The organism is Plantactinospora sp. KLBMP9567 (assembly GCF_033446045.1).
In the GTDB taxonomy this organism is placed as follows: domain Bacteria; phylum Actinomycetota; class Actinomycetes; order Mycobacteriales; family Micromonosporaceae; genus Plantactinospora.
In genome coordinates this window covers 56190-113860 of record NZ_JAWQRR010000021.1, presented here as the reverse complement: position 1 = coordinate 113860, position 57671 = coordinate 56190, and the positions used below count along the sequence as shown (strand labels likewise).

Annotated in this window: 46 protein-coding genes, 1 tRNA gene and 1 pseudogene (1 of these 48 only partly in view); 30 read left to right on the top strand and 18 right to left on the bottom strand. The window is 71.9% G+C overall.

All coding sequences use genetic code 11. The features are described from left to right. The 3 genes and pseudogenes from R6Y94_RS16745 to hppD form a co-directional block, all read right to left on the bottom strand. Positions 1–311, bottom strand: a pseudogene (locus tag R6Y94_RS16745) (RDD family protein); its annotated part reaches 788 nt to the left of the window's first position; the annotation flags it as partial. A 28-nt stretch (positions 312–339) separates the two neighbouring features. After that, the gene (locus R6Y94_RS16740; protein WP_318396785.1) at positions 340–1047 is read right to left on the bottom strand and encodes an RDD family protein; all 708 of its coding nucleotides are present in this window, start codon (positions 1045–1047) and stop codon (positions 340–342) included. Positions 1048–1058: 11 nt separating this feature from the next. Further along, positions 1059–2285 carry a 4-hydroxyphenylpyruvate dioxygenase gene (hppD, locus tag R6Y94_RS16735; protein ID WP_318396784.1) on the bottom strand — a complete coding sequence of 409 codons (1227 nt, stop codon included), beginning with the start codon at positions 2283–2285 and terminating at the stop codon, positions 1059–1061. Between the two features lie 134 nt (positions 2286–2419). On the opposite strand from hppD, the gene R6Y94_RS16730 reads away from it, so the two are divergent. Continuing rightward, a complete protein-coding gene (locus R6Y94_RS16730) occupies positions 2420–2962 on the top strand; it encodes an Lrp/AsnC family transcriptional regulator (protein ID WP_318396783.1) in 543 nt (180 codons plus the stop codon). Here the strand turns inward: R6Y94_RS16730 and R6Y94_RS16725 are convergent. Continuing rightward, positions 2866–3906: an ArsR/SmtB family transcription factor gene (locus R6Y94_RS16725; protein WP_318396952.1), complete on the bottom strand. Its 1041-nt coding sequence runs from the start codon at positions 3904–3906 to the stop codon at positions 2866–2868. The genes R6Y94_RS16730 and R6Y94_RS16725 overlap by 97 nt on opposite strands. 333 nt (positions 3907–4239) lie before the next feature. On the opposite strand from R6Y94_RS16725, the gene R6Y94_RS16720 reads away from it, so the two are divergent. The 5 genes from R6Y94_RS16720 to R6Y94_RS16700 all read left to right on the top strand — a co-directional run bounded on the left by R6Y94_RS16720 (position 4240) and on the right by R6Y94_RS16700 (position 9778). Further along, positions 4240–5445 (top strand): MFS transporter, encoded by a 1206-nt coding sequence (locus R6Y94_RS16720; protein WP_318396951.1) that lies wholly within the window; start codon positions 4240–4242, stop codon positions 5443–5445. Between the two features lie 135 nt (positions 5446–5580). After that, positions 5581–6153 carry a Panacea domain-containing protein gene (locus R6Y94_RS16715; RefSeq protein ID WP_318396782.1) on the top strand — a complete coding sequence of 191 codons (573 nt, stop codon included), beginning with the start codon at positions 5581–5583 and terminating at the stop codon, positions 6151–6153. 19 nt (positions 6154–6172) lie between these two features. After that, positions 6173–6454, top strand: coding sequence for a hypothetical protein (locus tag R6Y94_RS16710; protein WP_318396781.1), 282 nt, complete (start codon positions 6173–6175; stop codon positions 6452–6454). Positions 6455–6569: 115 nt separating this feature from the next. After that, entirely contained in the window at positions 6570–8000 is a 1431-nt protein-coding gene (locus tag R6Y94_RS16705; protein ID WP_412102778.1) for a PQQ-binding-like beta-propeller repeat protein, read from the top strand. A 107-nt stretch (positions 8001–8107) separates the two neighbouring features. After that, entirely contained in the window at positions 8108–9778 is a 1671-nt protein-coding gene (locus R6Y94_RS16700; RefSeq protein ID WP_318396780.1) for a fumarate hydratase, read from the top strand. Positions 9779–9803: 25 nt separating this feature from the next. Here R6Y94_RS16700 and R6Y94_RS16695 read toward each other — a convergent pair whose 3' ends face one another. Continuing rightward, on the bottom strand, positions 9804–10058 hold the full coding sequence (locus R6Y94_RS16695; protein WP_318396779.1) for a hypothetical protein: 255 nt from the start codon (positions 10056–10058) through the stop codon (positions 9804–9806). Positions 10059–10303: 245 nt separating this feature from the next. Here R6Y94_RS16695 and R6Y94_RS16690 point away from each other — a divergent pair, with 245 nt between their 5' ends. The 3 genes from R6Y94_RS16690 to R6Y94_RS16680 all read left to right on the top strand — a co-directional run bounded on the left by R6Y94_RS16690 (position 10304) and on the right by R6Y94_RS16680 (position 15565). Further along, positions 10304–13300, top strand: a complete 2997-nt coding sequence (locus R6Y94_RS16690; protein WP_318396778.1) for an AfsR/SARP family transcriptional regulator — start codon at positions 10304–10306, stop codon at positions 13298–13300. A gap of 149 nt (positions 13301–13449) precedes the next feature. Next, entirely contained in the window at positions 13450–14850 is a 1401-nt protein-coding gene (locus R6Y94_RS16685; protein WP_412102777.1) for a class II fumarate hydratase, read from the top strand. A 25-nt stretch (positions 14851–14875) separates the two neighbouring features. Continuing rightward, positions 14876–15565 (top strand): HAD family hydrolase, encoded by a 690-nt coding sequence (locus tag R6Y94_RS16680; protein ID WP_318396776.1) that lies wholly within the window; start codon positions 14876–14878, stop codon positions 15563–15565. Between the two features lie 98 nt (positions 15566–15663). Here R6Y94_RS16680 and R6Y94_RS16675 read toward each other — a convergent pair whose 3' ends face one another. Continuing rightward, on the bottom strand, positions 15664–16341 hold the full coding sequence (locus R6Y94_RS16675) for an IclR family transcriptional regulator (protein WP_318396949.1): 678 nt from the start codon (positions 16339–16341) through the stop codon (positions 15664–15666). A gap of 122 nt (positions 16342–16463) precedes the next feature. Here R6Y94_RS16675 and cysS point away from each other — a divergent pair, with 122 nt between their 5' ends. The 8 genes from cysS (at position 16464) to R6Y94_RS16635 (ending at position 26724) form a co-directional block, all read left to right on the top strand. Further along, positions 16464–17885 (top strand): cysteine--tRNA ligase, encoded by a 1422-nt coding sequence (gene cysS / locus R6Y94_RS16670; RefSeq protein WP_318396775.1) that lies wholly within the window; start codon positions 16464–16466, stop codon positions 17883–17885. Further along, positions 17885–19042 carry a 23S rRNA (guanosine(2251)-2'-O)-methyltransferase RlmB gene (gene rlmB / locus R6Y94_RS16665; RefSeq protein ID WP_318396774.1) on the top strand — a complete coding sequence of 386 codons (1158 nt, stop codon included), beginning with the start codon at positions 17885–17887 and terminating at the stop codon, positions 19040–19042. The genes cysS and rlmB overlap by 1 nt, the downstream gene beginning before the upstream one ends. Positions 19043–19232: 190 nt before the next feature. Continuing rightward, complete coding sequence (locus R6Y94_RS16660; RefSeq protein WP_318396773.1) at positions 19233–22079, top strand: Hsp70 family protein; 2847 nt, start codon at positions 19233–19235, stop codon at positions 22077–22079. 350 nt (positions 22080–22429) lie between these two features. Then, positions 22430–23968, top strand: a complete 1539-nt coding sequence (locus R6Y94_RS16655; RefSeq protein ID WP_318396772.1) for an ATP-binding protein — start codon at positions 22430–22432, stop codon at positions 23966–23968. Between the two features lie 29 nt (positions 23969–23997). Then, the gene (locus R6Y94_RS16650) at positions 23998–24402 is read left to right on the top strand and encodes a roadblock/LC7 domain-containing protein (protein WP_318396771.1); all 405 of its coding nucleotides are present in this window, start codon (positions 23998–24000) and stop codon (positions 24400–24402) included. Positions 24403–24450: 48 nt separating this feature from the next. After that, positions 24451–24822, top strand: a complete 372-nt coding sequence (locus R6Y94_RS16645; RefSeq protein WP_318396770.1) for a DUF742 domain-containing protein — start codon at positions 24451–24453, stop codon at positions 24820–24822. Beyond that, positions 24803–25447 carry a GTP-binding protein gene (locus R6Y94_RS16640; protein ID WP_318396769.1) on the top strand — a complete coding sequence of 215 codons (645 nt, stop codon included), beginning with the start codon at positions 24803–24805 and terminating at the stop codon, positions 25445–25447. The genes R6Y94_RS16645 and R6Y94_RS16640 overlap by 20 nt, the downstream gene beginning before the upstream one ends. Then, positions 25444–26724, top strand: a complete 1281-nt coding sequence (locus R6Y94_RS16635) for a cytochrome P450 (RefSeq protein ID WP_318396768.1) — start codon at positions 25444–25446, stop codon at positions 26722–26724. The genes R6Y94_RS16640 and R6Y94_RS16635 overlap by 4 nt, the downstream gene beginning before the upstream one ends. Positions 26725–26851: 127 nt before the next feature. Here the strand turns inward: R6Y94_RS16635 and R6Y94_RS16630 are convergent, their stop codons facing one another. The 5 genes from R6Y94_RS16630 to R6Y94_RS16610 form a co-directional block, all read right to left on the bottom strand. Beyond that, positions 26852–27502, bottom strand: a complete 651-nt coding sequence (locus R6Y94_RS16630; RefSeq protein ID WP_318396767.1) for a hypothetical protein — start codon at positions 27500–27502, stop codon at positions 26852–26854. 25 nt (positions 27503–27527) lie between these two features. Then, positions 27528–28397 (bottom strand): carbohydrate ABC transporter permease, encoded by an 870-nt coding sequence (locus R6Y94_RS16625; RefSeq protein ID WP_318396766.1) that lies wholly within the window; start codon positions 28395–28397, stop codon positions 27528–27530. Next, positions 28397–29377, bottom strand: a complete 981-nt coding sequence (locus tag R6Y94_RS16620) for a carbohydrate ABC transporter permease (protein WP_412102776.1) — start codon at positions 29375–29377, stop codon at positions 28397–28399. The genes R6Y94_RS16625 and R6Y94_RS16620 overlap by 1 nt, the downstream gene beginning before the upstream one ends. Positions 29378–29454: 77 nt before the next feature. After that, on the bottom strand, positions 29455–30801 hold the full coding sequence (locus tag R6Y94_RS16615) for an ABC transporter substrate-binding protein (RefSeq protein WP_318396765.1): 1347 nt from the start codon (positions 30799–30801) through the stop codon (positions 29455–29457). An 18-nt stretch (positions 30802–30819) separates the two neighbouring features. Next, positions 30820–31983, bottom strand: a complete 1164-nt coding sequence (locus tag R6Y94_RS16610) for a LacI family DNA-binding transcriptional regulator (protein WP_318396764.1) — start codon at positions 31981–31983, stop codon at positions 30820–30822. A gap of 241 nt (positions 31984–32224) precedes the next feature. On the opposite strand from R6Y94_RS16610, the gene R6Y94_RS16605 reads away from it, so the two are divergent. The 8 genes from R6Y94_RS16605 to R6Y94_RS16570 all read left to right on the top strand — a co-directional run bounded on the left by R6Y94_RS16605 (position 32225) and on the right by R6Y94_RS16570 (position 45395). Continuing rightward, a complete protein-coding gene (locus tag R6Y94_RS16605; protein WP_318396763.1) occupies positions 32225–33553 on the top strand; it encodes a Gfo/Idh/MocA family oxidoreductase in 1329 nt (442 codons plus the stop codon). 17 nt (positions 33554–33570) lie between these two features. Continuing rightward, positions 33571–35007 carry a glucuronate isomerase gene (uxaC, locus tag R6Y94_RS16600; RefSeq protein ID WP_318396762.1) on the top strand — a complete coding sequence of 479 codons (1437 nt, stop codon included), beginning with the start codon at positions 33571–33573 and terminating at the stop codon, positions 35005–35007. 61 nt (positions 35008–35068) lie between these two features. Then, on the top strand, positions 35069–36379 hold the full coding sequence (locus R6Y94_RS16595) for an enolase C-terminal domain-like protein (RefSeq protein ID WP_318396761.1): 1311 nt from the start codon (positions 35069–35071) through the stop codon (positions 36377–36379). Further along, the gene (locus R6Y94_RS16590; RefSeq protein WP_318396760.1) at positions 36370–37875 is read left to right on the top strand and encodes a mannitol dehydrogenase family protein; all 1506 of its coding nucleotides are present in this window, start codon (positions 36370–36372) and stop codon (positions 37873–37875) included. Before R6Y94_RS16595 ends, R6Y94_RS16590 begins: the two co-directional genes overlap by 10 nt. Next, positions 37872–39104, top strand: coding sequence for a Gfo/Idh/MocA family oxidoreductase (locus R6Y94_RS16585; RefSeq protein WP_318396759.1), 1233 nt, complete (start codon positions 37872–37874; stop codon positions 39102–39104). Before R6Y94_RS16590 ends, R6Y94_RS16585 begins: the two co-directional genes overlap by 4 nt. A gap of 254 nt (positions 39105–39358) precedes the next feature. Further along, positions 39359–40717 (top strand): pectate lyase, encoded by a 1359-nt coding sequence (locus R6Y94_RS16580; protein ID WP_318396758.1) that lies wholly within the window; start codon positions 39359–39361, stop codon positions 40715–40717. A gap of 202 nt (positions 40718–40919) precedes the next feature. Then, positions 40920–42542 (top strand): polysaccharide lyase family 1 protein, encoded by a 1623-nt coding sequence (locus tag R6Y94_RS16575; protein WP_318396757.1) that lies wholly within the window; start codon positions 40920–40922, stop codon positions 42540–42542. 258 nt (positions 42543–42800) lie between these two features. Further along, positions 42801–45395, top strand: coding sequence for a family 16 glycoside hydrolase (locus tag R6Y94_RS16570; protein WP_318396756.1), 2595 nt, complete (start codon positions 42801–42803; stop codon positions 45393–45395). A gap of 192 nt (positions 45396–45587) precedes the next feature. Here R6Y94_RS16570 and R6Y94_RS16565 read toward each other — a convergent pair whose 3' ends face one another. Further along, positions 45588–46679 (bottom strand): sn-glycerol-3-phosphate ABC transporter ATP-binding protein UgpC, encoded by a 1092-nt coding sequence (locus tag R6Y94_RS16565; RefSeq protein WP_318396755.1) that lies wholly within the window; start codon positions 46677–46679, stop codon positions 45588–45590. Positions 46680–47000: 321 nt separating this feature from the next. Between R6Y94_RS16565 and R6Y94_RS16560 the strand changes: the two genes are divergently transcribed. Next, positions 47001–47077 (top strand) — tRNA-Thr (locus R6Y94_RS16560). A gap of 31 nt (positions 47078–47108) precedes the next feature. Here R6Y94_RS16560 and R6Y94_RS45140 read toward each other — a convergent pair. The 3 genes from R6Y94_RS45140 to R6Y94_RS16545 form a co-directional block, all read right to left on the bottom strand. Continuing rightward, positions 47109–47756 carry a hypothetical protein gene (locus R6Y94_RS45140; protein ID WP_412102775.1) on the bottom strand — a complete coding sequence of 216 codons (648 nt, stop codon included), beginning with the start codon at positions 47754–47756 and terminating at the stop codon, positions 47109–47111. Between the two features lie 75 nt (positions 47757–47831). Further along, positions 47832–48140, bottom strand: coding sequence for a hypothetical protein (locus tag R6Y94_RS16550; protein WP_318396754.1), 309 nt, complete (start codon positions 48138–48140; stop codon positions 47832–47834). A 3-nt stretch (positions 48141–48143) separates the two neighbouring features. Further along, positions 48144–48968, bottom strand: a complete 825-nt coding sequence (locus tag R6Y94_RS16545; RefSeq protein ID WP_318396753.1) for a hypothetical protein — start codon at positions 48966–48968, stop codon at positions 48144–48146. Between the two features lie 210 nt (positions 48969–49178). On the opposite strand from R6Y94_RS16545, the gene lhgO reads away from it, so the two are divergent. Together lhgO and R6Y94_RS16535 are read left to right on the top strand one after the other, a co-directional pair. Continuing rightward, positions 49179–50369 (top strand): L-2-hydroxyglutarate oxidase, encoded by a 1191-nt coding sequence (gene lhgO / locus R6Y94_RS16540; protein ID WP_318396752.1) that lies wholly within the window; start codon positions 49179–49181, stop codon positions 50367–50369. Between the two features lie 126 nt (positions 50370–50495). Further along, on the top strand, positions 50496–50732 hold the full coding sequence (locus tag R6Y94_RS16535; RefSeq protein ID WP_318396751.1) for a hypothetical protein: 237 nt from the start codon (positions 50496–50498) through the stop codon (positions 50730–50732). Between the two features lie 365 nt (positions 50733–51097). On the opposite strand, the gene R6Y94_RS16530 is transcribed toward R6Y94_RS16535, so the two are convergent. Continuing rightward, positions 51098–52576, bottom strand: a complete 1479-nt coding sequence (locus tag R6Y94_RS16530) for an FAD-dependent oxidoreductase (RefSeq protein ID WP_318396750.1) — start codon at positions 52574–52576, stop codon at positions 51098–51100. Beyond that, a complete protein-coding gene (locus R6Y94_RS16525) occupies positions 52576–53076 on the bottom strand; it encodes an MSMEG_6728 family protein (RefSeq protein WP_318396749.1) in 501 nt (166 codons plus the stop codon). The genes R6Y94_RS16530 and R6Y94_RS16525 overlap by 1 nt, the downstream gene beginning before the upstream one ends. A 115-nt stretch (positions 53077–53191) precedes the next feature. Here R6Y94_RS16525 and R6Y94_RS16520 point away from each other — a divergent pair, with 115 nt between their 5' ends. Further along, complete coding sequence (locus R6Y94_RS16520; protein ID WP_318396748.1) at positions 53192–55195, top strand: NAD-binding protein; 2004 nt, start codon at positions 53192–53194, stop codon at positions 55193–55195. A 45-nt stretch (positions 55196–55240) separates the two neighbouring features. Here the strand turns inward: R6Y94_RS16520 and R6Y94_RS16515 are convergent, their stop codons facing one another. Continuing rightward, positions 55241–56497 (bottom strand): DUF4032 domain-containing protein, encoded by a 1257-nt coding sequence (locus R6Y94_RS16515; RefSeq protein ID WP_412102774.1) that lies wholly within the window; start codon positions 56495–56497, stop codon positions 55241–55243. Positions 56498–56595: 98 nt separating this feature from the next. Between R6Y94_RS16515 and R6Y94_RS16510 the strand changes: the two genes are divergently transcribed. After that, positions 56596–57348, top strand: a complete 753-nt coding sequence (locus tag R6Y94_RS16510; protein WP_318396746.1) for a phosphatase PAP2 family protein — start codon at positions 56596–56598, stop codon at positions 57346–57348. The last annotated feature ends 323 nt before the right edge of the window (positions 57349–57671 follow it).

Sequence of the window (57671 nt, the reverse complement as noted above, 5' to 3'; positions counted from 1 at the left end):
GACGGTGGCCCACCCCACGGCGGCGGCCCACCCCAGGGCGGTCCGCCCCACGGTGCGGCCGGTCCACCGGGCGCACCTGGCGGAGCCGGCGTCGCCGGTGAGCCGGGGGCGGCGGGGGAACCCGGCGCTGCGGGCGGGGCACCGGCACCGCTGGACGGCGCGGGTGCCGGCTCGGGCGGCTCGGTCGGCGGCGGGCCGGGCGGCGGTGTGGCGTCCACGGGCAGCGGCGCGCCCACCCAGCCCTCGCCGTCCCAGTACCGCTGGGTGGTCGGCTCGGCAGGGTCGGCGTACCAGCCCGGCTGCACCGTCACCGGAACGACCTTGGTTGAGTCCTGACGTTCACGCTGGAACCTTAACCACCACGGTCTTGGCGAACTTGTCGTGGAGGCACTGCTGGTACGGCTTGTCCCAGAGCTGCCAGAGCCCGTCGACGTAGCCCAGGCCGGGAACCAGGCCGCTGCCCGCCTGCACCAGGAAGCGCCGGGCGAGGGGAGCCCGGCCGATCGAGCCGGCCGGGGCCAGCGGGATGATCTTGATCTTCATCACCCGCTTGCCGACGGTCTGCCCGGTCCGCCTCGGCAACTCCACCTGGTAGAGGTACTGCAGGGCGAACCCGACCACGAGCAGGGCGGCCTCCAGCAGCAGGAACGGCACCAGGAAGTCGAACGGGTCCGGCTCGACGACGGGACCGTCCTGATCGGGGACGGTGAAGAAGTCCGCACCCACCGTCGAGAAGAAGACGACAAACGCCGGGATGGCGAGCACCAGCACCGTCCCGCCGAGAATCGCCGCGTCGATCAGGTACGCCAGCAGCCGGTCGCCGAACGAGGCGAGCGGCTGGCCCGATGGGCTGACCGGCGGCGACGCCACCGGGTAACCGGGCATCGGACCGTAGCCCGGCCGGCCCGGCGCGTACCCGGGCGGGCCGTAACCCGGCGGGCCGTAACCGGGCTGGCGGGGCTGCGGCATGAACCCGCCGGGCGGCGGCCCGGACGGTGGCCGACCCTGTCCGGGCGGCGGTGGCATGGCTGGAGGCTGCTGGGTCACGCAGGACAGTGTTACAGGTTTCCGCGCGCCTCTTGCTCCCGCTCGATGGCCTCGAAGAGCGCCTTGAAGTTGCCCTTGCCGAAACCGAGGGACCCGTGCCGCTCGATCAACTCGAAGAAGACCGTCGGCCGGTCCTGTACCGGCTTGGTGAAGATCTGCAACAGGTAGCCGTCCTCGTCCCGGTCGACCAGGATCTTCCGGGCCTTCAGCTCCTCGATCGGGGCGCGCACCTGGCCGATCCGGGCCCGCAGTTCCGGGTCGTCGTAGTACGAGTCCGGGGTGTCCAGGAACTCGACGCCGGCCGCGCGCATCGCGTCGACGCTGGCCAGGATGTCGTTGGTGGCCAGCGCGATGTGCTGGGCGCCCGGCCCGCCGTAGAACTCCAGGTACTCGTCGATCTGCGACTTGCGGCGGGCCACCGCCGGCTCGTTGAGCGGGAACTTGACCTTGCGGGTGCCGTTCGCCACCACCTTCGACATCAGCGCCGAGTAGTCGGTGGCGATGTCGTCGCCGATGAACTCGGCCATGTTGGTGAAGCCCATGACCCGGCGGTAGAACTCCACCCACTCGTCCATCCGGCCCAGTTCCACGTTGCCGACGACGTGGTCGACGGCCTGGAAGAACCGCTTCGGCTGTACCCCCGCGTCGATCATCGGCTGCCGGTCCACGATCGGGCCCTGTCCGACGAAGCCGGGCAGGAAGGGGCCGTGGTAGCGCGACCGGTCGACCAGGGAGTGCCGGGTGTCGCCGTACGTGGCGATGGTGGCGATCCGCACCGTGCCGTGTTCGTCGGTCACGTCGTACGGGGCGACCAGGCCGGTGGCGCCCTGTGCCATCGCGTGCGCGTACGCCGCGTCCACGTCCGGCACCGCCAGCGCGATGTCGAGTACGCCGTCGCCGTGCCGGGCCACGTGATCGGCGTCCGGGGCGTCCGGGCGGACCGCGCCGGTGAAGACGAACCGGGCCGAGCCGCTGGTCAGTACGTACTCGGCGTGCTCCCGGTGGCCCTGCTCCGGCCCCCGGTACGCCACCCGGGTCATCCCGAACGCCGTCGAGTAGTAGTGCGCGGTCTGCTTCGCGTTGCCGACCATGAACCGGATGTGGTCGATGCCCTGCACCGGGAAGGGATCGGTGGCGTCGTCGTGCGCGACGGCCCCGACGAGCCGGTCGACGTCGACGTCGACGTCGAGGTCCAGAGCCGAGCCGGCGGTGGACGGCTGGTGGAGTGCGCTGGTCATCGTCCTGCCTCCCTGGGGTGCACGACCGGCCGGCGGCCCGGACGGTCTTTCCCGGAGCATCCCGCTCGGGTATTGACTGGGCAACCGACCCGAGAAATGCTGAGCAGGTTGTGCATCTAGTATGGTCAACAGCCGTGGCTACTGTGCAAGATGTGCAGCTCGACCAGCTCGACGTCCGGCTGATCGACCTGCTCGACGCCGAACCCCGGATCGGCGTCCTGGAGTGCTCCCGCCGGCTCCAGGTGGCCCGGGGCACCGTGCAGGCCCGGCTGGACAAGCTGCTCGCCCGGGGCGTGATCGCAGGTCTCGGGCCGCAGCTCGACCCGGCGGCGATCGGCTTCGCGGTGACCTCCTTCGTCACACTGGAGATCCACCAGCGGCCCGGCCACGACCCGGTGACCGCACACCTGCACGGCATCCCCGAGGTGCTGGAGGCGCACACCATCACCGGCTCCGGCGACGTGCTCTGCCGGATCGTCGCCCGGTCCAACGCCGACCTGCAACGGGTACTCGACCAGATCGTCTCGCACGAGCAGATCGCCCGGGCATCCAGCATCATCGCGCTGGCGGAGAAGATCCCCTACCGGGTGCTGCCGCTGCTCCGCTCGGCCGTGCAGGCCGCGCCGGAGGGCGGGTCGTCGGCGGCGAGCGCGTCGCCGAGCGCGGTGCGCTCGTAGCGGACCGACCGGCCGAGCCGGGTCCGGCTGACCAGCCCGGCATCCCGGAGCACCGCCAGGTGACCGCCGACGCTACCCAGCCCGGTGCCGAGCTGGGCGACGAGTTGACTGGTCGTGGCGGGGACGGCCAGGGCCCGGAGCACCGCCGCCCGGGAGGCGCCGACCAGCCGGTCCACCGCGCCCGGGGTACGGCCGGGCGGGGGCGGGCCGAGCAGGTCGGCCACGCCCCGGGCGGGATAGACGATCGCGTACGGCCAGGGCGGCTCGGTGTAGCTGATCAGCGGGCCGAAGGCGGTGGGTACGAAGAGCAGCCCCCGGCCGGCCAACTCCCGGCTGCCCTGGCCGGAGCAGTCGACCTCGATCACCCCGTTCGCCCCGTCCGAGATCCAGCGCAGCCGGGGGTCGAGGTCGGCGAGCGCGGCGGCCCAGCCGTACGTGCCGAGCTGACCGGCCCGGTGCAGCAGGTCCCGTTCCAGCACCGCCCGTAGCCGTGTCCAGTCCGGCGCCACCAGTGCGGTCCAGGCCGCCTCGATTCCGTCAGCGATCCGGTCGACCACGTCCGGCGCCTCGAAGATCCGCCGCGCGTACTCCGGCGGGTTGCGGTGCCCGGCCAGGTTGCGGGCCAACTCCTCGCGGGCCTGCTCCAGCGGGGTGGCCCGGATCGCGGCCAGCTCGTCGGCGAAGGTCAGCCCGACCCCCGACGGCGGCGGCTGCACGAAGTCCGCGTTGTAGCCGCCGCGGCGCAGCAGCGCCAGCAGCGCACCGACCGCCGGCGAGCCCCGCCGCAACCGCAGGTAGCGCTCCCGGGCCCGGGCCAGCCAGGGGGAGAGCGCGGCCGACCGGTGCTGACCGGCGCAGAGCCGCAACGCCGACATCGCCTCGCCGAGCGGCGAGATGGCGAACCGGCTGGCCGCCACGTCCGCCGAGGTCACCTCGATCCGGATGGTCACCGACGGGCCTCCTTCCGCCGCTGCCTCACCGGTGCGCCTGCCCGGGCTGCCCCGCGCCCACCCGCGAGTTGCCAGAACCTATCGATGCTGCCCAGGCTGCCGCGCCGACCTCGGAGTCGCCGGCACCTTTCGCTCCTGCCCGAAACCCTAGTGCGGCCCGGCGGGGCCGAGCACGCTGGCCGGGTGAGTACCGCGACGGGGCCGGCCGAGGACCGGGCCGGCAAACCCGGACCGGCCGGTGGGCCGCCCCGGACCGGCACGCCCGGTCCCGGCGACGCGGCGCCTCGGACCGGGCCACCCGGCGACCGGCCCGCCACGTTCGGCAGTGTGCTGGCGGTCCCCGAGTTCCGGGCGCTCTTCGCCGGCTTCGGCGTCTTCCTGGTCGGCGAGACGGTGAAGATGCTCGTCCTCGCCGTACTGCTCTACGAGCGGACCGGGTCGGCGCCGCTCGCCGCCCTGGCGTACGTGGTCGGCTTCCTGCCGCACGCGGTCGGCGGCGTACTGCTGCTCTCCCTCGCCGACCGGTGGCGGCCCCGGGCCCTGATGGTCGGCTACGACCTGCTGCGGCTCGCCTCCGTCGCGCTGCTCGCGCTCGGGGTGCTGCCGCCGGCCGGCATGCTCGGGCTGGTCTTCGCGGTCGGGCTGCTCGCCCCGGTGAGCAGCGCCGCCCGCAATATGCTGTTGCCGGAGCTGCTGGCCGGGGACGGCTACGTGCTCGGCCGCTCGCTCTTCACCGTCGCGGCCGGCGCGACCCAGGTACTCGGGTTCGCCCTCGGCGGCCTGCTGCTCGGCCTGGTCGGCCCGTACGGCGCGCTCTGGCTGACCGTGCTCACCTGCGCGGTCTCCGCCCTCCTGGTCAGGTACGGCGTGGCGGAGCGGCCACACCGGGCGGTGGCCCACGGGGTGGTCCGGCAGACCTGGCGGGTCAACCGGCTGCTGCTGCGCGACCGGCGGGTCCGGGGGCTGCTGCTGGGGCACTGGCTGCCCGGCTCGCTGCTGGTCGGCGCCGAGGGCGTGATCGTGCCGTACGCCGACGGCCTCGGTCCGGGGGCGAGCGCCGGGGTGCTGTTCGCGGCGTCCGCGTTCGGCATGCTGGTCGGCGACCTGGTGGTCGGGCGGTGGGTCGCGCCGGCCCGGCGGGAGCGGCTGGCCCCGTGGCTGGCGCTGCTGCTCGGCGCGCCGATGCTGGGCTTCGCCGCCGGGCCGGGGCTGATCGCCGCCATCGTGCTGTTCGGGGTGGCCACCTTCGGCTTCGCCTTCCAGCTCGGGCTGGCCCGGCGGTTCCTGGCGGCGGTACCGGAACAGCGCCGGGGGCAGGCGTTCGGGCTGCTGGCCACCGGGCTGATGACCGCGCAGGGGTTGAGCGCCGGGCTGGCCGGGCTGCTCGCCGAGTGGCTCGCGCCGGGCCGGGTGATGGCGCTCGCCGGAGTCGCCTCGATGGCCGCGACCCTGCTGCTGTGGCGCTGGCTGCGCCCCGAGCCCGTCGAGCGGACCGCCGACGGCGGAAACTGCGCCCGCTCCCATATGTCCTGATCGTTGCTCGAGGTTGCGGTGATTCGCCAGGGTCACCGGTCCTGTCACAGGCGCCTGGCAGTCTCGTACGCATGTGCGAGCAACCTGCGCGTGTGGCGCCCCCCGCGACCGAGATCAGGAAAGTAGGCTGGCGCAATGACCGTGTCGGCCCATGACGTAGCCGCGGCACTCCGCCATCGGCTTCCCGGTCTACCGACGAAGAAACTGCACAAACTTCTCTACTATTGCCAAGGGCACCATCTTGCCGCGTTCGGGGTGCCCCTGTTCCACGAAACGATCTCGGCCTGGGACATCGGACCAGTGGTCGGCAGCCTCTGGCAAGCCGAGCGCGGCGGCGACACCCCCGCCTCCCCCCGGGAACTCGGCGAGGCCGAACTCAACACCATCGGCTACGTCGTCAGCCGCTACGGCAAGCTCACCGGGACCGACCTGGAACACCTCACCCACTCCGAAACTCCATGGCAGTACGCCAACACCCTCCGTATGCCCGGCGAGTCGGCCAGGATCGAGCTGGAGTGGATACGGGAGTACTTCACCACAGTGGGCGCGGTGGACAATGACGACGAGATCCCGGTCGACGCCGCCGAGGTGCGCGCCATCCTCAAGGGCGCCGAAGCGCGTCGCAACCCGACCCCACGCGCCGACGACCCGCAGCGGTTGCGCGCTCGGATAGCGGAGATGCGGGCCCAACTGGGGCGGAGTGCCTGAGGGGCGCGGGTTGTGGCAGTTGGCCGACTTCGAAGACCGCTTCGATGCCTGGGCTGACCGCGACAACCCGTCACCAGACCTTCGGATCGTCGTCGCCGAGTGGATCCTGACCCGGATGGAGGATCCGTACGAGGGCGCCAAGCGGGAGCCCGGGTTTCCGGATCTGTGGTCGGTGCGGATCCGGGGGACCGCGGTCGGTCGGCCGGGCGCGTTCGCCATGGTGCTCTGCTCGTTCTGGGTCAAGGAGACTGAGCACAGCGTGGTGTGCGACAACTTCTCGACCCTCGGCTATCCGGTGTGAGGTCCCACCACCGGTCGCCGGATCCGTCGACGCTGAAGGCCATGCCGCCGAAATCCACGACACGGACATAACGTCCTACCGGCACTTGCCGGACGATCTCGTTTACGGTAACCGGATGGCCAAGGGGAGCGCCCGGAGCGCGGGCGTCATGTCCGCCCTGGCCATCGCGCTGATCGCGGCGATCGTGCTCGCCGCGACCAACGTCTGGAATCCCTTCCCCGGGGTCTGGGACTGGGTCAACCGCGACGAGCCGATCTCCGAGCCGGACGTCGTCTGGCAACAGCGGATCGGCGGTACGCCGCAGAGCGTCACCATCGCCGGCAACACGGTGGTGATCCGCTACCGCACCCGGGTCGAGGCTCGCAGCCTCGCCACCGGGCTGCGGCTGTGGGAGCGCAAGGCCGACTGGGCCGCAGTGGCGGGTGGTGACCGGGACGCCGTCGTCGCCGTCGGCAAGCTGCTGAGTAAGGGATACGAACTGCTCGACCCCGAGACCGGAGCGGTACGCCGCAAGGACAGCGCGGCGGTCGGCGTCTGGACGTACCGCAACGCCGTGGTCGACGTGCGCTGCCGGGAGCCCCGGGACTGCACGCTCACCGCCTGGGACCCCCGGGGCAGCAATCCGAGTTGGACGACCTTCCTGCCCGGAGTGGAGACCGGGCCGCTGGCCGGGAACCCCGACACCCTGGGTACCCGACGGTTGACCACCCGGCAGGTGCACGAGGGGGCTGGTGGCCCGGTCGAGATGCCGCCGCTGCTCGGACTCTCCGTCGACGGCCGGGTGCACATCGTGGACACCGCCACCGGCCGGGTGATGCAGGACGTGAAGCCGGGGCAGCAGGACCGGATCGTGGTGGTCGGCGGCCGGATGCTGCGCATCGAGGCCCGGGCCGCCGACGGCACCTGCTACTTCACGGTGGTGGCCCGGGATCCGGTGACCGGGCAGGAGGTGTGGCGCCGGGACGGGCTCAACCTGCGTACCGCCGACGGTGCCGGCTGCGCGCAGCGGGAGGATCCGCAGGGCGGGGAGAACGTCTTCGTCGGCGTCGGGCCGGACGCCCGGGAGACGGTGGTGGACGCGTACGACGGCCGGGTGCTCTGGACCGGTCCGAAAGGTGAGAAGCTGCTCGCCGTCGACGACCGGTACGCACTCTCCCGCTCCGCCGACCAGCGCTCGGTCATCGGCAGCGAACTCGCCATCGACCGGGCCCGGTGGACCCGGCCGGTCAACTCGGAGGGCGGCGCCGCGCTCGCCCGCAATGCCGCCCTGCTGATCGACCGGCGGCCGAACCGGATCATCGCGCTCGACCCGCGCAGCGGCCGGGAACTGGCCAACGTCCGCTCCTCGGCCGAGGTGCTCGCGGTGGGTCCGGCCGGGATGGTGATCGGCGACGGGCGGGACATCGGGTACCTCCAGTTCGCCGGGGTCTCGACCGGCGGCCCGGCGCCGAGCGCCGGCCCGGGCGGCCAGGGACCCGAGCCCGGCACCGGGTGCGGCGGCCCGAAACAACCGGAGTGTCCGCCGGAGAACGGCAAGGACGGCTGACCGGCGTCCCGCCGATCGGCCGAAGGGGCGGGCCGGATGAGAGCGGCGTCGCAGGGTCGACCCGGCGGGTGGGCCGGCTCCGGTCGGCTGGCCTAGGCTTGCCGGCTATGAGCAGTGGCGCGCCGTTCTCGTACTCCCCCCTGTTGCCCGTCGGCGCCGACCAGACCGAATACCGACTGGTCACCGACGAGGGCGTCGACGTGGTCCACGGGCCGGGCGGCCGCCGCTTCCTGACCGTGGAGCCCGCGGCGCTCACCGCGCTGACCGCCGAGGCGATGCACGACATCTCGCACTACCTGCGGCCGGCGCACCTGGCCCAGTTGCGGGCCATCATCGACGATCCGGCCGCGTCGCCGAACGACCGCTTCGTCGCACTGGACCTGCTGCGCAACGCCAACATCGCCGCCGGGGGCGTACTGCCGATGTGCCAGGACACCGGCACCGCGATCGTGATGGGCAAACGGGGCCGGCACGTGTTGACGGACGGGTCCGACGACGAGGCGGTGTCCCGGGGGGTCTACCAGGCGTACACCCGGCTCAACCTGCGGTACTCGCAGCTCGCCCCGCTCACCATGTGGGAAGAGAAGAACACCGGGAGCAACCTGCCGGCCCAGGTGGAGATCTACGCCGAGGACCCGGACGGGCACCCGGACGCGTACAAGTTTCTCTTCATGGCCAAGGGGGGCGGCTCGGCCAACAAGTCCTACCTCTACCAGGAGACCAAGGCGCTGCTCAACCCGACCCGGATGATGCAGTTCCTGGAGGAGAAGCTGCGGCTGATCGGCACCTCGGCCTGCCCGCCGTACCACCTGGCCGTGGTGATCGGCGGCACCTCCGCCGAGTACGCCCTGAAGACCGCGAAACTGGCCTCCGCCAAATACCTGGACAACCTGCCCACCCAGGGCTCGATGCTGGCGCACGGCTTCCGCGACCTGGAGCTGGAGGCCGAGGTGCTGGAGCTGACCCGGCAGTTCGGCATCGGCGCGCAGTTCGGCGGGCGCTACTTCTGCCACGACGTACGGGTGGTCCGGCTGCCCCGGCACGGCGCCTCCTGCCCGGTCGCGATCGCGGTCTCCTGCTCCGCCGACCGGCAGGCGGTAGGCAAGATCACTCCGTCCGGGGTGTGGCTGGAGCGGCTGGAGACGGACCCGGCCCGGTTCCTGCCGGACGTCACCGACGCCCAGCTCGACCAGGGCTCCGAGGTGGTCCGGGTCGACCTCAACCGGCCGATGGACGAGATCCGGGCCGAGCTGTCGAAATATCCGGTGAAGACCCGGCTCGCCCTGACCGGTCCGCTGGTGGTCGCCCGGGACATCGCGCACGCCAAGATCGCTGAGCGGCTGGACGCGGGCGAGCCGATGCCGCAGTACCTGCGCGACCACGCCGTCTACTACGCCGGGCCGGCGAAGACCCCGGAGGGGTACGCCTCCGGCTCGTTCGGCCCGACCACCGCCGGCCGGATGGACGCGTACGTGCAGAAGTTCCAGGCCGCCGGCGGTTCGCAGGTGATGCTGGCCAAGGGCAACCGGTCCGGCCAGGTGACCCGCTCCTGCCACGAGCACGGCGGGTTCTATCTCGGCTCCATCGGCGGCCCGGCGGCCCGGCTGGCGCAGGACTGCATCAAGCACGTCGAGGTGCTGGAATATCCGGAACTCGGCATGGAGGCGGTCTGGAAGATCGAGGTGGTGGACTTCCCGGCCTTCATCGTCGTCGACGACAAGGGCAACGACTTCTTCGCCGAGGTGACCAAGCCGGTGCTGACCGTCGGGCGACGCTGACCGACGGTTGGGGCTGGTGCACCGCTCAGCCGGTACCGTGCAGGGCGCTGGTGCGGACCAGCACCTGCCGTTCGGGGCCGGCGCTGCCGTCCCCGTGCAGCTCCACGCCGCGCAGGGACAGCCACTCGAGCTGCGGATAACGGCCGAGATCCGCGCCGACCCCGGTGACCCGGAGCACGAGCGGGCCGGTTCCGTAGCAGTAGTCGGATTCGGCGAATTGCAACACGTCCCCGGCGGCCGGTACCGGCCGGGACCGCTCGGGTCTTGCAGAGGCGTCCATGTCCTGGCGTCTCCTCAGGTGTGGATGGCGGCGAAACCGCTGCTCCGACACGGTGCGTCCGTCGCCCCCGCAGGTCGGCGGACGCACCGCCCCCGTCGATGTGTCTCACCTGGTGTCGTGCATCCCAGCGCACAGTGTGGGCGGTGGCACTCTCGTTCCGCTGCCACCTCGCTATCAAGTCGATTCTGCTGCGAGTGATTGTCGGGTTACTCTGCTGCCGGATGCGACCTCGGTCAGGAGCTGGCATGCGGTTCGGAATCCTTGGGCCGCTCCAGGTGAGCGGCGGTGAGTCGACGGTGACCGCTGGCCGGGACAGGGTCGTTCTGGCGGTGCTACTTCTGCATGCCCCGCAGGTGGTACCGGTCGACGAGTTGGTCGACGCGGTCTGGGACGCCGACCCGCCGGTCACCGCGCGGGGGCAGTTGCAGACCTGCGTCTCCCGGCTGCGCCGGCTGCTCGCCGTCGCCGGGGTGCCCGGTGAGACGATCGTCACCGGGCCGGCCGGCTACCGCATCGCGCTCGGACCCGACGATCTGGACGCGCACCTCTTCGAGCGGCTGGTGGCCGGGGCCCGGAGCGCCGCCGCCGAGCAGAACTGGCCGGAGGCGCGGGAGGGCTACCGGGCCGCCCTCGCGCTCTGGCGCGGTCCGGCGCTCGCCGGCATCACCGGTACGGCGGTCCGCCGGGGCGCGGCGTCGCTGGACGAGCAGCGCATGCTGGCGATGGAGGACGGCTTCGAGATCGAGCTGCGGCTCGGCGGCCGGAGCGGCGACCTGGTCGCCGAACTGACCGAGCTGGTGGAACGCCATCCGCTGCGGGAACGGCTCCGAGGTCAACTGATGCTGGCGCTCGCCGACAGCGGCCGCCGGGCCGAGGCCCTCGCGGTGTTCCGGGCCGGCCGGGAGATCCTCGCCGGCGAGCTGGGCATCGAGCCCGGGCCGGGGCTGCGGGAGATCCACCGGCGGGTACTCGCCGGCGAGGTCGGGCCGGCGGACGACGAGCCACCGCCCCGGTCACCGGTACGTGCCCTGCCCCGGGCCATCGAGGACTTCACCGGCCGGCACGAGACCATCACCCGGCTGCGCAAGGAGATCGAGGAGGCCGGTCCGAACTTTTCCGCCGTCTACGTCATCGACGGCATGCCGGGCAGCGGCAAGACGGCGCTGGCCGTACACCTGGCGACGGCGCTCGGCGCCGCGTACCCGGACGCGCACCTCTTCGTCGACCTGCACGGGCACAGCCTGCACAGCCCGCTGCCGACGAGCACGGCCGTCGGCACGCTGCTGCGGCAGCTCGGAGTACCCGGGGAGCGGATCCCGGCCGACCTCGACGACCGGCTGGCGCTGTGGCGTACCGAGCTGGCCAGCCGGCGGGTGCTGCTGGTGCTGGACAACGCGGCCAACACCGCCCAGGTCGGTCCGCTGCTGCCGGCCGGCCCCGGCTGCCTGACCGTGGTGACCAGCCGACGCCGGCTGGTCGGCCTGGACGGGGTACGGGCGCAGTCGCTGACCGTGCTGGAGCCCGCCGAGGCGGTCGACCTGCTGGCCCGGATCGCCGGCCCGGAACGGGTCGGGGCCGAGCCGGCGGCGGCGGAGGAGGTGGTCCGGCGCTGCGGGTACCTGCCGCTGGCGATCCGGCTCGCCGGTGCCCGGCTGGCCCACCGTTCCCGCTGGCGGGTGGCGGACCTCGCCCAGCGGCTCGGCGACCCGGACCGCCCGGTACTGGCCGAGTTCGCCGTCGAGCACCGCACCCTGGCGGACGCCTTCGCGCTGTCGTACGCCCAGTTGCCGGAGCCGGTCCAGCGGACGTTCCGGCTGCTCGGCGTGCACCCCGGCGCGCAGTTCGACCAGTACGCCTGCGCCGCGCTGACCGAGCTGCCGCTCGGGGTGGCCCGGGAACATCTCGACGAACTGGTCGACGCCCACCTGACCGACGAGGTGGACGCCGGGCGGTTTCGCCTGCACGACCTGGTCCGGGAGTACGCCGCCGAACTGGTCACCGTGGTCGGCGGCGAGCCGGAGCGGCGGCAGGCGTTGCAGGCGCTGCTCGACTACTACCTGCACACCGCCGCCTCGGTCAGCCAGGTCCTAGAACCGACCGGAAACCTGCGGATGGCCGTACCGGGGCAGCCGGCCCGGCCCGACCTGGTCGCCGCCGCGGCCCAGGAGGGGCGGGACTGGCTGGAGGCGGAACGGCGCAACCTGGTGGCGCTGGTCCAGCTCGCGGTGCAGGAGGGGCTGCACCGGTACGCCTGGCAGCTCGCCCGGGCCAACTGGCGGCAGCTCTATCTCGGCGGCCACCTGGACGAGCTGATCCAGACCCACACCGACGGGCTGCGGGCGGCGGAGGCGCTCGGCGACGACGCCGGGATCGCCATCATGCACAACTACCTCACCTCGGCGTACTTCCGGCTCGGCGAGTTCCAGCGCTCGGTCGAGTCGCTGCGGGTGGTCATCGCGATCTGGGAGCGGCTCGGCGACGTCGCCGGGCGGTCGGTGGCTACGGTGAACCTCGGCCTGCCGCTGATGATGCTCGGCCGGACCCGGGAGGCGGTGCACTACCTCGAACTCGGGTTGGAGCTGGCCCGGCAGACACCGGGCTGGCACGCGATGCCGAACGCCCTGACCAACCTGGGCAGCGTCTACCTCGTCCTCGGCCGCTACTCGGACGCGCTGCGGGTGCTGCGGAACCGGCTGTTCATGGCCCGCCAGGTCGGCAAGATCGCCATGGTGGCGGACACGCTCGGCTCGATCGGCGGGGTCTACGGACGGCAGGGTCAGCGCGACCGGGCGCTGCGCCACATGTCCGTGGCGCTGCGGATCCAGCAGGCCCGGGGCAACCCGTTCGCCGTCGCGGACCTGCTCAACGAGATCGGCAGCATCGAGCGGGAGTGCGGCCGGCCGGAGGTGGCGGTGCAGCGGCACCGGGAGGCGCTGGCCGCGATGCGGGACGCCGGGGACCGGGCCGGCGAGTGTGCGGCCCGCAACCTTCTCGGGCGCGCCATGCTGGCGCTGGGTGACACCGAAGCCGCCCTGGACCTGCACCGGCAGGCCCTGCTCGGCGCGACGAAGATCCAACTGGCGTACGAGCAGGCCCGGGCGCTGGACGGGCTCGCCCGCTGCCTGCGCGAGACCGACCCGGCGGCCGCCCGGTCGTACTGGACCCGGGCGCTGGCCCTGCTGATCCAGGTCGACTCCCCGGACCAGCACGACGTCCGGCGGCGGCTGCGCGAACTGGGCTGAGCCGGCCGCCGGTACCGGTGCCGGCCGCGTGAGGTGAGGCTGGTCCAGGCGCCCTCACCGGCGACCGCGGCGCGGTCGGGCAGCCGGAGCCGCCGATCGGTGACGGCGATCATCTGCGAGCCGGCCGGGGTCGGGGCAGGATGGAACGCGTGACCACACCAGAGGCGGCCGGCTACCGGATCGAACGCGACACGATGGGCGAGGTGGAGGTGCCCGTCGACGCGCTGTGGCGGGCCCAGACGCAGCGGGCGGTGCAGAACTTCCCGATCTCCGGGCGCGGGCTCGAATCGGCGCACATCCGGGCGCTGGCCCAGATCAAGGGTGCCGCCGCGATGGTCAACGCCGAGCTGGGCGTGATCGACGAGGCCGTCGGCGGAGCGATCGTCACCGCGGCGGCGCACGTCGCCGACGGCGGCTACGACGACCAGTTTCCGATCGACGTCTTCCAGACCGGTTCCGGCACCTCGTCGAACATGAACACCAACGAGGTGATCGCCACGCTGGCCGCCCGCGACCTGGGCCGCGAGGTGCACCCGAACGACGACGTGAACGCCGCCCAGTCGAGCAACGACGTCTTCCCGTCCTCCATCCACCTGGCCGCCACCCATGCCGTGGTGCACGACCTGCTGCCGGCGCTGCGGCACCTGGAGTTCGCGCTGGAGTCCAAGGTGGACGAGTTCGCCGAGGTGGTGAAGGCGGGGCGTACCCACCTGATGGACGCCACCCCGGTGACCCTGGGCCAGGAGTTCTCCGGGTACGCCACCCAGCTCCAGTACGGCATCGAGCGGCTGGAGAGCTGCCTGCCCCGGCTCGCCGAACTGCCGCTCGGCGGCACTGCGGTCGGCACCGGGATCAACACCCCGGCCGGCTTCGCCCCCAAGGTGATCGAGAAACTGCGCGAGATGACCGGGCTGCCGCTGACCGAGGCGCGCAACCACTTCGAGGCGCAGGGCGCCAGGGACGGGCTGGTCGAGGTCTCCGGCCAGCTCCGCACGGTCGCGGTCGGCCTCTACAAGATCGCGAACGACATCCGCTGGATGGGCTCCGGCCCCCGGGCCGGGCTGCGCGAGTTGCAGATCCCCGACCTGCAACCGGGGTCGTCGATCATGCCCGGCAAGGTCAACCCGGTGGTCTGCGAGGCGGTCCGGCAGGTCTGTGCCCAGGTGATCGGCAACGACGCCACGGTCACCTTCGCCGGGTCGCAGGGCGACTTCGAGCTGAACGTGATGCTGCCGGTGCTGGCCCGCAACGTGCTGGAGTCGATCCGGCTGCTCACATCCGTCAGCCGGCTGTTCGCCGACCGCTGCGTGGTCGGCCTGGTCGCGAACGTCGACGTGGCGCTGGCGTACGCCGAGGGGTCGCCCTCGGTGGTCACCCCGCTCAACCGCTACCTCGGCTACGACGAGGCGGCCTCGATCGCCAAGGAGGCACTGGCCAAGGAGCTGTCGATCCGCGAGGTGGTGCTCGCCCGGGGCCACGTCGAGGCGGGCCGGCTCACCGCCGAGCAGCTCGACGAGGCGCTCGACGTGCTCCGGATGACCCACCCCTGACGCCGCCGTCGCTACCCTCGAACTCGTGGGCGTGCGCACGGTGGTGTTCGACGCGGACGAGACCCTGGTCGACCTGCGTACGGCGGTGACCGGCGCGCTGGTCGCCGTACTGGCCGAGATGCGGCGGCTCACCCCGGCGGCTCAGGACGTCACCCTGGCGCAGATCGAGGGGGACTGGGACGCCGTCTACGCCGACCACGCCGGTGAGCCGGTCACCCGGGTACGCCGGGCCGCGCTGGCCCGGTCACTGGCCCGGGTCGGCCTGACCGCCGAACTGGAGCCGATCGCCGAGCTGTATTTCGCCCGGCGGTTCGCGCTGACCCGGCCCTTCACCGACACCCTGCCGGCGCTCGGAGTGCTGCGCCGGTCGTACACGCTCGGCTTCGCCACCAACGGCAACAGCCGGCCGGACCGGTGCGGACTGGCCGCCGAGTTCGCTTTCGAGATCTACGCGCACGTCGGGGGCGTACCCAAGAAGCCGGCGCCGGAGTTCTACGCGGCGGTGCTGGCGGCGGCCGGGGTGCCGCCGTCGTCGGTGGCGCACGTCGGCGACTCGCCGGGCAAGGACGTCGAGGCCGCCCAGGTGGCGGGCCTGCGTGCGGTCTGGCTCAACCGCGCTGGCCTGGACCGCCCGGCGGGTCTGCGCCCCGACGCCGAGATCCGCTCCCTGGCCGAGCTGCCGGCGGTGCTCGACCGCTGGCGGCGGAGCCCGTGAGCCACGCTCAGGGAACCCGTAGATCACGCACGATCAGGGAAACAGTGGTCTCCGGCGGACGAGGTGGCCACTGTTTCCGGGAAGCTGCGCGAGCTCCACTAGGAGAGCGCGGCGGCGATCTCGGTGGCGGCGGTGCGGACCTGGGCGCCGGTCCTGGTGACGTCGAGCGGGGCCAGGGCGACCACGCCGACGCTGGCCTCCAGCCCGGGCACGCCGAGCACGGGTGCGGCCACGCCGTAGGCGCCGGCCTGGAGTTCGCCGCTGGTCGCGACCGGGTCGGCCCGACCCTGCCGGCCGGCCAGGATCGCCCGGCCGGCCGCGCCCCGGCCCAGCGGATGCCGGGCCCCGGTCCGGTACGCCACGTGGAACGCCGTCCAGCTCGGCTCCACCACCGCCAGCGCCACCCCCTCGGCACCGTCGACCACGGTCAGGTGCGCGGTCGCCCCGGTCTGCTCGGCCAGCCGGCGCAGCGCCGGCAGTGCCCCGTCGGCGAGCAGCGGCTGGGCCCGCCGGGCCAGGTGCAGCAGCCCCGCCCCGAGCCGCAGCCGGCCACCGGCGTCCCGGCGGACCATCCCGTGTTCGGTGAGCGCGCCGACCAGCCGGTAGACCACCGCCCGGCCGACGCCCAACTGGGCGGCCGCCTCGGTCACGGTCAATCCGCCGGAGGCGTCGGCGACCAGGTGCAGCAGGCGCAGCCCACGGTCCAGGGTCTGCGCCGTCTCGCCGGCCCGGCCAGCGGGCTCCTCCGCTGGGCCGGCCGGTGCGCCGCCCGCCACCCTTGCCACACCAGGCAGCGTACGGCCGGTGCCGGCCGGCACGGGAGCGGGCACGACCGGGGCCGGGCCGGGTGGTGGTCGCGGGGTGAGCCCGGACAGACATCGGTCGGTACCCTTGTACGGTGACGCTACGCCTGTACGACACCGCCGCCCGATCGGTGCGGGACTTCGTCCCCATGCACGCCGGCAGGGTGGGGATCTACCTGTGTGGCCTCACCGTCCAGTCTCCGCCGCACATCGGCCACCTCAGGGGTGGGGTCAACTACGACGTGCTGCGGCGCTGGCTGCTGCGCAGCGGCTTCCAGGTCAACTTCATCCGCAACGTCACCGACGTCGACGACAAGATCCTGACCAAGGCGGTCGAGCAGGGCCGGCCGTTCTGGTCGATCGCGTACGCCAACGAGGTGCTGCTCGGCGCGGCGTACCGCAGCCTCAACGTGCTGCCGCCGACGTACGAGCCGAGGGCGACCGGGCACATCCCGGAGATGCACGAGCTGATCAAGAAGCTGCTCGCCGACGGGCACGCCTACGTCGCCGACGACGGTTCCGGCGACGTCTACTTCGACGTCCGGTCCTACCCGGAATACGGCGACCTGTCCGGTCAGCGGCCGGAGGCGACCCAGACCCAGAACGCCGAGGAGGCCGCCGAACGGGGCAAGCGGGACGCCAACGACTTCGCGCTCTGGAAGGGTGTCAAGCCGGAGGAGCCGGCCGACGCGGCCTGGCCGTCGCCGTGGGGGCCGGGCCGGCCCGGCTGGCATATCGAGTGCTCGGCGATGTGCTGGCGCTATCTCGGCGCCGAGTTCGACATCCACGGCGGCGGGCTCGACCTGACCTTTCCGCACCACGAGAACGAGCAGGCCCAGTCCCGCGCCGCCGGCCTGCCCTTCGTCCGGTACTGGGTGCACCACGGCCTGCTCAACCTCGGCGAGGCCAAGATGAGCAAGTCGCTGGGGAACGTGGTCGACCTCGACCACGTCGCCTCGATCGGAATCCGCCCGGTCGAGCTGCGCTACTACCTGGTCGCCCCGCACTACCGGTCCCGGATCGACTACTCGGACGAGTCGCTGCGCGAGTCCGCGGTGGCGTACCGCCGGGTCGAGGGCTTCGTGCGGCGGGCCGTGGAACGGGTCGGCGCGGGTACGCTCGGCGAGCTGCCGGCCGAGTTCGGCGCGGCCCTGGACGACGACCTCAACACCTCGGCCGCGGTCGCGGTGCTGCACGACACGGTCCGGGACGGCCAGATCGCACTGGCCGGCGGGGACGACGCCGGGACCCGGGCGGCGCTCGCCGTGGTCCGGGCGATGCTCGACGTGCTCGGACTCGACCCCCTCGACCCGGCCTGGAGCACGAACGGGCAGGATGGAGAGCTGCGGTCCGTGGTCGACTCGCTGGTGGCGCTGGCCCTGGAGCAGCGGGCACAGGCCCGCAGCCGCAAGGACTGGGCCGCCGCCGACTCGGTGCGGGACCAGCTCAAACACGCGGGCGTGGTGGTCGAGGACACCCCGCACGGGCCGCGTTGGACGATCGGAGAACAGGACTGATGCCCGGAAATTCCGCCCGAAGAGGGCGTCGGGTCAGCGCCAAGAAGGGCGCCACCACGGGATCCGGCGGCAAGAACCGGGGTGCGCTCAAGGGCCGGGGCAAGACCCTGCCCGCCGACGAGCGCCCCTGGCACAAGGGATACTCCGGCACCGAGCAGCTCCCGCAGCGCACCGCCTGGAAGCAGGCCAAGGAGCGCCGCGCCGCCGCCGAGGAGGGCCGGGCGCCGAAGGTCGGCGTACCGGGGAGCAAGGACACCACCTGGGGCGCCGGCGGCGCCGGTACGAAGAAGGGCGGCCGCAAGTCGGTCAGCGCCGGACGGGGCGCCGCGACCGCCGGGCGTACGGGTGGCAAGCCGGCTCCGCGTCCGGGCGGTCCCCGGGTCGCGCCGGGTCGCCGCTCCGCGCCTGGGCGGGAGGCGGCCGAGCTGCTGGTCGGGCGTAACCCGGTGGTGGAGGCGCTCCGGTCGCAGGTGCCGGCCACCGCGCTCTACGTGGCGCAGGGCATCGACATCGACGACCGGGTGAACGAGGCGGTCCGGACCGCCGCCGACCGGGGCATCGCGATCCTGGAGGTCAGCCGGGCCGAGCTGGACCGGATGACCGGCGGAGTGCTGCACCAGGGCATCGGGGTGCAGGTGCCGCCGTTCGCCTACCAGCCCTACGAGGACATGCTCGCGGTGGCGTTGGAGCAGCCCTCCCCGCTGCTGGTCGCGCTCGACGGCATCACCGACCCGCGCAACCTCGGCGCGGTGATCCGCTCGGCGGCGGCCTTCGGCGCGCAGGGCGTCTTCGTACCCGAGCGGCGGGCCGCCGGCATCACCGCGACCGCCTGGCGGACCAGTGCCGGTGCGGCCGCCCGGGTGCCGGTCAGCCAGGTGACCAACCTGACCCGGGCGCTCAAGCTCGCCCAGCAGGAGGGGTTCCTGGCGGTCGGGCTGGACGCCGACGGCGAGACCGACCTCTACGACCTGGAGGCGGCGGTCGGCCCGCTGGTGGTGGTGGTCGGCTCCGAGGGGCGCGGGCTGTCCCGGCTGGTGGGTGCCACCTGTGACCTGCGGGTCAGCATCCCGATGGTCTCCGAGGTCGAGTCGCTCAACGCCAGCGTGGCGGCGGCGGTGGCGCTCGCCGAGGTCTCCCGGCGCCGTCTGACCGCCTGACCCGTCTGACTCCGCCAGCCTCCGCGGCGATGTCGCTCCTTCCCCGGAAGAGTGGCTTCCGCGCGGATCGAGGCCACTCTCTTCCGGAACGAGCGAGATCATCACGGCCGGAGCGGGCGGACCGGGCGGTGGGCGCCGGGCCGTAACATGCAGGGCCGGGTAACCCCTCGCCCTGCGGAGGAGTCGGTTCATGGCAGGTCAGGACGGAGGCTACGGGCTCGGCGTCGACCTCGGGACCTCGCACACCGTGGCGGTGCTGCGCTGGCCCGACGGCCGGACCAGACCGCTGCTCTTCGACGGGCAGCCGATTCTGCCGTCCGGAGTGTTCCTCGACCAGGACGGGCGGCCACACGTCGGGCGGGACGCCCAGCGGCTGGCCCAGGCCGACCCTTCCCGCTACGAGCCGAACCCGAAGCGGCGGATCGACGAGTCGTCCGTACTCCTCGGAGACCGCGAGATCGCCACGGTCGACCTGCTGGCCGGCGTGCTCGGTGCGGTGGCCGGCGCGGCGGTGGAGGCGGTCGGGTTCCTGCCGCCGGCCGTACTCAGCTATCCGGCCAGTTGGGGAGCCCGCCGGCGGGACACCCTGGCCGCTGCCGTCGCCAGGGCCGGCTGGCCGCCGGTGCTGGCCGGTGCCGATGCGGCGGCCCGGCCTCCCGGCGCCGATGCGGCGGTCCAGGCTCGTGGTGCCGATGCGGCGGTCCGGCCTGGCGGTGGCACTCTGCTGGTGCCCGAGCCGGTCGCCGCCGCCCGCTACTTCGCCGACGTGCTGCGCCGGCCGGTGCCGGTCCGGTCCGCGCTGGCGGTCTTCGACTTTGGCGGCGGCACCCTGGACATCGCGGTGGTGCGCAACGAGGGCACCGACGAGAACGGCCGGGCCCGATTCGTGGTGGTCGGCTCGGGCGGCGTCGCCGACCTCGGCGGGCTCGACCTCGACGCGGCGCTGGTCGAGCACCTGGGCGGGGTGATCCGGACCACGCACGGGCCGATCTGGGAGCAACTGCGCCAGCCGGCCACGGCCAGCCAGTGGCGCAGTCGCCGGCAGTTCTGGGACGACGTACGCGGAGCCAAGGAGATGCTGTCCCGGGCCGCGACGGCACCGGTTCCGGTGCCCGGCGTCGAGCAGGCGCTGTACCTGACCCGGGACGAGTTGGAGAGCGTGGTCACCCCGCTGCTGCGCCGGGGGGTCTACGAGGCCGCGTCAGTGATCGCCGACTGCCGGCTCGGCACCGACCAGCTCGCCGGGCTGTTCCTGGTCGGCGGCTCCTCCCGGGTCCCGCTGGTGGCCCGGATGCTGCACGCCGACCTCGGCATCGCGCCGACCGTACTCGAACAGCCGGAATTGCCGGTCGCGGAGGGCGCGCTCGCCGAACTCCCGGTCACGACCGTACCGGCGGCCCGGGGCAGCGCCGGGGTGCCGACCAGCCGGGCCGCCGCTGGCAGCGCGGTACCGGGACAGACCCGGGCGTACGAGGGCGGGGCCGCGGCGGTCGCCGCGCCACCCGCCCAGGCGGCTGCCGGCGGCTATTCGCCGACCGGCGGCAGCTATCCCGGTCAGCCGGGTCAGCCGGTCCCGCCGGGCAGTCCGGCGTCGTTCGGAGCCGGCGGACCGGGCCGCCCGCCCGGACCTGCACGCCCGCCCGGCGGCAGCGCACCGGCGGGGCTGGCCGGGCTGGTACGCCGCCGAGCGGTCTGGATCGGCGCCGGGGCGCTGGTCGCACTGGTCGGTGTGGTCGTCGCGACGTTGCTTTACCTGACCCGCGACCGCTACCCCGGCATCGACTTCGCCTCGTTCCAGGAGGTCGACCGGATCGCCACCCGGGAGGAGAACCCGTCCACGTTCTTCACCGCCACCGCCGGCCGGCGGGCGTACGCCGCCTACCAGCGGAACGACCAGCGGCTGGACATCGCGGTGCTCGATGCCGAGTCGGCGAAGGTCGAGCGGTGGATCACCACGGCGGCCGGCGCCGAGCGGTGGGACTGGATCACGGCGCTGCCGGACGTGCTGCTGGTCAAGCCGGAGGTCACCAGCATCGGTACTCCGGGCGAGATGGTCGCCTTCGACCCGGCGAACGGCGCGAAGCTGTGGAGCCGGCAGGTCCGCAGCGACGACAAGCTCTACCTCTTCGACGAGTACGTCGTGGTGCTCGACGAGGCCGCCGACACGCTGATCGGGATCAACGCGCGCGGCGGCCCGGGGTGGACCCGGCCGAACCCGAAGGGCGAGTACGACAGCGACTCCGCCGTCTATCCGATGCGGACCGCCGGGGAGGTGGACAGGGCCGCCGACCCGACCGGGGACGCGCCACCGCTGAACCGTGGTGACGGGCCGCGACTCGTGCAGATCGGCGCGGACGACTCGATCCGGGTCGTCGACGTGACGAACGGCAGGGTGTTGAAGTCCCGGGCCGACGCCGCCGACCCCGACGACGAGGTGCTGGCGTACGAGGGCCAACTCTTCGTCGCGCCGAAGACCGACGGCTACGGCCTGGCCCGGTACGACCTGGCGACCCTGGCCACGCCGACCAGCATCTACAACGCGGTGGACAAGAGCCGCCGGCCGACCGCTCTGGAGCCCTGCGGGAACAAGCAGGTCTGCCTGCTGGAGACCGCCGGTTCGGACGCCGAGACCACCGAGCTGGTGGCGGTCCGGACCGACCAGGGCGCTGGCCAGCCGGCTGCCTGGCGGAAAAAGGTGCCGCAGGCGCAGAGCCTGCTGCCGGTCGGCGAGCATGCCCTGGTCCGGCTCGGCTCCACCAATCCGGCGGCGAGACTCTTCTCCGGCGACGGCGACGAGAAGCTGAGCCGGGACGGGTTCGCGGTCCGGGTCGACGGCGGCAACCTGCTGGTCTTCGACGAGCAACCGGGCACGTACAGCCAGGACGCCAGCGTCGCCGGGGTGGCCGCCGAGTCCGGAAAGCTGACCGAGCTCGGCCAGCTCAAGCAGGTCATCGGGACCTCCTGCTCCTGGAACACCTCCGTCGTCGTCTGCGGCGCCCGCTCCGAGTTCGTCGTCGTCCGCTTCACCGCCGGATAGCCCGGGGTGGGCCGCCGGCCCCGAGCTGCGCGGACTGAACCTCTTCCCACCTGGACAGCGCGGCGCGTTCGCCCGGCTGTCACCGGTGGCGACGACGGGCCGTAAGGGGAGGTTGGCAGGGGTTCACTGACCCCGGCCGGGTCGGCGGCCGCCGACCCGGCGCGGCGGAGACCACGGTACGGCCGGTGCTTCCGGTGAGCGACAACTGTCCAGTCAGGGGGGCGGTGATCGTGATCCGATCGGGTACGATCCTCATCCACCACGTGCCTGAACTGCGGTTTGGGGCTCCGTCCTGCCCGATCTTCCGCTCGAAGGTGAACATGACACCTCTTGGACCGTCAGGTCGTCCGTTGTCCGAGGGCCGCTCGGTGTGGTCGGCCACCTTCCTCCTCACCGCCCTGGCCGGTACGGCGGCCGTGGTCGCCGCCGTGCTCGGCACCGATCCGCCGGGGTTGGTGGTCACCGCGCTCGGGGCGGTGGCCGCCGGGCTGGCGCTGGTGCTGCTGGCGGTGCTCCGGCGCCGGCAGCGGGCCGCCCGGGCGGCGCTCGACGAGCGCGAGCGGGAGTTCGAGCGGCAGGTGCGCAGCTACCAGCAGCAGCTGGCGGAGCGCGAGACGCAGTGGCGGGAACGGGCCGAGGCCCGGTCGGCGGCGGTGGACAACGCCCTCGACCATCTGCTCCGGGTCCGGCTCCCGGCGGTACTGGCTGGGGCGCCGGTGCCGTCCAGCCGGCACGATCCGGTGCTGGGCGACCGGACGACCGGCCTGATCGACGGAATCCTCGCCGAGGCGACCAGCGCGCTGAAGCGGTCGGACGAGCGCGAGGAGTCGTTGCGGCTGGCGGTGGTGGCGCTGTCCCGCCGGGTACAGACGGCGGCGCACTCCATCCAGGAGCAGGTCTCGCTGATGGCCGAACGGCACCAGCACGACCCGGACGTGGTGGAGTCCAGCATGCGGGTCGACCACGCCGCCGCGCAGCAGGCCCGGCACGCGCAGAGCCTCGCCGTGCTCTGTGGAGAGTGGCCGGGGCAGCAGTGGCAGGAGCCGCTGGCCATGGTGGACGTGGTACGCGCCGCCTCGGCCCGGATCCTGGCGTACCAGCGGGTCGAGGTCTCCGGCGACCAGGACGTGGCGGTCGCCGCCGAGGTGGTGGAGCCGGTCATCCACCTGGTGGCGGAGTTGCTGGCCAACGCCACCCAGTCCTCGCCGCCGGCCACCAGCGTCCCGGTGACGGTGCGGCGGGTGCAGCGCGGTGCGGTCATCGAGATCGACGACGGCGGCATCGGAATGGACGACCACCGGCTGGCGCAGGCTCGGGAGACCGTCTCCGGACGCCGCCCGGTCGGGCTGGGCGAGCTGGGCGAAATCCCGCAGACCGGGCTCGCCGTCGTCGGTCACTACGTACGCCGGCACGGTTTCCGGGCGGATCTGAGCGAATCCCCGTACGGTGGGCTGCGGGCCGTGGTGCTGATCCCGTCGAAGGTCGTGGAGACGGTGGACCCGCCGGAGGCGGTGGTGATGCGCCCGCCGGCCCCGGTGCTGACAGAGCCGCCGGCCGTGCGGCCGGAGCCGGGGCCGAGGCCGGTCGAGGTGGAACCCGCCGATCCGGAGGCCGGCCCGACACTGCCCCGCCGGCGGTCCCGACGTGGCGAGACCGTGTCGGCCGCCCCCGGAGCGGCGGAACTGGCCGCCCCGGAAGCGGCGGAACTGGCCGCCCCGGAAGCGGCGGAACTGGCCGCCCCGGAAGCGGCGGAACTGGCCGCCCCGGAAGCGGCGGCACCGGCGGCGGTCTCCCCGGAGCCGACGCCGGAGCAGGCCGGCTCCTGGATGGGCGCCTTCATCTCCGGCGGCCGGACCGGTGCGCAAGCGGGCCCGGAGGGCTCTCGCTGACCGCCGACAACCACGAAGGATGACGAACGATGAGCGCGAAGCAAGACCAGAACTGGATGCTGGCCGAGGTGGTCTCGGTGCCGTACGTCCGGCACGCCGTGGTGCTCTCCGCCGACGGTCTGGCGATGGTCCGGTCCGAGCACACCGAGCAGGACGTCGCCGACCGGCTGGCCGCCGCCTGTTCCGGGTTGCAGTCGCTCGGCCGGAGCGTGGGCCGGGAGTTCGGCTCCGGCGGACGGTCCCTCCGTTCGCTGATGATCGACTTCGACGGCGGATACCTGTTCGTCCGGCGGGCCGGGGACGGCTCGCACCTTGCGGTGGTGACCGAACCGGCCGTCGATCCGGCACTCATCGCGCACCAGATGCAGTCCCAGGTCAACAAGATTGGTGAACGCAACCTCGCCACCACGGCCCGGCACGGTGCCGGGGCATGACCGGGGGCGGCGGGGTCAGGACATGACAGACCGGACCAGGGAGCGTGGATGACCCCTCCTGACGACCGGAGCCGCGAATACCGCGACTCGGCGCTGCGGCCGTACGTGCTCACGAAGGGGCGGGCCCGCCCGTCGCGCAACACGATCAGCGTCGACACGCTGCTGATCGCGACCGATCCGGCGCCCTCGCTGCCGATCTCGGCCGGTCGTCAGGAACGTGCCCTGCTGGCGATGTGCCGGGGGCTGCTCTCCCTGGTCGAGGTCGCCGCCCGGCTGGAGTTGCCGGTGAGCGTCGTACGCGTACTCGCGAGCGACCTGGTCGACTCCGGCCACCTGACCGCGCGGGCCGGAAGCCCTCGCGCCCCGCAGCTTCCCCGGGAACTACTCCAAGAGGTGCTGAATGGTCTCCGCGCGCTCTGACGGTTACCTGCCCGGGACCGTGACCAAGTCGGTGAAGATCCTGGTGGTCGGCAGCTTCGGGGTTGGCAAGACCACCCTGATCGGCTCGGTCAGCGAGATTACCCCGCTGCGCACCGAGGAGATCGTCACCCAGGTCAGCGAGGGGGTCGACGACCTGGCCGGGGTGGGTGACAAGCGCACCACCACCGTGGCGATGGACTTCGGCCGGATCACCCTCAACCAGAGCCTGGCGCTGTACCTGTTCGGCACCCCAGGACAGCGGCGGTTCTGGGACCTGTGGGAGGGGCTCGCCGAGGGCGCCGCCGGGGTACTGGTGCTGGTCGACACCCGGCCCGGGCGGCTGGAGGCCAGCTTCGAGGTCTTCGACCAGTTGGAGATCGGCACCGAGTTGCCGTTCGTGGTGGCGGTCAACCACTTCCCGGACACGGTGCCGCACTCCGCCGACGAGCTGCGTACCGCTCTGGACCTGCTGCCGGGGACGCCGATCCTGGACTGCGACGCCCGGGACCGCGCCTCCGTGCTGGCCGCGTTGACGAGCCTGGTCCAGCACGCCCTCGACGTCACGGCCACCGCGCCGGACGACGCCACGCCGAAGATCCCCGTCTCCCAGGAAATGGTCTCGTGACAACCTCCCCCGCGATCGAGAGCCCCGCCGGTGCCCGCAAGCCGCTGGCCGAGCTGACCGGACTGGTGCCGTTGGCCGCCACCACCGCCTGCCCCGACCCGCAGCACGTCTTCGCACGGCTGCGGGCCGAGCACGGCCCGGTCGCCCCGGTCGAGCTGGAGCCGGGCGTGCACGCCTGGCTGGTCATGGGGTACCAGGAGATCCTTACGGTCACCCGGCAGGAGCAGGTCTACTCCTGCGACCCGGACGACTGGTCGGCCCACCACGACGGCAGCCTGCCGGCGGACTCGCTGCTGCGCCCGATGATGTCGCCCTACGACAATGCCTTCTTCGTCAACGGGGAGCGGCACCGCCGGCTGCGTGCCCCGATCGCCGGTGGGATGGCCGAGATCGACCAGCGCGCGATGCGCCGGGCGGTCGCGGCGCTCTGCGCCGACGTGATCGGTTCGTTCGCCGGCCGGGGCGAGGCGGACCTGGTCGCCGACTACGCGGCGATCGTCCCGGTGCTGGCCGTCGCGGACCGGTTCGGTCTGGACGCCGTGCAGAGCCACGAACTCCAGGCCGGCCTGGCCGCGATGTTCGCCTGGGGCGCGGACGCGCTGGCCGCCCGGGAGAAGGTCATGAAGATCCTCGCCGACGTCGTCGCGGCCCGCCGGGCGGCCCCGTTGGGTGACCTGACCAGCTATCTGGCCGGACACCCGAACCTGCGCGGTGACGCCGAGGTCTACGACACCATGGTGCTGCTGCTGGTGGCGGCGAACGAGAACACCATGAGCTGCATCGCCCAGACGCTGCGGCTGATGCTCACCGACGAGCGGTTCGCCGGACGGCTCCGGGGCGGCCGGCTCGGCGTGGACGATGCGATCGACGAGGTGCTGTGGCGGGACCCGCCGATGACGAACGCGCCGGCCCGGTACGCGCTGCGGGACACCGAACTCGCCGGGCAGCCGGTCCGGCGCGGCGACGCGATGATCCTCGGGTTCACCGCGGCGAACGCCGACCCACGGATCCATCCCAGGGGTGAGCCGTGGCGGGAGGTCGGCAACCGGGCACACCTCTCCTGGGGCGCCGGCCCGCACGCCTGCCCGGCGCAGATCCCGGCCCGGCTGATCATCCGTACCGCCGTCGAGACCGCGCTGCATCTGCTGCCGGGGGTACGGCTGGCGATCCCCGTCGAGGAGTTGGTGGCGGTGCCGTCGCCGTGGGGGCGTACCCCGAGGGCGATCCCGGTGCGGTTCACTCCGGTCCGGCAGACCGCCGACGGAGAGTCGGGCTGATCGAGGTCCTCTCCGCCGGAGTCCTGACCGGTCGTCCCGGACGCGGGCCGTACGGCGTGAACCTGTGGCGCCCGGCCGCCGGCCGTGTGGCGTTGCGGGCCGGGTTGACGTCCGGGCCGGGGGCCGGCTATCCGGCATCCTCCGGGGATGGCGGGGTGCCGGCCAGCCGTCGGGTGGTGGCGTGCAACCCGAAGAGGGTGTAGCCGACCAGGATCGGCGTCAACGGCGGCAGGATGAGTACGCAGAGCAGGGTGGCCAGCGCGACCGTGCCGGCCGTGCCGAGCAGGGTCACCGGGCGTTCCCGCACCGTCCGGGCGGCCTGCCGTACCGCGTCCCGCCAGCCCTGGCCGCCCCGCTGGCCGAGGCACACCGCGGTCAGCCCGGCGAAGCCGCCGGCCGCCACCGCCAGCGCGGCGGTCACCACGACCAGCACCGCGCCGCCCGGTACGACGCCCCGGGTCAGCGCCAGCAGGTTCACCGCGAGTACGGCGGCGGCGATCCCGCCGAGCAGGGTGGGCAGGATGCCGGGCAGTACCGCGCGGCGGAAGTCCCGCAGCACCGGCCGTACCCCGGGCCAACTCCCGGTCTCGATCCAGGAGTGCAGTGCGGCGCTGCCGGTGGCGACCGCAGCACCGGCGGTGACCACCGGCAGGGCCGCGACGGTGATGACGATGCCGAGCAGCGCCAGGTCGGTGGCGTTGCGCAGGGTGTCCCGCCAGTCCGGTCGGGTGTCGGGGGCGGGCTGCTCAGGCCAGTTCGGAGCGGGTGGCTGGGTCATCCTCCGAGTCTGCATCCCCGACGCCTCATCCCTTGAGCCCGCTGGTGTTGATGCCCTGTACCAGCATGCGCTGGAAGGCCAGGAAGAAGACGAAGACCGGCAGCAGCGACAGTACCGACATCGCGAACATGGGACCGAGGGACGTCTGGCCGCTGGAGTCGATGAACAGCCGCAGTCCGATCGGCACGGTGTAACTGGTCGGGCTCGGCAGGTAGACGAGCTGGGTGAAGAAGTCGTTCCAGGTCCAGATGAAGGAGAAGATCGCCGTGGTGACCAGCGCCGGCCGGCTCAGCGGCAGCATCACGTGCCGGAACACTCCGTACGGCGAACAGCCGTCGATCTTGGCGGCGTCGTCCAGTTCGCGTGGAATGCCACGCATGAACTGCACCATCAGGAAGACGAAGAACGCCTCGGTGGCGAGCAGTTTCGGCACGATCAGCGGCAGCGGCGTGTCGATCCAGCCGAAGTAGTTGAACATCACGTACTGCGGCACGATCAGCACGTGGCTGGGGAGCAGCAGGGTTCCGATCATGACGGTGAACCAGATCTTCCGCAGCCGGAACCGCAACCGGGCGAAGGCGTACGCGGCCACCAGGCAGGAGACCGCGTTGGCGACCACGGTGGCCAGGGCGATCACGGTGCTGTTGAGGAAGAACCGGCCGAAGCTGAGGTCTCTGATGTAGTTCCAGCCGTCCGGATAGTTGGCCCAGGTCACCTCCTGTGGGATGACGGAGAGGTTACTGACCACCTCGGTCGGTGACTTCAGCGACGAGCCGACCATCCACAGCAGCGGATAGAGCACGAAGGCGAGCACCCCGACGAGCGCAAGGACCCGGACGACGCCGCGCGAGCGGCGGCCGGTGGCCGGGGTTGCCCGGACTGCCTGGACTGCCATCAGTCGTCTCCGTCGGAGTAGTGCACCCAGAACCGGCCGGTGCTGAAGAAGATCACGGTGATCACCGCGATAGCCAGCAGAAAGACCCAGGAGAGCGCCGACGCGTAGCCCATCCGGAACTCTCCGAAGCCCTGGTCGTAGATGTGCAGGGTGTAGAGCAGCGTGGAGTAGACCGGGCCGCCGGTACCGTTGCTGATCACGTATGCCGAGGTGAAGCCCTGGAATCCGTTGATCGTCTCCAGCACCAGGTTGAAGAAGATGACCGGGGAGAGCATCGGCAGGGTGACGTTCCAGAACTGGCGTACCCTGCCGGCGCCGTCGACCGAGGCGGCCTCGTAGAGTTCGGTCGGTACCTGCTTCAGCCCGGCGAGGAAGATCACCATCGGGGCGCCGAACTGCCAGATGGCCAGGACCATCAGCGTCTCGAGCGCCCAGGTCGGGTCGTTCACCCAGGCCTCGCCGCTGATTCCGAAGAGTCCCAGGAAGCTGTTGAACGCACCGTCGCCGCCGAACATGGCCCGCCAGACCAGGGCCAGCGCGACGCTTCCGCCCAGCAGCGAGGGCAGGTAGAACAGGCTGCGGAACAGGCCGACGCCACGCCGCTCGCGGTTGAGCAGCAGCGCGACGCCCAGGGCGGCGGCGAGCTTGAGCGGCACGGCGATCAGGGCGTACGTCAGGGTGACCGTCACCGCGTGCCAGAACGCCGGATCCTCGCCGAACATCCGCCGGTAGTTGTCGAGCCCGACCCACTCGACGAGTTCCCAACTGGAGAGCACGTCGTAGTTGGTGAAGCTCAGGTAGAGCGAGAAGAGCATGGGGAAGGCGGTGATCGCCATCAGGCCGATCAGCCACGGGGAAAGGAAGACGTAGCCGGCGACCCCTTCGGCACGGTGTCGCCGACTGGCCCGCGTCCGCCGGCCCGGCGTACCGGCCGGCGCCGCATCGCCGGGACGCGACTTGGTCGCCGTGGATAGAGCCACGGGTTGGTTCTCCTCTCGAACGACGCCCCAGCAGGGGTGGGGAACGGTTGCCCGGGTTCCCCACCCCTGCCGGGCGGTCAGCCGGCGAGCGCCGCCTGGGCCTCGGCGAAGAACTGCTTCGCGGCGTCCTCGGGGGTGGCGCGACCGTAGGTCACGCTCTCCGCGATGTCACGCAGCTTGTTGCGCAGGCCGCTGTGCCCCTTCGGCGGGGGTACGGGCGCCGGGCCGAACTTGGGAGCCAGGGCGTTCTCGAAGGCCACCGTCGCCTTCATCGCGGGGTCGGTCAGGGTCGACGCGATGGCGGTACGGGTGTCCATGTTCGACGGCAGCCCCCGGTCGACGCCGAAGATCTTCGCCACCTCCGGGTCGTTGACCAGGAAGTTGATCAGGTCGGCCACCACCTCCGGGTGCTCGGTGCTGCGTGACCCCGCCCAGTACAGCGAGGCTCGCGCCCACTGCCCCTTCGGGTCGCCGGGGTACGCGACCATGCCCAGCTCGTTCTTGGTGGCCTTCTGCAACTCGCCGAGCTGGTTGGACCACATGAACGAGGTGGCGGCCTTGCCCGTCACCACGAGCTGGGTCGCGACGCTGCCGGTGACCGCCTCGTGTACGACGTCGGCCGGCGGGGTGGCGTTCTTGGCCCGGGCGCCCTGCCAGAGCCGGAACCAGGAGGCGAGGTCGGCCTCGGTGAACGCCAGCTTGTTGCCGTCGTAGAACTCCTTGCCCTGGGCTCGCAGCCACAGCCACAGCGCCTTGTAGTCGGAGCTGGTGTCCATGGTGCCCCAGTACTTGCCACCGCCCTTGGCGGTCACCTGGGCGGCCCAGTCGAAGAGCTGCTCGTAGCTCCAGCCCTCCTGGGGCTCGCTGACGCCGAGCTCCTTGAGCTTGGTCTTGTCGTAGATCATGGCCGGCGTGTTCTCGCCGGTCGCGACCGCCACCTGCTTGCCGTCGAGCTGGCCGTACTTGGTCAGCCCCTCGGCGTGCTTGCTGAGGTCGATCTTGTTGTCCTTGACGTACGGCGTCAGGTCGAGGGTGACGTTGCGGCTCGCGTACTCCGCCAGGCCGTTGTCGTCGATCTGGAAGACGTCCGGGGCGTTGCCACCGGCGGAAATGGTGGCGAGCTTGTCGTAGTAGCCGTCGAACGCCTGCCAGACGGGGTTGATGGTGACGTTCGGGTTCTTCTGCTTGTAGAGGTCGAGCGCCTTCTGGGTCATCTCGGCCCGGGACTCGCCGCCCCACCAGAAGAACTCGATGCTGACCGGGCCGCCCGGCTCCTGCTCGTCGTCGCCGCAGGCAGCGGCGCCGAGGACGAGGGGCAGAGCGACCATCGCGGCCGTGAAGCGGCGGAGCAGGTCTCGACGGTGCAGGGTACGGTGGCTGGGCGCGGCGGGCGCGTTTGCCGTCGGGGGTGTGGCGGGGTGCATTTCGCTCACTCCTTGGCGTTAGGAGGCGACACTTTCGGGGGTGGCCGCGGTCGCGCCGCCCGGGGCCGGATGGCCGTGCGGGCCCGGGCGAGCAGGAGATGCCGCGCCCGGGCGGTCGGCTGCTGCCGCCGTTCCGGGCCGGTCGGCCGAAGCCGCCGGACCGACGCCCGTCGAGTCGCGGATGACCAACTCGGTCTGCAGGCTTACCTGTGCGGTGGTGCGACGGTCGTCGGCGGTGCTGGTCCGTCCGCCGCCGCGCCCGGCGCGTGCGGAGGAGGAACCGTCGTGTTGCAGGAGCATGTCGACGGCCGTCCGGCCGGCGGCCGCGGTTGGCGTGGCCACCGTCGTCAATTTGGGCCGGGTGAGCCGGCTCAGCGCGATGTCGTCGATGCCGACGACGCTGATGTCCTGCGGCACCCGTAGCCCGAGCGAGTCCAGCCCCTCCATCAGGCCGATCGCCATCAGGTCGTTGTAGGCGAGCACGGCGGTGGCACCGGTCCGGCGGACCTGTTCGGCCATGGCGATGCCGCCGCCCTCGGTGGGCGGGTTGGGGCCGAGCACGGTCAGCGAGGCGTCCGCGGCCCGGGCGGCCGCGGTGGCCGCCCGGCGGATCTCCCGGTTGGTCCACGAACCGCGCGGCCCGCCAAGCAGGGCCAGCTCGCGGTGCCCGAGCCCGGTCAGGTGTTCGACGGCGAGCCGGGCGCCCTGGCCTACGTCCATCACCACGGCCGGCAGACCGGTGACCTGTCGGTTGATCACGACCAGCGGCACCTCACGGCTGAGCTGCTCGATCAGGCTGTTGCTCATCCGTGGGCTGCACAGCAGCACGCCGTCGACCTGCTTGGCCAGGGCGTGCACCAGGTCCTCCTCGGCCGCCGGGTCCTCGTTGGTGTCGGCGATGAAGATGTGGTAATCGCGCTGCCGGGCCTGGCTCTCCGCCGCCTTGATCAGCGGTGGGAAGAACGGGTTGGCGATGTCGGCGATGATCAGGCCGATGTTGTGGGTGCGCCCCGTGATCAGTGCCCGGGCGGCCCGGTTGGGCCGGTAGCCGAGGTGTTCGGCGCAGGCCAGCACCCGGTTCCGGGTCTCCGGGTTGACCAGGTGCGGGGCCGAGAACGTCCGCGAGACGGTGGAGATGTGCACCCCGGAGGCCCGCGCGACGTCTCGAATGGTGGCTGGCACGCGAGTCCTCTCTGTGGCTGCCGGTGTGTCTGCCGTCACTTGGTTGGCCAATTAATGCAAACGGTTGCTCAGGTGTCAACGGGGGTCGGTTACGGCTTTGTTGCGGTACGCAGCTATGGGAGCACTCCCATAGTTACAGATCTGTATAAAAGCCGCAGCTTTGCCGTAGGTCGTTGACGGCCGCCCGGGATGCGTGGTTACTTCTCCTGCAAACCTTTGCAGCCAACGGAGGCGAGCTGGGATGTCGGTAACCCCGGGAAGGCAGCGTTTCGCCCTGGTCGGTACGGGCGCGCGTGCGGAGATGTTCGTCCGGGCCCTGGTGCTGGACCACCCGAACACGGCCGAACTGGTCGCCTTCGCCGATGTCAATCCGGCCCGGATGAACGCGCACAACGGCTGGCTCGCGGAACTCGACTTCGACCCGGTGCCGACGTACCTGGCCAGCGAGTTCTCCTCCATGCTGGAGAAGGAACGGGTCGACGTCGTGCTGGTGACCAGTGTGGACCGGACGCACGACGAGTACATCGTCGCCGCGCTGCGGGCCGGGTGCGACGTGATCACCGAGAAGCCGATGACCACCGACGTCCCCCGGTGCGAGCGGATCCTGCGGACTGTTGCGGAAACCGGCCGGAAAGTTTCGGTCGCCTTCAACTATCGCTACAACCCGTTGCACGAGAAGGTCCGGGAGGTACTCGCCGAGGGTGCCATCGGTGAGATCGGCTCCGTCCACTTCGAGTGGCTGCTCGACGTACGACACGGTGCCGACTACTTCCGGCGCTGGCACCGGGACAAGGCCAACTCCGGCGGGCTGATGGTGCACAAGGCGAGTCACCACTTCGACCTGGTCAACTGGTGGCTGGACGCGAAGCCGGTCCAGGTCTACGCCTCGGGCCGGCTCTTCTTCTACGGCGACGAGGCCGGCAAGCGGCACGGCTACGCCCGCCCGTACGACCGGGCGCACGGCTCGGCGGCCGCCGCGGACGACCCGTTCGCGCTGCACCTGGCCGACCACCCGAGGCTGCGGGCGCTCTATCTGGAGGCGGAGGCCGAGGACGGCTACCACCGCGACCAGAACGTCTTCGCGTCCGGGGTGACCATCGAGGACGACATGGCGGTGCTGGCGCAGTACGACAGCGGTGCCACCATGACCTACCACCTGACCGCGTACGCACCCTGGGAGGGTTACCGGGTGATGTTCAACGGCAGCCGGGGGCGACTCGAACTCGAGGTGGTGGAGAGCGACTTCGTCAGCCCGCAGGCGGCCGGCGAGCTGAAGGGTGCCGCGCTGCACGGCGTACAGGCCGCCGTGGAGGAGGGTTGGGCGAAGATCACTCTGCGGCCGTTCTGGGAGCAGCCCCGGGAGGTACCGGTCTCCGGCTACACCCGTACCGGACACGGCGGCGCGGACGCCCGGATGACTGCGGTGCTCTTCGGCGGCCACACCGACCCGATGGACCGGGCGGCCACCGCCCGGGACGGCGCGCTCGCCCTGCTCACCGGCCTGGCCGCGAACCGATCCTTCGAAACCGGGCAGCCGGTCCGCGTCGCCGAGCTGCTCACCATCCCCTGATCGCAAGGAGCCAGCCCGTGTCCGCACCGTCCGACCGGCCCGACCTGCTCTTCCCGTCCGAGCCCAGCCAGCGGGCGATCGCCCGCGAGCTGTACGCGCTGGTCCGGGACCGGCCGCTGATCTCCCCGCACGGGCACGTCGACCCGGGCATCCTCGCCGACGACGTCGCCTTCCCGGACCCGGCACGGCTGATCATCGTCCCGGACCACTACCTGACCCGGATGCTGCTCAGCCAGGGGATCACCCCGGCCGAGCTGGGCGTACCGGCGGTGGACGGCGATCCGGTCGAGACGGACGGCCGGACCATCTGGCGGCGGTTCGCGGCGCACTGGCACCTGTTCCGGGGTACCCCGAGCCGGCTCTGGCTGGAGGAGACCTTCCGGAACGTCTTCGGGATCGAGACCCGACTCTCCCCGGGCACCGCCGACGACACCTACGACGCAATCGCGGCCCAGCTCGCCCAGCCGGAGTTCCGGCCCCGGGCGCTCTTCGAACGCTTCAACATCGAGGTGCTGGCCACCACCGAGTCGCCGCTGGACGAGCTGGGCCGGCACGCCAAGCTTGCCGCCGACGGCTGGGGCGGGCCCGGCGGCCGGGTGATCACCACCTTCCGGCCGGACAACGTCGTCGACATGGAGTTCGACGGCTGGGCCGACAACGTCGCCCGGCTCGGCGAGATCGCCGGCGAGGACACCGGGACGTACCCCGGCTACCTCGCCGCGCTGCGCCGGCGCCGCGAGGCGTTCGTCGCCGCCGGGGCCACCTCCACCGACCACGGCCACCCGACCGCGCTGACCCTGCGACTGGGCGAGGCCGAGGCGAGCGCCCTCTACGAGCGCGGCCTGCGCGGCGAGGCCAACCCGGAGGACGCCGAGGCGTTCCGGGCGCACATGCTGGTCGAGTTCGCCCGGATGTCCATAGAGGACGGCCTGGTGATGCAGCTGCACCCGGGCTCGGTGCGTAACCACAACCGCTGGCTCTACGCCAAGCACGGCCGGGACGTCGGCGGCGACATCCCGCAGGCCACAGAGTACCTGCACGCGCTCACCCCGCTGCTGGACGCGTACGGCAACGACCCCCGGCTGCGGGTCGTCGTCTACACGCTCGACGAGTACACCTTCACCCGGGAACTGGCCCCGCTGGCCGGCGGCTACGCGGCGCTCTACCTGGGCGCGCCCTGGTGGTTCCTGGACTCCCCAGAGGTGCTGCGCCGGTTCCGCGAGGCGGTGACCGAGACCGCCGGCTTCTACAACACCGCCGGCTTCGTCGACGACACCCGGGCGTTCTGCTCGATCCCGGTACGCCACGACGTGGCCCGGCGGATCGACGCCGGCTTCCTGGCCCGGCTCGTCGCCGAGCACCGGCTGCCGCTGGACGAGGCGGCCGAGACCATCGTCGACCTCGCCTACCACCTGCCCAAGAAGGTCTTCAAGCTCGGGAGCGGTAACAGGTGAGCGCGAGGAATGAGCGAGCGCAGCGAGTGAGTCCCGCAGTCGCGAACGAAAGGCAAGCTCAGTGAATGTGACCATCACCGGCGTCGACGTGCACGACGTGCGGTTTCCGACGGCGGCGGCCGGAGACGGCTCGGACGCGATCAACCGGGGCGACTACTCCGCCAGCTACGTCGAGTTGCGTACCGACGCGCCGGACGGGACCTTCGGGGCCGGGTTCACCTTCACCAACGGCCGGGGCAACGAGCTGACCTGCGCCGCCATCCGCGCCCTGGCCCACCATGTGGTCGGCCGGACGATGGCCGAGATCGTCGCGCAGCCGGTGGCGTTCTGGCGGTCGCTCAGCGCCGACGTGCAGTTGCGCTGGCTGGGGCCGGAGAAGGGCGTCATCCACATGGCGACCGGCGCCCTGGTCAACGCAGTCTGGGACCTGCGGGCCAAGCTCGAGGGTAAGCCGCTGTGGCGGCTGCTCGCCGAGATGCCGAGCGAGGAACTGGTCCGCAACGTCGACTTCCACCACATCATCGACGCGATCAACCCGGCCGAGGCCGCCGCCATCCTGGACAAGGGGCAGGTCGGCCTGGCGGACCGGCTCGCCGAACTGGAGCGGGACGGGTTCCCGTCGTACACCACCTCGGTCGGCTGGCTCGGCTATCCGGACGACAAGGTCCGGGCGCTGACCCGCGAGGCGTACGCCCAGGGGTGGCGGGCGATGAAGATGAAGGTCGGCGGCCCGGTCGACGACGACGTACGCCGGGCGCGGATCATCCGCGGGGAGATCGGCCCGGACGCGCTGCTGATGATGGACGCCAACCAGGTCTGGGACGTCGACGAGGCGATCGCCAACATGTCGAAACTGGTCGAGTTCGACCCGTACTGGATCGAGGAGCCGACGCACGCCGACGACGTACTCGGGCACGCCCGGATCGCCGAGGCGGTGACCGGGCTCTCCGGCGGGCGCTGCCGGGTCGCCACCGGCGAGGTGGCGGCGAACCGGGTCATCTTCAAGCAGCTCATGCAGGCCGAGGCGATCCGGGTCTGCCAGATCGACGCGTGCCGGATCGGCGGGGTCAACGAGGTGCTCTCGGTGATGCTGATGGCGGCGAAGTTCGGCGTGCCGATCTGCCCGCACGCCGGCGGCGTCGGCCTCTGCGAGTACGTCCAGCACCTGGCGATCTTCGACTACCTGCGGGTCGGCACCTCGCTGGACGGCCGGATGGTCGAGTACGTCGACCACCTGCACGAGCACTTCGTCGACCCGGTACGCACCCGTGGCGGCCGCTATCTCCTGCCGGAGCAGCCCGGTTACAGCTCGACCATGAAGCCCGGCTCGATCGCCGAGTACTCCTTCCCGGACGGCCCGGTATGGGCGTGACCGTCGGCGCGTCGCGGCTGGGCCTCGGCGTGCTGCGCCGGCTGCCGGCGTCGAGCCGCCCGCTGGTCCGGCCCGGTGCCGTACCGGCCGGGATCGTGCACCTCGGGCTGGGCGCGTTCCATCGGGCCCACCAGGCGGTCTACACCGAGGAGGCGGTCGCGGCGGCGGGTGGCGACTGGGGCATCGTCGGAGTGGCGCCGCGCAGCACCGACATGGTGAGCACGCTCGCCGCCCAGGACTGCCTGTTCAGCGTCACCAGCAGCTCCGGGGCGGGCAACCAGACCCGGGTGGTCGGGGCGCTCGCCGGAGTCCGGCACGCGGCCAGCGACCCGGCGGCGATCGTCGCGCTGCTGGCCGACCCGGCGATCCGGGTGGTGACGTTGACGGTGACCGAGAAGGCGTACCAGCTCGACCCGGCGACCGGCCGGCTCCGGCCGGACGAGGCGGTGCTGGCCGACCTGACCACCGACCGGCCGCCGCAGACCGTGCCGGGCCTGCTGGTCCAGGGGCTGCTTGCCCGGGCGGTCGCCCAGGCCGGGCCGATCGCGCTGGTGAGCTGCGACAACCTGCCGTCGAACGGGGAGCGGCTGCACAGCCTGGTCGGCCAGGCGCTCCAGGTGGTCGGCGACGCCGCCGGCGGCCGGTCCGAGCGGATCGCCGACTGGCTGCGCGAGAACGTCAGCTTCCCCGGCACCATGGTGGACCGGATCGTGCCGGCGAGCACCCCGCAGACGCTGGCCGACGCGCATGTGGCGCTCGGGGTGAGCGACCTGGCGGCGGTGGCCGCCGAGCCGTACCGGCAGTGGGTGATCGAGGACCGGTTCCCGGGCGGGCGACCGGCCTGGGAGCGGGCCGGGGCGGTGCTCACCGACGACGCCGGCCCGTGGGAGCGGCTCAAGCTGCGGGCGCTGAACGGCGTGCACTCGGCAACGGCGTACCTCGGCGCGCTGGCCGGCCGGGAGACCATCGCGGAGGCGCTGGAAATCCCGCACCTGGCCGGGGTGCTGCGCCGGCTGATCGCCGAGGACGTGGCGAGGAGCTTCACCCCGCCGGACGGCGTCTCGGTGGTCGACTACGGCGAGGAGGTGCTGGAGCGCTTCGCCAACCCGGTGATCCGGCACCGCACCATCCAGATCGCCATGGACGGCTCGCAGAAGCTGCCGCAGCGGGTGCTGCACACCATCGCGGACCTGCGCGCGGCGGGGGCCCGGCCCCGCTGGGCGACCCTGGTGGTGGCGGCCTGGATGCGCTTCGCCCAGGGCCACGCCGACGACGGTACGTCGCTGCCCCTGGACGACCCGCTCGCCGACCGGATCCGGGCGGCCCTGGCCGCCGGAAGGCGCTCCCCGGCCGGCACGGTGGAGGCGCTGTTCGGGTTGACCGAGGTCTTCCCAACGGAACTGGCCGCCGACGACGAGGTACGCGAGCTGGTGGTCGAGTGGCTCACCGCGCTGGACCGACACGGGGTGGAGAAGACGTTGGCGGGTGCGGCATGACCGGGGTCGGGGCACCGCCGAGGGTGGCGCTGGTCGGGGCGAGCGGGCACGGGCTGTGGCACCGCCGGATCATCGCCCCGCTGCACGACGCCGGGAAGCTGGAACTGGTCGCCCTGGTCGACGTACGCCCGGTGGAGGCGGCGCCGGACGCGCCGGTCCCGCCCGGCACGAGCATCTTCACCGACCATCGCGAGATGCTCGGTGCGGTACGCCCGGACGTGGTGGTGATCTGCACCCCGCCGCACACCCACCTGCCGATCGCGCTGGACGCGATCCGGGCCGGCGCGGACCTGCTGCTGGAGAAGCCGCCGGTGCTGTCGCTGGCCGAGCACCGCACCCTGGCCGGTGCGCTTGCCGAGGCGGGCCGGGTGGCCCAGATCGGTTTCCAGGCGCTCGGCTCGACGGCGCTGCGCGAGCTGACCTCCGCGGTCGCCGACGGCCGGCTGGGTCGGGTCACCGGGGTCTCCACAGTCGCCTCCTGGCAACGCACCGACGGCTACTACGCCCGCGCTCCGTGGGCCGGCCGGCGCAGCCTGGACGGGCGGCCGGCGCTGGACGGCGTACTCGTCAATCCGCTGGCGCACGCGGTGATGCAGTGCCTGGCGGTGGCCGGGGTGGCCGTGGCGGCCGGCGCGGTCGCGCCACTGGGCGCGGTCGACGGCGCGCCGCCGGACTGGCCGGCGCAGGTCGAGTTGGAGCGCTACCGGACCCGGCCGATCGAGGTGGACGACACCGCCGCGCTGCGGGCGACCCTCGGTTGCGGCCTGCCGCTGCTGGCCGCGGTGACGCTCGCCGGTGAGGACTTCATCGCCGGTGAGGTGATCGTGCACGGCACGACTGGCCGGGCGGTGCTGGAATACACCGCCGACCGGTTGACGCTGCCCGGTGACCCGGGGCCACGCGAGGTGCCGGGCCGGGTGAACCTGCTGGAGAACCTGCTGGAGAACCGGGCCGACCCGGGCGGAGTGCCGCTGATCGCGCCGCTTGCCCGGACGGCGGCGTTCACCGCCCTGGTGCAGGCGATCTCGGCCGCCCCGGAACCGGAGCTGGTCGGCGGGGACCGGGTGGTGGCGACCGGGGCGGGGCCGGACCGGGTGTTGACGATCCGGGGAGTGAACGCGGTACTGCGCCGGGCGGCGGCCGAGGGCGTGCTGCTGTCGGAGCTGGCTGTGCCGTGGGCGGTGAAACCGCACCGGGCGGCGGTGGAGAGGGAGACGGGCGATGCGTGACGGCCGGAAGTCCTGCGTGACAACGGACGGCAGACTGCAAATCTCGGGGAGAACTGTTCGATAGAAATCGGACCGAATATCCCTCTACTCGGCATAGGGTCGCCGAGCAAATCGTTATTGCCTCTATTCAGTGCAACATACCTGCAAACAGAACGCATTGACACCCTTAAGTGCTGATGCCTACCGTTCAATAACAGGAGGATTTCGTAGCCGTTACGAGATCCGGCAAACGGTAGACAGACGCGGAGAGTGGGATGCGATCGAGCAGGTTGACCGCCGCCGTGGTCGGCAGTCTTCTCGTGGTCTCCGGCGCCCTGGCGGCGCCCGCGACGGCCGGCGCACACGGGAAGGACGGATTGTCCTGGGGGGCCCGCTCGCTGGGCCGGCAGGTGTTGCCGGCCGGTGACGGCTGGGCCGCCGCCGGCCCCGGCACCACCGGAGGCTCGGCGGCCACCCCGGACCAGGTGCACGTGGTCCGGACCAGGACCGAGTTGGTGCAGGCGCTCGGTGGCGACAACGCCACCAACAGGAGCAACGCGACTCCGAAGATCATCTATGTCAAGGGCCGGATCGACGGTTTCGAGGCCGCCGACGGGCGGCTGCTCGACTGCACCGACCTGGCCGACCCGGAATACTCGCTCGACGCCTACCTGGCCGCGTACGACCCGGCGATCTGGGGGCGGGTGGCGCCGTCCGGGCCGCTGGAGCAGGCCCGGGTCCGGTCGGTGGCGAACCAGACCCGGCAGACCCAGATCAACGTCGGGCCGAACACCACCATCGTCGGGCTGCGCGGTGCCACGCTCGCCGGGCTGACCCTGATGGTGGACACCGCCAACAACGTGATCGTGCGCAACCTGACCCTCGCCGACGCCCGGGACTGCTTCCCGGCTTGGTCGCCGACGGACGGGGACGCCGGCAACTGGAACTCCCAGTTCGACCTGATGTCGGTACGGCGCAGCGAGAACGTCTGGGTCGACCACAACACCTTCACCGACGGCGCCAACCCGGACAGCGGGCTGCCGGTCTATTTCGGACGGCCGTACATGGTGCACGACGGGTCGCTCGACGTGACGCACACCGCCAGCCGGGTGACCGCCTCGTACAACCGGTTCGTCGCCCGGGACAAGGTGATGCTGATCGGCTCGTCGAACACCGTCGGCCCGGACGTCGGCCGGCTCAACGTCACGCTGCACCACAACCTCTTCGACGGCACGATGCAGCGGCTGCCCCGGGTGCGGTTCGGCCAGGTCGACATCTACAACAACGCCTACCGGCTCGCCGGTGACGGGTTCAGCTACGCGATCGGGGTCGGGGTGCAGTCGGCGGTCTACGCCGAGAACAACCACTTCACGCTCGGCTCCGGCGTCACCGCGGCGGACCTGCTCTACGACTGGGACGGCACGGCGATCACCGAGCGGGGCAACTGGGTACGCGAGGGCCGGAAGCCGGCCCGGCCGGTGAGCCTGCTGGCCGCGTACAACGTCGAGCACGACCCCGACCTGGGCGGCGACGCCGGTTGGACGCCGACGCTCCGGGCCGGGCCGGCGCTACCCGCTCCACTCGTCCCGTTGGTGGTGCAGGCCCTCGCCGGGGCCGGTCGGCTTCCGGTCTAGCCCCGGCCCCTCGATTCCATCGGTACCGCCGGTGGTGCGGACCCTCGCCGGAACCGACCGGCGGCCGGTCCGGCCCTGACCCGGTCGTCCCACCGGGTCAGCCCGCGGCGGCGCGGCGCCGCCGAGAACGCAGTACCCCACACCGCCGCCGTCGCCGCGCAGGCGGCGGCCCACCACCCCCACCACCACAGGGAGGCTCACTGTGCATGCCAACCAGTCCGGGGGACGACCGAGGTGGCGGCTGGTCGCCGTCGCGGGCGCGGCCGGAATGCTCGCCGCTGCCGCGATCACCGTCGCGATGCCGGCCGCCTTCGCCGACAGCCTGCTCACGGACAACTTCGAGGACGGCAACTCCTCCGGCTGGTCGACCTCCGGCGGAAGCTGGGCGGTGGCGACCGACGGCACCCGGGTCTACCGGCAGTCCGGGCAGAGCAGCGACGCGCGTACCCTCACCGGCACCACCTCGTGGAGCGACTACGCGGTGCAGGCCCGGGTCAAGCCGACCGGGTTCAACGGTGCCAACCGGCACGTCGGGGTGATCGCCCGGGCGCAGAGCTCCAGCCGCTACTACGCGTTCGTGGTCACCAGCAGCGGCGGAGTGCAACTGGTCAAGCGGGACGGTTCGGCGCCGGTGGCGCTGGCCGGCGGTTCCGGCGCGGTACCGGCGAACACCTGGGCGACGCTGCGGCTGGAGGCGACCGGCAGCACGCTGCGCGGGTACGTCAACGGCAGCCTGTCGGTGCAGGCCACCGACTCCGTACTCGCCTCCGGGCGGGTCGGCCTGGCCGCCTCGTACGCCAGCGCCTCCTTCGACGACGTCGAGGTGGCGACCGTGACCGGTACGCCGCCGACCGGTGGCCCGACCACCGGGCCGACCCTGCCGCCGACGGGTCCGCCGCTCGACCCGGGCGCCCCGCCGGTCGGCTTCGCGTCGGTGAACGCGCTCGGCCAGAACGGCACCACCGGTGGGGCCGGCGGCCCGACGGTGACCGTCTCGAACGCCACCGACCTGCTCACCGCGATCAGCCAGCCCGGCCCGCTGAACATCCGGGTCAACGGCATGATCGCGCTGCCCGGCCCGATGCACGACGTGATGTCCGACAAGACCATCGTCGGGGTGGGCGCCAACTCCGGGATCACCGGCGGCGGGCTGAACATCGGGCTGCCGGTGAGCGACGCGACCAGCCCGCCGGCGAACGCCATCCACAACGTGATCGTCCGGAACCTGAACTTCCGGAACACCGTCGACGACGCGATCAACGTGCAGATGTTCTCGCACCACGTCTGGATCGACCACAACGACCTGTCGGCCGGTTACGACGGCCTCATCGACGTCAAGCGGGGCGCCAGCTACGTGACGGTGTCGTGGAACCACACGCACCACCACACCAAGAACATGCTGCTCGGGCACGACGACAGCAACGCGGCGCAGGACACCGGATATCTCAAGGTCACCTACCACCACAACTGGTTCGACCGTACGCCGCAGCGCAACCCCCGGGTCAGGTTCGGCGACCCGGTGCACGTCTTCAACAACTACTTCGTCTACAACACCGACGTCGGAGTGGCCTGCCAGATGAACTCGGGCTGCGTGGTCGAGGGCAACTACTTCGAGGACGTCGAGGTGCCGTGGTCGATCAGCTACGCCGGGGACCGGGGCCGGCTGGTCGCCCGGAACAACGTGCTGGCCGGTACGAGCGAGCCGGGTGACTCCGGCGGCTCGGTGACCGAGCCGAGCAGTTACTACTCCTACACCGTCGCCGACCCGAACGGCATCCGGGCGACGGTGATGACGGGCAGCGGCACCGGAAAGTTGCCCTTCTAGGGATTCCGCGCGCGGCGGTACCGGCCCGCACCACCGCACCGCCGCGCGGTTCCGGCACAGGCCACTCCCGGTCGGTCTCGTACGCCGGCAGGTCGCCACGCCGGCCGTCCCCGTGGTCCCGTTTTCTCCGCACGCCCCCGCGTCGAGTCTGGCCGTCCCGGGGCGATCCGGCACCTAAAGATCGATAGACGTCAATGCAAAGCTCATGATTTCGAGGCCGGTGCCCGACAGGGCAAACACATAACCCGAGGAGGTTCCGTGAGTATCACCGAAACCCGGCGGAGACACCGCCGTGGTCTCCTGATCTCGACCGGCGCCGCGCTCGCCGCGGTCGCCCTCGCGGTCGGAATGGGCGCCACCGCCCAGGCCGCGACGCTCTTCTCCGACGACTTCGAGGACGGCAATTCCAGCGGCTGGACCGCATCCGGCGGCTCCTGGTCGGTGGGCACCGACGGCAGCCGGGTCTACCAGCAGGGTGGCAGCAGCAGCGACGCCCGGGCGCTGGCCGGCACCACGAGCTGGAGCAACTACACCGTGCAGACCCGGGTCAAGCCGACCGCGTTCAACGGCTCGAACCGGTTCGTCGCGGTGCTGGCCCGGGTGCAGAGCAACACCAGCTACTACTACCTGGCGCTGCGCAGCAACAACACGGTCGAGCTGAAGCGGCTCTCCGGCGGCTCCTCGACCACGCTGGACACCGCCAGCGTGGCAGTCGGCCTGAACAGCTGGTACACCCTGCGGCTCGACGTCTCCGGCAGCTCGCTGCGCGGGTACGTCAACGGAACGCTGCTCACCGAGGGCACCGACAGCCAGTACGCCACCGGCCGAATCGGGGTGGCCACCTTCAACGCCACCGCCAACTTCGACGACGTACTGGTCAGCGACAGCGTGAGCACGCCGACCACCCCGCCGACCGGTGGCCCGACCACCACCCCGCCACCGACCGGCAACCCCGGGACCAACGTGGCCGACGGCTGGGCCGGGGTCAACGCGCTCGGCCAGAACGGCACCACCGGTGGCGCGGGCGGACCGACCGTCACGGTCACCTCGGCGGCACAGTTCGTCACCGAGGCGGCGTCGGCCGGATCGAAGATCATCCAGGTCAGCGGAATGATCGATCTGCCCGGACCGATGCACGAGGTCAGCTCGGACAAGACGATCGTCGGCCTCGGGTCCAACTCCGGCTTCACCGGCGGTGGCCTCAACATCGGCCTGCCGATCGACGACGACATCACCTCGCCGCCGTCGAACGCGGTGCACAACGTCATCCTGCGGAACCTCAACTTCCGCAACTGGGACGACGACGCGGTGAACGTGCAGATGTTCTCGCACCACATCTGGATCGACCACAACACCTGGACGACCGGTGCCGACGGCGGCGTCGACGTCAAGCGCGGCTCGTCGTACGTGACGATCTCGTACAACCACGCGGACGGCACCGACAAGAACATGCTGCTCGGGCACGACGACGGCAACGCCGCTCAGGACGTCGGCTATCTGTTGGTCAGCTACCACCACAACTTCTTCGACAACACCAACCAGCGCAACCCCCGGGTCCGCTTCGGCGACCAGGTGCACGTCTACAACAACTACTACCTGAACACCGGCAACTACGGTGTCGCGTCGACCGAGAACGCGGGCGTGATCGTCGAGGGCAACTACTTCGAGAACGTCGACGACCCGTACCACCTCGGTGAGGGGGACTCCGGGGACGGCCGGCTGGTGGCCCGGAACAACTGTCTGATCAACTCGGGCGCCGGCCAGACCGGCGGTAGCGTCAGCAACCCGCCGTACCCGTACACCGTGCAGACCGCCTGCGACATGAAGGCCGTGGTCTCCGCGCAGGCCGGTGTGGGCCGGGTCGGGCTGCCCGGCGGTCCGACCACGAACCCGACGACGCCCCCGCCCACCACTCCGGCACCCACGACGCCGCCGCCGACCAGCGGCCCGCCGCAGACCGGACTGGTCGGCTGGGCCGCCCAGGCCGGTGGCACCACCGGCGGTGCGGGTGGCTCCACGGTCACCGTGACGAGTTTCGCGGACTTCCGGACCCAGGCGCAGGCCTCGGGGACCAGGACCATCCTGGTCAACGGCATGCTCAGTGGCTCGGGGACGGTGGAGATCACCGCGAACAAGACGATCCGGGGCGTCGGCGCGAACTCCGGCATCTCCGGCACCACCCTCAACATCGAGGACATGCAGCCGGCCAACGTGATCATCCAGAACATGAACATCCGCGGGGTGACCGGCGGGGACGCGATCCAGATCGAGAACGCGACGCACATCTGGATCGACCACAACACGCTGTCCAGCACCATCGAGGACGACCCCGACCACTACGACGGCATGATCGACATCACCCACGCCGGTGACTACATCACGCTGTCCTGGAACGTCGTCCGCAACCACTGGAAGACCTCGCTGGTCGGGCACTCCGACGGCAACTCCGGCGAGGACGTGGGTCACCTGCGGATCACGTACCACCACAACTGGTTCGACCGGACCTTCGAGCGCAGCCCCCGGGTGCGCTTCGGCGAGACGGTGCACGTCTTCAACAACTACTACTCCAACGTCAACAACAACGCCGACTCCTACGCCATCGCCTCCACGATGAACGCCGGGGTACTCGTCGAAGCCAACGTCTTCGAGAACGTGCAGCAGGCGTGCTGGTCAGCGAGCGGGTACGCCGACTCCGATCCCGGACGGCTGGTGGCCCGGAACAACTCGCTGACCAACTCCGGACCGTGCGAGACCAACGGATCCGTGGCCCCGGTCCCGTACGGATACACCGCCGACAGCGTCGGCACGGTCAAGGCGGCCGTCACCGCAGGTGCGGGCGCGGGCAAGATCTGACCTCGCCGCACATCAGGCGCAGGTAGCGAGGTCGGCGACCGGCATGGGTCGGTCCCCGGCACCCGCGACGCGACCTGGACCACGGATTCGCCGGCGTCGCCCGGCACGGCGCGCTGGCGGACTGCGTGGAAAACGATCGGGGCGGGCGCTTCCGAGTAGAAGCGACCGCCCCGACGTGTTCGTCCGGTCGGATCAGATCCGGTTGCCGGTCACGGCGTGGAACGCGTGGTTCCGGCCGGTACGCGGCTTGACGTAGACGGTGTCACCCATGTTCGGCATGTGCCGTCGGTCGGTACGTACCACGAACCGCTCCGAGGTGCCGTCGATCGCGGCGTGGCCATAGATGTTCGCGTCCGAGCCCAGGTCCTCGACCAGCTCGACGACGACGGCGAGGCCGCCCTCGCCCTCCGAGACCAGGTCGCAGTCCTCCGGACGGAAGCCGACGGTCACCTTGCCGTTGCCGCCCTCGGCCTTGGCCGCGGCAATCTGCTCCCGGGTCAGCGAGATGGCCAGATCGGCGAACATGGCGCCGTTGTCCGTCAGCGGCACGGTCTTGATGTTCATGGCGGGGGAGCCCATGAAGCCGGCGACGAAGACGTTGGCCGGGGTGTCGTAGAGCTCACGCGGGGTGTCGACCTGCTGGAGTACGCCGTCCAGCATGACCGCCACCCGGTGGCCCATGGTCATCGCCTCGACCTGGTCGTGCGTCACGTAGACGGTGGTGACGCCGAGCTTGGCCTGGAGAGTCGCGATCTGGGTACGGGTCTGCACCCGGAGCTTGGCGTCCAGGTTGGACAGCGGCTCGTCCATCAGGAAGACCTGGGGCTCGCGGACGATCGCCCGGCCCATCGCGACCCGCTGGCGCTGACCGCCGGAGAGCGCCTTGGGCTTGCGGCTGAGGTAGTCCTCCAGCTGGAGCAGGGCGGCCGCTTCCTTGACCCGCCGGTCGATCTCCGACTTCGAGGTCTTGCGGAGCTTCAGCGCGAACGCCATGTTCTCGTAGACGGTCATGTGCGGGTAGAGCGCGTAGTTCTGGAAGACCATCGCGATGTCGCGGGCCTTCGGCGGCAGGTGGGTGACGTCCCGGGTGTCGATGTAGATCGAGCCGTCGTCGACGTCTTCCAGCCCGGCGAGCATCCGCAGGCTGGTGGACTTGCCGCAGCCGGAGGGGCCGACCAGGACGAGGAACTCGCCGTCGCCGATCTCCAGGTCGAGGTGGTCGACCGCTGGGCGCTCCGTACCCGGGTAGATCCGGGTGGCTTTCGAGTAGGTGACCGTAGCCATGGTGCAGCGCTTCCTTTCACCGGCAGGAACGTGCCGGACGATCCGAGTGAAAGAGCGACCGGCGCGTCACCGCACCGGTCCGGGGAAGGCATCCGGGCAGCCGTGGGCAGCCTCGGGTGTCGTCCGCGTCACGCCACGGTAAACGGGTTTTTCTCACATGCCAAGGTCGGGGGCCTTTCCTGGGATCTATCTGACGAACATTTCGGGCATCTTGGCACGCTCCCCCACCAAGGGTGTGGGGTGCCGGCCGGTGTCGGGTATCGGAATCGGTGCCGCCCATGGTAGGAGGGCATCTGTGGCTATGCTGACCACGAACATCGCGCCCCTGTAGCTCAGTTGGCCAGAGCACTCGCCTTGTAAGCGAGTGGTCGTCGGTTCGAGTCCGACCGGGGGCTCCAATACCCTCCCGCCGGTGCCAGGATCACTGCGTCAGCCATGCCGGTGATTTGGTGGCGACGTTGTAGGCATCCTGGCGCGGGCCTGCGGCGTCGGGTCGACGACGCAGGCGGCGATCTGCCGTGGTCCCTCAGGCGTCACCACCGAGAGGGTCAGCAGGGTCGTACCGATGGGGCAGGTCGGGCCGGGCGGACCCGGCTCGCCCGTCGGCCCGGCGGGACCCTCCGGGCCGGCGGGACCCTGCGGCCCGTCCGGCCCGGTGGCGCCCGGCTCGCCGTTGGGGCCGCTGGGGCCGGGCGCACCGGCCGGACCGGGATCGCCCGGCGGTCCGGGCGGCCCGGGCTCGCCGGGCGGGCCCGGATCACCGGGTCTACCGTCCCGACCGGGCAATCCCGGTGGCCCGGGTGGGCCCTCCGGACCGGCCGGGCCCTGTTCGCCGCGCAGGTTGGCGGGGTCGACGACGCACTCGCCGCCAAGTTGGCGTACCTGCTGGCAGAGCTGCTCGGCGCCGGAGACGGCGGTCGCCGCACGGCGCTGCTCCACGGCGGCCTGCCGGTCGAGTCGCGCCCAGGCCCAGCCGCCCGTCGCCGCGATCAACGCGGTCGCCACGACCACGATGACGAACCGACGTCGGATGCGCCGGTCCATCCGACGGCGGAAGATCTCCGTCTCCTCGGTCATGCCGCCCTACCTCTCATAGAGCCCGACGGGTGGTGTTCGTACGGGCCTGCTCGCCGCGCCGACACCTCGTCGGGGTCATGCCGAGCTGTTCGGGCGGTAGCGGTGCAACTCGCGTTCGACGAGGGCGAGCGCGTCCTCGGCGGCCCGCCGCGCCCGGCGGGCCTCGTCCACGGCCTGTTGCAGCCCTTCCGCGCGCTGTTCGGCGGCATCGGTCCGGCGTGCGGCGTCGTCCGCGCGCTTCTCGGCGCGGTCGATCGCCTCCTGGTACTCCTTGCGATCAGCCCGGTTGGCATTGAGCAGGTACGCCACGATCATGACGAGCAGGCCCCCGACGCCGACGGCACCGACGCCGCCGGCGGGGAGGAGATTTGCCAGTTCACCCACACGTCAGCTCGCCGGGGTGCCGAGTTTCGCCGCCAGTTCCGTCGCCCGGTCGCCGAACGCGGTCTTCAGGGCGGCCGCGACGCTGTCCATGTCGCGCTGGCCGAGCCCGGCCAGGACCCCGTCGACGATGGCCTTCTCGTCAGTCGTGTCCTGGCCGACAGCGTCGAGCAGGGCCGCCTGGTTGACGGTCAACTGCTGGACCCGGGCCAGCAACTGCTGGATTCCGGTGTCGGCCATCACCTTGGTCTTGGTACGGGTTGCGATCTTGTCGATCGTCGCGTCGTCCACGTCTTCCTCCGTCGGGTCTCCGAGCGCGATCGTCAGGATCCGCTCCATCACGCGTCTGTCGGCGCAGGAGCGCCGGTCGAGGGTCAGGTGCCAGTGCCACAGGTGGCTGGAATCGCTGCTCGCGGCCCGGTTCCGTACGTTGTCCCAGCCGTCGACGACCTTGTCGCCGTCGACGTTGCCGTAGAACTCGCGTACCTCTTCGAGATGGCCGGCGCGCAGGGCGGCGTAGAGCCGTTTGCACTGCGCGACCATCTGGCCGGCCGACCCCGGCGTGAAGTCGACCCCGGCGATGTGTCGCTGTTGGACGGCGGTCAGCCCGGACTGCACGGTGTACGTCCGGGAGGTGCAGTACCGGGACTTGAGGATCCATTCCTGGGAGCGGTGGGCGCCGCGCAGGTGGTTGTTGTCACCCTTGGCGCCGAAGGCGCCCCGGGGACGTTTGGTACGTCGGCACAGTTCGTCGCCGAGCCAGTCCAGCTCCGGGGTGATGATCTCCCGACCCCACCATGATTCAGCCTGCAATTGTGCATAGGTCGGCATCGGACCTGCCTATTGTGAATGGTTCTCTAAAATTGGGGCGATTCAGACTAGTATTGATATTTGTCGTGACTTGCCAGGTTGCGGAAGAAACAGTCGTCAACCCGACAGTGTCGTAACGGGACACGCCCTGACCGGCGCATTCACGAACGCCTGCCGGAGCCCGGGCGGGCGCATACCATCGGCTCCGATGCCACCGGCCGGGGAGCGCGGATGACCAGGTACGTGATCGTGGGCGGCGGGATCCTCGGGCTCGCGGTGGCGCACCGGCTGCGTACCGCCCGGCCCCGGGACACGGTGACCGTGCTGGAGAAGGAGTCCGGCTGGGCCGCGCACCAGAGCGGCCACAACTCGGGCGTGATCCATGCCGGCGTCTACTACAAGCCGGGGAGTCTCAAGGCGACGCTGTGCCGGGCCGGCAGCGCCTCGATGCTGCGGTTCTGCGCCGAGCAGGAGCTGCCGTACGAGGTCTGCGGCAAGCTGATCGTCGCCGCCGAGGCCGGCGAACTGCCCCGACTGCACGCGCTGCACGAGCGGGCGGTCGCCAACGGGTTGCCGGTCACCCTGCTCAACGCGATCGAGGCGGCCGAGTACGAGCCGCACGTCGCCGCCGTTTCCGCGCTGCGGGTCGCCTCGACCGGGATCGCCGACTTCGGCGCGGTCTGCCGGAGGCTCGCCCACCTCCTCGCCGAGAGCGGTGCCGAGCTTCGCCGGAACACCACGGTCACCGGGATCCGCGGCCGGGCCGGCGGCGTACTCGTGAACACCAGCGCGGGGGAGGTGGCCGGCGACGTACTGGTGAACTGCGCGGGGCTGCACGCCGACCGGATCGCCCGGCTGGCCGGCATCGACCCGCCGGCCCGGATCGTGCCGTTCCGGGGCGAGTACTACGAGCTGGTTCCCGAGCGGCGGAAGCTGGTGCGTGGACTGATCTATCCGGTCCCCGACCCGCAGTTCCCGTTCCTCGGCGTACACCTGACGCGCATGATCGACGGCACCGTGCACGCCGGTCCGAACGCGGTGCTCGCCACCGCGCGCGAGGGCTACTCGTGGCGCCGGTTCGACCCGCGTGACGTCTGGGAGCAGGTCGGCTACTCCGGCCTGTGGGCGCTGGCCCGCCGGCACTACCGGTACGGGCTGGCCGAGGTGACCCGGTCACTCTCCCGGAAACGGTTCGCGGCCAGCCTGGGGCGGCTGGTGCCGGAGCTGACCGAGGCCGACATCGTCCCGGCCGGCGCCGGGGTACGCGCCCAGGCCGTACGCCCGGACGGCGGCCTGGTGGACGACTTCCTGATCGTCGAGGCGGAGCGGCAGGTGCACGTGCTCAACGCGCCCTCCCCGGCCGCGACCAGCTCGTTCGAGATCGCCCGGCACATCGTCGACCGGCTTCCCGCCGACCGCTGACGGGCTGTCGCCCCCGGCCCCGCCCCGGCCCCCGGCCCACCGGTCGCCGAGTGTCCACTGGTCATCACCGTCCGTCACCGGATCGGGCGATGGCGATCGTCGACCCGTGCCGGTGACACTGGCTTGGTGGACCGCCCCGGTGTCGCCTTCCTGCTGGTCGGAGTGGCGTTCGGCCTGTTCGTGGGCACCGCGTACGCGGTGGCCCGGCGGGCCTGGGTGGACTATCGCAAGACCCGGGCCACCCTGCCGGGGCTCCGGAAGACCGCGTGGACGGTGACCCGGATCGCTACCAGCCGTGGTGGCATCGTGTTGCTGATCTGCCTGGCCGCCGTCGGCTGGGCGGCCGTCGGCAGGCAACGCTGACCGCCGCAGGACCGAAGTGTCGCCAGGACAATGTTTCTGGCGCACGCTGTCGAGCTGGGTGCACAAACGGGGCGAGACATTCCGGACCGCTACCGAGCGGAAACCCGATCACCAGCCGCAGGTGTTGGCCGTCCGGGGACCGGGACCGGATCGAGCGGCGCAGCGGGCGGCTCGCGGGCGCACAGACGGGGCAGCTCGACAGGCGCGCGGACAGCCGCCTTCCGCTCGGCGCCGCCCGCCCGTCCCGGCCGTAGCGCGCCTGGCGACGCGGCCGGCGGCCAGGATCCGCGGCCGGGGCCAGATCCTGGCGAGGGAGGGCGCGGAGCGAACCAGTCGGTCGGGTTGGGGTGCCGGTCGGGCTGGGGTCAGGGCCGGCACCGACCGCGGGTAAGCAGGCCGTACTGGGGGATGGTCCGGATGGGCTCGGTCGCGGCACCGGCACGCCGGAGGATGTGGTTGGCGGCGAGCATCCCGGTCAGGGCGGCCCGCTCCAGCAGCGCGCTGGGCAACTCGGTGCGGATGCCGTCGCCGGCCAGATAGAGCCGGTCCGCGTCGGTGAGCACGCCGGGGCGGCCGGCCGAGCAGCCCGGGGGGAACGCCGGGGCCCGCCGCTCGACCCGGCAGCGCAGGTCGCGTACCGGCAGGCCGGCGACCTCCGGCCAGAGCCCGGCCAGTTCGGCGTGCATCCGCCGGGCCAGCTCCGGCGCGGGTACGCCGTCCGGGCAGGCGTACGCGTGCAGTTCCAGCACCGCTCCACCGGTCCGGGCGGCCCAGTCGCGTGCCTGCGCCTCGAGTCGGTGATAGAGGGTCACCGAGTCCAGGGTGGGTTGCCGGGACACCCCGCTGAAGACCGCCCGGTCCGGGGCCACGTCGCCGGCCAGCCAGTACCGGGCGACCGCGTACGGCGGGCCGGTGCCGAGCCGGGCCACCTGTCCGGCGAGTACCGGTGCCTGGACGGCCAGCTCCGGCGAACCGGCCAGCAGCGCGGTCAGGGCCGGCGGGTCCACGGCCAGTACGAGGTCGCGGGCCCGGTGCTGAACCCCGGCGCCGGTCTCCAGCCGCCAGCCGTCGCCGTCGGGCAGTACCGCCGTCACCGGCTGCTCGAGGAGGATCCGGGCACCGTGCCGGCGCAGGTGGCCGGCGAGCGGTCGCCAGATCGCCGACTCGTAGTCCCGGTCCGGGGCGTCGAAGCCGAGCCCTTCCGGGTTGCCGAGGAAATAGAAGTGGAAGTTGGCGACCAGTTCGGCGGCGGAGAGGTCCGCCTCGTGGTTGAAGAACGAGTGCGAGAAGACCTCGAAGAGCATCGCCCGGGCCCGGTCCGGCAACCGCAGCGCGTCGAGCAACTCCTCGGCGGTGCTGCCGTCGAATTCGGCGTACGTGCGTCGGGGGTGGTAGGCCAGCAGCGGCAGGGCCGCCCGGCCGTCCATCCTGGGCAGGTCACGCAGCCGCAGGCTGGGACTGCGGGCCAGCAGCGCGAACAGGCTCCACGGCGGCCTCGCCGGCAGCCGGGCGAAGTCCTCGGCCGGCCAGTCGGCGTGCAGCACCGGATAACCGGGTACCGGCCGGAGCAGGGCGAGCGCCGGATCGATCCGGCGCAGGACCGCCCGCAGGTTGTGGTACTGCCGGAAGAAGGCGTGGAAACCGTGGTCGACCGGTGCGACCGTGCCGTCGGTCAGCGTCTCCGGCCGGGTGTCCAGCCGGCCGCCGAGCCGCGGCCGGGCCTCCAGCACGGTGACCCGGACACCCCGCTCGGCGAGCACGACCGCCGCCGAGATCCCGGCGACGCCGCCACCCACCACCAGCGCGTCGGTGTCGCGTCGCACTCGCTCCGGCGGCGGTCGCATCAGGACTGCCCAGGAGGCGGAGCCGACGGCCGACAGGTTGGTGGGCGGTCGGAGGAGGGCCAGACGTACGGCACCTCCGGCACCCCGCCGAAGATCGGTCCATAGTGCACCGGATCCTTGCGCAGCAGTGCCGAGCGGTGACTCAGGTGCAGGTCCTCCCGGCCGATCCAGGGCGGCAGCTCACCTGCGGCGGCCAGCTCGTCCTGCCGGCGTACCCGGGTCAGGCCGCAGCCGGCGGCGAGGTCGGCGACGAGCGTGCCGGCGCAGGTGTCGGCCCGGCCGGTCGAGACCCACTCGGCGCAGACGTCCAGGCCGTACCGGACCAGCGCCTCCTCGTAGCCGGCCCACATCTTCACCGCGGGGTGGTGCCGCCAGCCGTAGCCGGGGCGGACCAGGCCGCGCAGCACCTGGATCGCCTCGACCCGCTGCTTACCCAGCCGCAGCCGGTCCAGGCTCCGGGCGGTCTGACCGAAGTCCGGATACGGCAGGAAGGTCTGCACCGGAGTGCACTACCCGTGACCGGGCCTTCCATTCTTCGACACGCTGGGTGATCGTGCTGCCCCGTCCGGTTTCCGGCGGGTCCCGTGTACTGATCACAGTGACTACCATCCGGGCATGGCGGATCTCTGGCGGACCCGGGCCCGGCGCGCTTTCGAGACGCAGTTGCGGGACGGCCTGCGGACCAACGGGGACCACCGCCCGCACTATGTGGTGTGCGGCCAGGACGCCCTCGCGGTCCATCTCGTCAGCGAGCTGCTGGGCAACGATCCGCAGAGCAGCGGCGTACGGGTGACCGTGATCGTGCCGTACCGCCGCCGGTCGGACGGGTCGGACATCCGGTCGGTCCGGGGCGTGCGGGTGATCCAGTCGGACCGGCTCGACGAGGAGACGTTCAAGACGGCCGGGCTGGTCGGGGCGACCGGTCTGGCGCTGCTGCACCAGGACGACGTGGGCAACATCCACGCGGCCCTCTGCGCCCAGGAGGTCGAACCGGACCTCCGGGTGGTGCTGCGGATGTTCAACATGAGCCTCGGCAACGGCATCCGCCAGCTCTTCCCGAACAGCGCCGTACTCTCCGACGCCTCGATGGCCGCGCCCGCCTTCGTCGCGGCGGCGCTCGGCGAGGTCGCACCGTCGTACTTCCGGCACGGCGGTCGTACCCTCTTCGTCGCGTCCCGCGCCGAGGTCCGGCCGGAGCAGGTGGTCTGCGGCCTGGCCGACACCCGGGACCCGCACCACCCGGTGGTGCTGCCCGCCGATCCGGCGGACGCCGACCTGGTACTCGGCGAGGCGGTCGGCCAGGTCGGCACCGAGCAGGCCACCCGGCGGCGGCTGCTGCGCACCCAGCGGCCGGGGCGGCGCCGCACCTCGGTACTGCTCCGGGCAGTACGCTCGTTCGCCACCCGAAAGATCGGGATGGCCACCATCGCGGTGCTGATCGTGGTGGTGGTGCTCGGCTTCCTGCTCTCCTTCGCCGAGGACACCAGCATCGGAAACGCGATCTACCTGACGATGGTGACCACGATCGTCGGCGCCGATCCGGACGTGCACAAGGGCGCGGCGGCCCAGGTCCTCCAGGTGGTGCTGAACCTGGCTGGCCTGGCGCTGATTCCGCTGATCACCGCCGCGGTGGTGGACGGGATCGTCAAGGCCCGGCTGGCGCTGGACGCCGGGCTGCTGCCGAGCGAGCGCAACGGGCACGTCGTGGTGGTCGGGCTGGGCAACGTCGGTACCCGGGTGATGTGGCAGCTCAACGACCTCGGCGTCGAGGTGGTCGCCATCGACAAGGACCCGGAGGCGCGGGGCGCGGCGGTCGCCCGGCGGTTGAACATCCCGCTGATCGTCGGGGACGCCGCCCGGGAGGAGACCCTGGACACCGCCTCGGTGGGTACCGCCCAGGCTCTGGTGGTGGTCTCCACCGACGACGTGACCAACCTCCAGGCGGCGCTGAACGCCCGGGCGCTCCGCGCCGACCTGCGGGTGGTGCTGCGGCTCTCCGACGGCGACTTCGCGCAGCGGATCCAGAAGACCTTCCGGATCGGGGTCTCCCGCAGCGTCTCCTACCTGGCCGCGCCGTCGTTCTCGGCGGCCCTGCTCAACCGGGCGGTGATCGCGACGATCCCGGTGGCCCGGCACGCGCTGCTGGTCGCGGAGGTGCCGATCGCGCCCGGCGCGGTACTGGCCGGGCAGGAACTCCGGGTGGTCAGCCAGGCGGAGTGGGTCCGGGTGATCGCGCTGACCGGTGCCGGCCAACGGCGCTCCGAGTGGTCCCCGCCGCCGGGGCACCAGCTCCGGCCCGGGGACGTGTTGACCGTGGTGGTCCGGCGGGCCGGACTGAATCGCCTGCTCAGAGAGGCGAGTACCCCGCTGCCACCGCCGTCCGAGCCGAGCGGGGGATCGGCGGGCCGGCCGGGTGAACCGGCGGGCCGGTCGTCGGATCCGAGCCGGCCCAGCCGGCGGACCGTAGCCCGGCAGTCCGGACGGGCGGCGTCCCGGGATCGCGGCGGTGAGCAGTCCGGCCAGCCGGGGCGGGCGGGCACCCGGGGTCAGCCCGGTCGTCCGGCTCGGCGGGGGGCGCCGAGTCCGCCACCGGCCGGCCGGCCCGATCCCCCGCACTAGACGGCGGTGATCCTGAGGATCGGTGCACCTCGACGATCCTGAGGATCAGCGCACCTCGACGCCGAGTACGGCCTGCTCGTCGGGGCGGTGCACCAGCTCGTCGGCGAGGAACGACTGCACGGCCGGGGCCAGCCCGACGTCCCGGCCGGCGCGTTCGGAGAGCCGCCAACGGTGCTCGATGACCTGCACGAAGAGTTCGGCCGGTTCGAGTTTTCCGCGCAGGTGTGCCGGCACCGCCCGGACCACCGGCTCGAAGACCTCGGTCAGCCAGCGGTGCGCCGCCTGCTGCTCGTCGGTGAGGTCGCTCTCCGCCCGGTAGGTGTCCAGGTCGTTGAGGAGCCGCCGGGCCTGGTTCTCCTCGGCGTCCAGCCCGGTCAGCCGGAGCAGCCGGCGGCTGTGGTAGCCGGCGTCGACCACCTTGGGCCGGACCAGGTAGCGGCCGTTGTCCACCACCGACATCGCCACCTCGGCGACGTCGAAGCCGAGTTCGTTGAGCCGGCGGATCCGGCCCTCGATGTCGTGCCGGGCCTCCCGCTCGATCTGCTGCTCGTAGGTGATCTCGTGCCACAGCCGCTGGTAGCGCTGGACCACCTCCTCGCAGACGACCTCCGGGTCGATCGAGGGGTGCAGCAGCCCGGCGGCCTCCAGGTCCAGCGCCTCGCCGAAGATGTTGACCCGGGCGATCTCCAGGTCCTCGTCCCGTTGCCCGTTGGAGAGCCGGGGGTGCAGCGCGCCGGTCTCGGCGTCGACCAGATAGGCGGCGAACGCACCGGCGTCCCGCCGGAACAGGGTGTTGGACAGCGAGCAGTCGCCCCAGAAGAAACCGGTCAGGTGCATCCGGACGATCAGCGCGGCCAGCGCGTCGAGCAGCCGGTTCAGCGTCTCGGGGCGCAGCGTGTGCGAGAAGAGCGCCCGGTAGGGAAGCGAGAATTGCAGGTGCCGGGTGATCAGCACCGGGTCGAGCGGCTCGCCTCGCTCGTCCTGCCGGTCGGCGACGATCGCGACCGCCTGCACGGACGGGAAGTCGATCCGTTCCAGCGAGCGGAGCAGGTCGTATTCCCGCTCGGCCACCCGTTCGCCGGTCTCCTTGACCGCGTACACGGTGCCGGCGAGGCGGACGAATCGCACGATGTGCCGGGAGATTCCCTGGGGTAGCGCCACCAACTGGTCGGCGGGCCACTGCTCCAGCGGGGTCGACCAGGGAAGGTCGAGCAGCGCCGGGTCGACGAGGGCCGAGGTGATCCGCACGGCAACAAGCATGCCGGTCCGGGCCGCCGCGCGCCGCCTCACGTGTGCGGGCACACATCGCCGGCCGTCACCCGCGGGTCAGCGGGGCGGAAACCGGCCGGCCGCCGTCCTGCGCCGGCTCCGGGGCGGCCGGCCCGGTAGCGTGGTCGGGTATGCGGGAGACCACGACGGTACGCCGACCACTGCGGCTGCGCCCCGTCCGTCCGGCCGGTTGGTGGCTGGACGGCGTACTGGTCGCGGCGGTGGTCGCGCTGACCGCCGCGCTCGCCGCCGGCCAGTTGCTCGGGCTCGATCTGGCGGTACGGGACTGGGTCGACGCGCACCGGCCGGGGCCGGCGTACTGGGTGGCCCGGGTCCTCAACTCGCTGGGCCAGGGCGGCTGGTTCCTGATGCCGATCGCGTTCGGGCTGGCGGTGCTGGTCGGCTGGCGTACTCGGTCCGTCCGGCCGCTGCTGGTGCCGATCGGCGCGTTCGCGCTGACCTCGTTCACCATCGGCCCGCTGAAGCTGTGGCTGGACCGGGGCTATCCGCACAACTTCGAGCTGGCGCACCCGGAGGAGCTGTTCAGCGACCCGGTGGACGGCATGGCATACCCGTCGGGGCATGTGGCGAACGCCATCGTCTGGTACGCGGCGATCGCGCTGCTGCTCGGCGCGCTGCTGCGTACGCTCGGCCGGCCCGACGCCCCGACCGGGCTGTACGCCGGGATCCGGGTGGCGCCCCCGGTCATCGTCTTCTGCACCACCACCTACCTGGGCTGGCACTGGATCACCGACTCGGTCGCCGGGCTGCTGCTCGGGCTCTTCCTCGGCCGGCTGCTCGACCGGGTGCCGTGGGACGACGTACCGTTGCCGGCCCTGCCCGGTGGGGTGCACCGACGCGGAGTGTTCACCGACGACCTCTAGGTTCCCCGTTTCGCCGCGCTGGTCGATTGCGCTGTGCGCGCCGTCGGCCCCGGCCAATATCCCCGAACCGGTCACCGGGACGAAACTGATATGTCCGGCGAGCGTGATACCACGGAGTCATCACGATGACTCCGTGGTATCACCGCCGCATTGAAGATGCCCGGCCGCCGGGGCCGCCGCCGGGGCCGCCGTGCACGGTGCCGCCACGACTACCCACTGGGGGCCGCACCGAAAACGTCGCCCGGAGTGCGGGCATACCCTCCTGGTCCGAGGCCGGTGATGCTACTGACGGGTGACGCGGATGCGGACCTTTTCTCCTAGCG

What these genes read in the sequence shown, in the direction of transcription:
- R6Y94_RS45140 (WP_412102775.1), bottom strand. Translation starts at nt 47,756, where the DNA reads ATGACCGAGGAGACGGAGATCTTCCGCCGTCGGATGGACCGGCGCATC.
- R6Y94_RS16520 (WP_318396748.1), top strand. Translation starts at nt 53,192, where the DNA reads ATGGCGGATCTCTGGCGGACCCGGGCCCGGCGCGCTTTCGAGACGCAG.
- lhgO (WP_318396752.1), top strand. Translation starts at nt 49,179, where the DNA reads ATGACCAGGTACGTGATCGTGGGCGGCGGGATCCTCGGGCTCGCGGTG.
- R6Y94_RS16605 (WP_318396763.1), top strand. Translation starts at nt 32,225, where the DNA reads ATGTCGGTAACCCCGGGAAGGCAGCGTTTCGCCCTGGTCGGTACGGGC.
- R6Y94_RS16660 (WP_318396773.1), top strand. Translation starts at nt 19,233, where the DNA reads ATGGCAGGTCAGGACGGAGGCTACGGGCTCGGCGTCGACCTCGGGACC.
- R6Y94_RS16510 (WP_318396746.1), top strand. Translation starts at nt 56,596, where the DNA reads ATGCGGGAGACCACGACGGTACGCCGACCACTGCGGCTGCGCCCCGTC.
- R6Y94_RS16565 (WP_318396755.1), bottom strand. Translation starts at nt 46,679, where the DNA reads ATGGCTACGGTCACCTACTCGAAAGCCACCCGGATCTACCCGGGTACG.
- hppD (WP_318396784.1), bottom strand. Translation starts at nt 2,285, where the DNA reads ATGACCAGCGCACTCCACCAGCCGTCCACCGCCGGCTCGGCTCTGGAC.
- R6Y94_RS16530 (WP_318396750.1), bottom strand. Translation starts at nt 52,576, where the DNA reads ATGCGACCGCCGCCGGAGCGAGTGCGACGCGACACCGACGCGCTGGTG.
- R6Y94_RS16695 (WP_318396779.1), bottom strand. Translation starts at nt 10,058, where the DNA reads ATGGACGCCTCTGCAAGACCCGAGCGGTCCCGGCCGGTACCGGCCGCC.
- R6Y94_RS16645 (WP_318396770.1), top strand. Translation starts at nt 24,451, where the DNA reads ATGACCCCTCCTGACGACCGGAGCCGCGAATACCGCGACTCGGCGCTG.
- R6Y94_RS16715 (WP_318396782.1), top strand. Translation starts at nt 5,581, where the DNA reads ATGACCGTGTCGGCCCATGACGTAGCCGCGGCACTCCGCCATCGGCTT.
- R6Y94_RS16625 (WP_318396766.1), bottom strand. Translation starts at nt 28,397, where the DNA reads ATGGCAGTCCAGGCAGTCCGGGCAACCCCGGCCACCGGCCGCCGCTCG.
- R6Y94_RS16700 (WP_318396780.1), top strand. Translation starts at nt 8,108, where the DNA reads ATGAGCAGTGGCGCGCCGTTCTCGTACTCCCCCCTGTTGCCCGTCGGC.
- R6Y94_RS16650 (WP_318396771.1), top strand. Translation starts at nt 23,998, where the DNA reads ATGAGCGCGAAGCAAGACCAGAACTGGATGCTGGCCGAGGTGGTCTCG.
- R6Y94_RS16580 (WP_318396758.1), top strand. Translation starts at nt 39,359, where the DNA reads ATGCGATCGAGCAGGTTGACCGCCGCCGTGGTCGGCAGTCTTCTCGTG.
- R6Y94_RS16630 (WP_318396767.1), bottom strand. Translation starts at nt 27,502, where the DNA reads ATGACCCAGCCACCCGCTCCGAACTGGCCTGAGCAGCCCGCCCCCGAC.
- R6Y94_RS16585 (WP_318396759.1), top strand. Translation starts at nt 37,872, where the DNA reads ATGACCGGGGTCGGGGCACCGCCGAGGGTGGCGCTGGTCGGGGCGAGC.
- R6Y94_RS16705 (WP_412102778.1), top strand. Translation starts at nt 6,570, where the DNA reads ATGGCCAAGGGGAGCGCCCGGAGCGCGGGCGTCATGTCCGCCCTGGCC.
- R6Y94_RS16690 (WP_318396778.1), top strand. Translation starts at nt 10,304, where the DNA reads ATGCGGTTCGGAATCCTTGGGCCGCTCCAGGTGAGCGGCGGTGAGTCG.
- R6Y94_RS16640 (WP_318396769.1), top strand. Translation starts at nt 24,803, where the DNA reads ATGGTCTCCGCGCGCTCTGACGGTTACCTGCCCGGGACCGTGACCAAG.
- R6Y94_RS16545 (WP_318396753.1), bottom strand. Translation starts at nt 48,968, where the DNA reads ATGCCGACCTATGCACAATTGCAGGCTGAATCATGGTGGGGTCGGGAG.
- rlmB (WP_318396774.1), top strand. Translation starts at nt 17,885, where the DNA reads ATGCCCGGAAATTCCGCCCGAAGAGGGCGTCGGGTCAGCGCCAAGAAG.
- R6Y94_RS16615 (WP_318396765.1), bottom strand. Translation starts at nt 30,801, where the DNA reads ATGCACCCCGCCACACCCCCGACGGCAAACGCGCCCGCCGCGCCCAGC.
- R6Y94_RS16590 (WP_318396760.1), top strand. Translation starts at nt 36,370, where the DNA reads ATGGGCGTGACCGTCGGCGCGTCGCGGCTGGGCCTCGGCGTGCTGCGC.